At 53.9% G+C, this 57,671-nt stretch carries 49 protein-coding genes (2 of these 49 only partly in view); 27 read left to right on the top strand and 22 right to left on the bottom strand.

Annotation, left to right across the window (positions count from 1 at the left end; all coding sequences use genetic code 11):
- Positions 1–1,306 carry the 3' portion of a glycogen synthase GlgA gene (glgA, locus tag LC431_RS12565; RefSeq protein WP_013573553.1) on the top strand. 131 nt of this gene lie to the left of the window's left edge, so 1,306 of the gene's 1,437 nt are visible here — the last part of the coding sequence; the start codon falls outside the window, past its left edge; it ends in the stop codon at positions 1,304–1,306.
- Between the two features lie 37 nt (positions 1,307–1,343).
- Positions 1,344–3,791, top strand: coding sequence for a glycogen phosphorylase (gene glgP / locus LC431_RS12560; protein WP_014411488.1), 2,448 nt, complete (start codon positions 1,344–1,346; stop codon positions 3,789–3,791).
- Between the two features lie 144 nt (positions 3,792–3,935).
- Here the strand turns inward: glgP and glpD are convergent, their stop codons facing one another.
- The 5 genes from glpD to LC431_RS12535 all read right to left on the bottom strand — a co-directional run bounded on the left by glpD (position 3,936) and on the right by LC431_RS12535 (position 9,107).
- Positions 3,936–5,447 (bottom strand): glycerol-3-phosphate dehydrogenase, encoded by a 1,512-nt coding sequence (gene glpD / locus LC431_RS12555; protein WP_013573555.1) that lies wholly within the window; start codon positions 5,445–5,447, stop codon positions 3,936–3,938.
- Positions 5,448–5,724: 277 nt separating this feature from the next.
- Complete coding sequence (locus LC431_RS12550) at positions 5,725–6,483, bottom strand: DeoR/GlpR family transcriptional regulator (RefSeq protein ID WP_013573556.1); 759 nt, start codon at positions 6,481–6,483, stop codon at positions 5,725–5,727.
- Between the two features lie 9 nt (positions 6,484–6,492).
- A complete protein-coding gene (gene glpG / locus LC431_RS12545) occupies positions 6,493–7,326 on the bottom strand; it encodes a rhomboid family intramembrane serine protease GlpG (protein ID WP_134706558.1) in 834 nt (277 codons plus the stop codon).
- A gap of 108 nt (positions 7,327–7,434) precedes the next feature.
- Positions 7,435–8,703, bottom strand: a complete 1,269-nt coding sequence (locus LC431_RS12540) for a type II toxin-antitoxin system HipA family toxin (protein WP_013573558.1) — start codon at positions 8,701–8,703, stop codon at positions 7,435–7,437.
- Complete coding sequence (locus LC431_RS12535; RefSeq protein WP_232829664.1) at positions 8,700–9,107, bottom strand: helix-turn-helix transcriptional regulator; 408 nt, start codon at positions 9,105–9,107, stop codon at positions 8,700–8,702. Before LC431_RS12535 ends, LC431_RS12540 begins: the two co-directional genes overlap by 4 nt.
- Here LC431_RS12535 and LC431_RS12530 point away from each other — a divergent pair.
- Positions 9,047–9,193, top strand: coding sequence for a hypothetical protein (locus LC431_RS12530; protein ID WP_223509957.1), 147 nt, complete (start codon positions 9,047–9,049; stop codon positions 9,191–9,193). The genes LC431_RS12535 and LC431_RS12530 overlap by 61 nt on opposite strands.
- 114 nt (positions 9,194–9,307) lie before the next feature.
- On the opposite strand, the gene LC431_RS12525 is transcribed toward LC431_RS12530, so the two are convergent.
- The 4 genes from LC431_RS12525 to ulaG form a co-directional block, all read right to left on the bottom strand.
- The gene (locus LC431_RS12525; RefSeq protein WP_013573560.1) at positions 9,308–10,498 is read right to left on the bottom strand and encodes a PLP-dependent aspartate aminotransferase family protein; all 1,191 of its coding nucleotides are present in this window, start codon (positions 10,496–10,498) and stop codon (positions 9,308–9,310) included.
- Between the two features lie 140 nt (positions 10,499–10,638).
- A complete protein-coding gene (gene glpE / locus LC431_RS12520) occupies positions 10,639–10,959 on the bottom strand; it encodes a thiosulfate sulfurtransferase GlpE (RefSeq protein WP_037033715.1) in 321 nt (106 codons plus the stop codon).
- A gap of 84 nt (positions 10,960–11,043) precedes the next feature.
- Complete coding sequence (gene ulaR, locus LC431_RS12515) at positions 11,044–11,799, bottom strand: HTH-type transcriptional regulator UlaR (RefSeq protein WP_013573562.1); 756 nt, start codon at positions 11,797–11,799, stop codon at positions 11,044–11,046.
- Positions 11,800–11,913: 114 nt separating this feature from the next.
- A complete protein-coding gene (gene ulaG, locus LC431_RS12510) occupies positions 11,914–12,978 on the bottom strand; it encodes an L-ascorbate 6-phosphate lactonase (protein ID WP_013573563.1) in 1,065 nt (354 codons plus the stop codon).
- 412 nt (positions 12,979–13,390) lie between these two features.
- On the opposite strand from ulaG, the gene ulaA reads away from it, so the two are divergent.
- The 8 genes from ulaA (at position 13,391) to malQ (ending at position 22,609) form a co-directional block, all read left to right on the top strand.
- A complete protein-coding gene (gene ulaA, locus LC431_RS12505) occupies positions 13,391–14,794 on the top strand; it encodes a PTS ascorbate transporter subunit IIC (RefSeq protein WP_014411492.1) in 1,404 nt (467 codons plus the stop codon).
- 70 nt (positions 14,795–14,864) lie between these two features.
- Positions 14,865–15,173 (top strand): PTS ascorbate transporter subunit IIB, encoded by a 309-nt coding sequence (gene ulaB / locus LC431_RS12500; RefSeq protein ID WP_013573565.1) that lies wholly within the window; start codon positions 14,865–14,867, stop codon positions 15,171–15,173.
- Between the two features lie 10 nt (positions 15,174–15,183).
- Positions 15,184–15,654 carry a PTS ascorbate transporter subunit IIA gene (gene ulaC / locus LC431_RS12495; RefSeq protein ID WP_112151939.1) on the top strand — a complete coding sequence of 157 codons (471 nt, stop codon included), beginning with the start codon at positions 15,184–15,186 and terminating at the stop codon, positions 15,652–15,654.
- Positions 15,655–15,679: 25 nt separating this feature from the next.
- Positions 15,680–16,336 (top strand): 3-keto-L-gulonate-6-phosphate decarboxylase UlaD, encoded by a 657-nt coding sequence (locus LC431_RS12490; protein ID WP_013573567.1) that lies wholly within the window; start codon positions 15,680–15,682, stop codon positions 16,334–16,336.
- A 10-nt stretch (positions 16,337–16,346) separates the two neighbouring features.
- Positions 16,347–17,207 carry an L-ribulose-5-phosphate 3-epimerase gene (locus LC431_RS12485; protein WP_217244478.1) on the top strand — a complete coding sequence of 287 codons (861 nt, stop codon included), beginning with the start codon at positions 16,347–16,349 and terminating at the stop codon, positions 17,205–17,207.
- Complete coding sequence (locus LC431_RS12480; RefSeq protein ID WP_014411493.1) at positions 17,204–17,893, top strand: L-ribulose-5-phosphate 4-epimerase; 690 nt, start codon at positions 17,204–17,206, stop codon at positions 17,891–17,893. Before LC431_RS12485 ends, LC431_RS12480 begins: the two co-directional genes overlap by 4 nt.
- Before the next feature lie 217 nt (positions 17,894–18,110).
- Positions 18,111–20,525 (top strand): maltodextrin phosphorylase, encoded by a 2,415-nt coding sequence (malP, locus tag LC431_RS12475; protein ID WP_013573571.1) that lies wholly within the window; start codon positions 18,111–18,113, stop codon positions 20,523–20,525.
- Between the two features lie 8 nt (positions 20,526–20,533).
- Complete coding sequence (malQ, locus tag LC431_RS12470; RefSeq protein ID WP_223509928.1) at positions 20,534–22,609, top strand: 4-alpha-glucanotransferase; 2,076 nt, start codon at positions 20,534–20,536, stop codon at positions 22,607–22,609.
- Positions 22,610–22,664: 55 nt separating this feature from the next.
- Here the strand turns inward: malQ and nfuA are convergent, their stop codons facing one another.
- A complete protein-coding gene (gene nfuA / locus LC431_RS12465) occupies positions 22,665–23,240 on the bottom strand; it encodes a Fe-S biogenesis protein NfuA (RefSeq protein ID WP_013573573.1) in 576 nt (191 codons plus the stop codon).
- A gap of 97 nt (positions 23,241–23,337) precedes the next feature.
- Positions 23,338–24,027: a DNA utilization protein GntX gene (gene gntX, locus LC431_RS12460; RefSeq protein ID WP_223509926.1), complete on the bottom strand. Its 690-nt coding sequence runs from the start codon at positions 24,025–24,027 to the stop codon at positions 23,338–23,340.
- Positions 24,028–24,073: 46 nt separating this feature from the next.
- On the opposite strand from gntX, the gene bioH reads away from it, so the two are divergent.
- The 12 genes from bioH (at position 24,074) to LC431_RS12400 (ending at position 33,515) form a co-directional block, all read left to right on the top strand.
- Positions 24,074–24,856, top strand: coding sequence for a pimeloyl-ACP methyl ester esterase BioH (gene bioH, locus LC431_RS12455; protein WP_223509924.1), 783 nt, complete (start codon positions 24,074–24,076; stop codon positions 24,854–24,856).
- Positions 24,857–25,076: 220 nt separating this feature from the next.
- On the top strand, positions 25,077–25,346 hold the full coding sequence (locus LC431_RS12450; protein WP_014333504.1) for a YdgH/BhsA/McbA-like domain containing protein: 270 nt from the start codon (positions 25,077–25,079) through the stop codon (positions 25,344–25,346).
- A 307-nt stretch (positions 25,347–25,653) separates the two neighbouring features.
- Positions 25,654–27,315 (top strand): malonate decarboxylase subunit alpha, encoded by a 1,662-nt coding sequence (mdcA, locus tag LC431_RS12445; RefSeq protein ID WP_013573577.1) that lies wholly within the window; start codon positions 25,654–25,656, stop codon positions 27,313–27,315.
- A gap of 5 nt (positions 27,316–27,320) precedes the next feature.
- On the top strand, positions 27,321–28,178 hold the full coding sequence (locus LC431_RS12440; protein WP_217217876.1) for a triphosphoribosyl-dephospho-CoA synthase: 858 nt from the start codon (positions 27,321–27,323) through the stop codon (positions 28,176–28,178).
- A 40-nt stretch (positions 28,179–28,218) separates the two neighbouring features.
- A complete protein-coding gene (locus tag LC431_RS12435) occupies positions 28,219–28,521 on the top strand; it encodes a malonate decarboxylase subunit delta (protein WP_013573579.1) in 303 nt (100 codons plus the stop codon).
- A complete protein-coding gene (locus LC431_RS12430; protein WP_013573580.1) occupies positions 28,511–29,353 on the top strand; it encodes a biotin-independent malonate decarboxylase subunit beta in 843 nt (280 codons plus the stop codon). Before LC431_RS12435 ends, LC431_RS12430 begins: the two co-directional genes overlap by 11 nt.
- Complete coding sequence (gene mdcE / locus LC431_RS12425; RefSeq protein WP_013573581.1) at positions 29,350–30,165, top strand: biotin-independent malonate decarboxylase subunit gamma; 816 nt, start codon at positions 29,350–29,352, stop codon at positions 30,163–30,165. Before LC431_RS12430 ends, mdcE begins: the two co-directional genes overlap by 4 nt.
- Before the next feature lie 190 nt (positions 30,166–30,355).
- Positions 30,356–31,318, top strand: coding sequence for an AEC family transporter (locus LC431_RS12420; protein ID WP_013573582.1), 963 nt, complete (start codon positions 30,356–30,358; stop codon positions 31,316–31,318).
- A gap of 17 nt (positions 31,319–31,335) precedes the next feature.
- Positions 31,336–31,962, top strand: coding sequence for a malonate decarboxylase holo-ACP synthase (locus tag LC431_RS12415; protein WP_217244484.1), 627 nt, complete (start codon positions 31,336–31,338; stop codon positions 31,960–31,962).
- A gap of 27 nt (positions 31,963–31,989) precedes the next feature.
- Positions 31,990–32,925 (top strand): malonate decarboxylase subunit epsilon, encoded by a 936-nt coding sequence (mdcH, locus tag LC431_RS12410; RefSeq protein WP_013573584.1) that lies wholly within the window; start codon positions 31,990–31,992, stop codon positions 32,923–32,925.
- Positions 32,926–33,025: 100 nt separating this feature from the next.
- The gene (locus tag LC431_RS12405) at positions 33,026–33,265 is read left to right on the top strand and encodes a DUF4160 domain-containing protein (protein ID WP_013573585.1); all 240 of its coding nucleotides are present in this window, start codon (positions 33,026–33,028) and stop codon (positions 33,263–33,265) included.
- Positions 33,249–33,515 (top strand): DUF2442 domain-containing protein, encoded by a 267-nt coding sequence (locus LC431_RS12400; RefSeq protein WP_223509922.1) that lies wholly within the window; start codon positions 33,249–33,251, stop codon positions 33,513–33,515. Before LC431_RS12405 ends, LC431_RS12400 begins: the two co-directional genes overlap by 17 nt.
- Here LC431_RS12400 and LC431_RS12395 read toward each other — a convergent pair.
- The 6 genes from LC431_RS12395 to greB all read right to left on the bottom strand — a co-directional run bounded on the left by LC431_RS12395 (position 33,495) and on the right by greB (position 40,675).
- Entirely contained in the window at positions 33,495–34,415 is a 921-nt protein-coding gene (locus tag LC431_RS12395; protein WP_013573587.1) for a LysR family transcriptional regulator, read from the bottom strand. The genes LC431_RS12400 and LC431_RS12395 overlap by 21 nt on opposite strands.
- A gap of 68 nt (positions 34,416–34,483) precedes the next feature.
- On the bottom strand, positions 34,484–34,723 hold the full coding sequence (locus tag LC431_RS12390) for a FeoC-like transcriptional regulator (protein WP_013573588.1): 240 nt from the start codon (positions 34,721–34,723) through the stop codon (positions 34,484–34,486).
- 8 nt (positions 34,724–34,731) lie between these two features.
- A complete protein-coding gene (gene feoB / locus LC431_RS12385; RefSeq protein WP_223509920.1) occupies positions 34,732–37,050 on the bottom strand; it encodes a Fe(2+) transporter permease subunit FeoB in 2,319 nt (772 codons plus the stop codon).
- 86 nt (positions 37,051–37,136) lie between these two features.
- Complete coding sequence (gene feoA / locus LC431_RS12380) at positions 37,137–37,361, bottom strand: ferrous iron transporter A (protein ID WP_013573590.1); 225 nt, start codon at positions 37,359–37,361, stop codon at positions 37,137–37,139.
- A 398-nt stretch (positions 37,362–37,759) separates the two neighbouring features.
- Positions 37,760–40,090, bottom strand: a complete 2,331-nt coding sequence (locus tag LC431_RS12375; RefSeq protein WP_013573591.1) for a Tex family protein — start codon at positions 40,088–40,090, stop codon at positions 37,760–37,762.
- A 111-nt stretch (positions 40,091–40,201) separates the two neighbouring features.
- Complete coding sequence (gene greB, locus LC431_RS12370; protein ID WP_013573592.1) at positions 40,202–40,675, bottom strand: transcription elongation factor GreB; 474 nt, start codon at positions 40,673–40,675, stop codon at positions 40,202–40,204.
- Positions 40,676–40,906: 231 nt separating this feature from the next.
- Between greB and LC431_RS12365 the strand changes: the two genes are divergently transcribed.
- Both LC431_RS12365 and pbpC read left to right on the top strand, forming a co-directional pair.
- Entirely contained in the window at positions 40,907–46,924 is a 6,018-nt protein-coding gene (locus LC431_RS12365; RefSeq protein ID WP_223509918.1) for an MG2 domain-containing protein, read from the top strand.
- 56 nt (positions 46,925–46,980) lie between these two features.
- A complete protein-coding gene (gene pbpC / locus LC431_RS12360; RefSeq protein ID WP_121019995.1) occupies positions 46,981–49,350 on the top strand; it encodes a penicillin-binding protein 1C in 2,370 nt (789 codons plus the stop codon).
- 14 nt (positions 49,351–49,364) lie between these two features.
- Here the strand turns inward: pbpC and LC431_RS12355 are convergent, their stop codons facing one another.
- The 4 genes from LC431_RS12355 to LC431_RS12340 all read right to left on the bottom strand — a co-directional run bounded on the left by LC431_RS12355 (position 49,365) and on the right by LC431_RS12340 (position 54,445).
- Complete coding sequence (locus tag LC431_RS12355; RefSeq protein WP_112198406.1) at positions 49,365–50,480, bottom strand: fimbrial protein; 1,116 nt, start codon at positions 50,478–50,480, stop codon at positions 49,365–49,367.
- A gap of 9 nt (positions 50,481–50,489) precedes the next feature.
- Positions 50,490–53,033 carry a fimbria/pilus outer membrane usher protein gene (locus tag LC431_RS12350; RefSeq protein ID WP_370633823.1) on the bottom strand — a complete coding sequence of 848 codons (2,544 nt, stop codon included), beginning with the start codon at positions 53,031–53,033 and terminating at the stop codon, positions 50,490–50,492.
- Positions 53,034–53,105: 72 nt separating this feature from the next.
- Positions 53,106–53,792 carry a molecular chaperone gene (locus LC431_RS12345; protein ID WP_013573597.1) on the bottom strand — a complete coding sequence of 229 codons (687 nt, stop codon included), beginning with the start codon at positions 53,790–53,792 and terminating at the stop codon, positions 53,106–53,108.
- Positions 53,793–53,896: 104 nt separating this feature from the next.
- The gene (locus LC431_RS12340; RefSeq protein ID WP_013573598.1) at positions 53,897–54,445 is read right to left on the bottom strand and encodes a fimbrial protein; all 549 of its coding nucleotides are present in this window, start codon (positions 54,443–54,445) and stop codon (positions 53,897–53,899) included.
- A 589-nt stretch (positions 54,446–55,034) separates the two neighbouring features.
- Between LC431_RS12340 and ompR the strand changes: the two genes are divergently transcribed.
- Both ompR and envZ read left to right on the top strand, forming a co-directional pair.
- A complete protein-coding gene (gene ompR / locus LC431_RS12335; RefSeq protein WP_009635740.1) occupies positions 55,035–55,754 on the top strand; it encodes a two-component system response regulator OmpR in 720 nt (239 codons plus the stop codon).
- Entirely contained in the window at positions 55,751–57,112 is a 1,362-nt protein-coding gene (gene envZ, locus LC431_RS12330) for a two-component system sensor histidine kinase EnvZ (protein WP_013573600.1), read from the top strand. The genes ompR and envZ overlap by 4 nt, the downstream gene beginning before the upstream one ends.
- A gap of 212 nt (positions 57,113–57,324) precedes the next feature.
- On the opposite strand, the gene LC431_RS12325 is transcribed toward envZ, so the two are convergent.
- A protein-coding gene (locus LC431_RS12325) for a twitching motility protein PilT (protein WP_013573601.1) crosses the window boundary here: on the bottom strand, positions 57,325–57,671 show its 3' portion. The gene runs 133 nt beyond the window's last position; only the last 347 of its 480 coding nucleotides appear in the window; the start codon falls outside the window, past its right edge — the gene reads right to left on this strand; the stop codon is at positions 57,325–57,327.

Below are 57,671 nucleotides of genomic sequence, written 5' to 3'. Positions count from 1 at the left end.
CCCTGACGTCAAAAAAGGACTGGGGGAAACACAGGTGATTGGCACGCTGGCAACTTTTGCCGGGCATGTCACCCTTTCACTGGGTTACTTTGATGGCGTGGGTATTTATCTGATTGATGTGCCGGGATTGTATGACCGTCCCGGCAGCCCGTATCACGATCAATCGTCGTTTGCCTATCCGGATAACCATCTGCGCTTTGCGTTGCTGAGCTGGATGGCCTGCGAACTGGCACTGAATTTCGATCCACACTGGCAACCCGATATCGTCCACTCTCATGACTGGCACGCCGGTCTATGTTCCGCGTATATCCGCGCCCGTAATGCGCCGGTGCGGACGGTTTTCACCGTACATAATCTGGCGTTTCAGGGATTGTTTGGCGCGCATCATCTCGATGAGCTGTATATCCCGCGCGAGTTCTTTCAGATGCACGGGCTGGAATTCTACGGCCAGATATCTTTCCTGAAAGCCGGTCTGTTCTATTCCGACCACGTGACCACCGTCAGCCCAACGTACGCGAAAGAAATCACCCGTCCGGAATTTGGCTATGGCATGGAATCGCTGCTGCTGGAACGTGAAATGCAAGGGCGGCTGACGGGGATCCTTAACGGCGTCGATGACGCTATCTGGCAGCCGCGTGATGACGTGCTGCTGTCAGCGCGTTACGACGCGGAGGATTTACGCTCGAAAGCGGTCAATAAAGCCTATCTGCAACGGGCGATGGGGCTGGATGTGGATGATTCGCGGCTGGTATTTGCTGTTGTCAGTCGCCTGACCAGCCAGAAAGGGCTGGATCTGGTGCTGGAAGCCTTGCCGGATTTACTCGAACGCGGCGGTCAGCTGGCGCTGCTGGGCGCGGGTGACGCGGTGCTGCAACAGGCATTTCTGGCAGCCGCGGCGGACAACCCTGGCCAGGTCGGCGTGCAGCTCGGCTATCACGAAGCGTTTTCCCATCGCATTATCGGCGGGGCGGATGTCATTATGGTGCCGAGCCGTTTTGAGCCTTGCGGATTAACCCAATTATATGGCCTCAAATACGGTACGTTGCCGCTGGTGCGCCGCACCGGCGGGCTGGCCGACACGGTGGTCGATTGTGCACTGGAAAATCTGGCCGACGGAACAGCCAGTGGTTTTGTCTTTGAAGAAGCAACGGGGAAATCGCTGGGAAATGCGATCCGCCGGGCATTTGTTTTGTGGAGCCGACCGAAACACTGGCGACACGTCCAACAACACGCCATGGGTATTGATTTTGGCTGGAAGGTGGCTGCGCAGGAATATATCACCCTGTATAACCGCCTGCTGTCCTGACCCTGAACGTAGCTAACTTGATCGGGAATGTAACGCTATGACTTCACCGTTTAATTACAACTCACCGACAGTCAGTGTCGAAGCGCTTAAGCATTCTATTGCCTATAAACTGATGTTTATCATCGGCAAAGATCCGTCTATTGCGACACAACACGACTGGCTGAACGCCACATTGTTTGCGGTGCGCGATCGCATGGTGGAACGCTGGTTGCGTTCTAACCGGGCGCAAACCTCACAGGACGTCCGGCAGGTTTATTACCTGTCGATGGAGTTTCTGATTGGACGGACGCTTTCCAATGCGTTGCTGGCGATGGGTATTTACGACGACCTGAAAAGCGCGCTTGATGAAATGGGCTTTGATCTCGAAGAACTGATCGGTGAAGAAAATGACCCTGGTTTAGGCAACGGCGGACTCGGACGACTGGCGGCCTGTTTCCTTGATTCGCTGGCGACGCTGGCGCTGCCGGGGCGCGGTTACGGCATCCGGTATGAATACGGTATGTTTGCGCAAAGCATCATCAACGGTGAGCAAAAAGAAGCGCCGGATTACTGGCTGGAATACGGTAACCCGTGGGAATTCCAGCGTTACAATACCCGTTATAAAGTGCGTTTCGGCGGACGGGTGCAGCATGAAGGCATCAAAACCCGCTGGCTGGAAACCGAGGAGGTCATCGCCTGCGCCTATGATCAGGTCATTCCCGGCTACGACACCGACGCGACCAACACGCTGCGCTTGTGGGGCGCGCAGGCCAGTAACGAAATCAATCTGGGGAAATTTAATCAGGGCGATTACTTCGCGGCGGTGGAAGATAAAAACCATTCTGAGAACGTGTCCCGCGTGTTGTATCCCGATGACTCAACTTATTCTGGCCGCGAGCTGCGGTTGCGTCAGGAATATTTTCTGGTGTCGGCGACCGTGCAGGATATTCTCAACCGGCATTACACCACGCACCATACTTACGACAATCTGGCCGATAAAATCGCCATCCACCTCAACGACACGCACCCGGTATTGTCGATCCCTGAGCTGATGCGCCTGTTAATCGACGAGCATAAATTCGAGTGGCAAGCCGCGTGGCAAACCGTATGCAGCGTGTTCTCTTACACCAACCACACGCTGATGAGCGAAGCGCTGGAAACCTGGCCGGTAGACATGATCGGCAAAATCCTGCCGCGTCATCTGGAGATTATTTTCCAGATTAACGATCACTTCCTGAAAGAAGTGGCGGAAAAGATACCCAATGATAATGGCCTGCTGTCGCGTGTCTCGATTATCGATGAAGGCAATGGCCGCAAAGTGCGGATGGCATGGCTTGCGGTCATCGCCAGCCACAAAGTTAACGGTGTGTCTGAGCTGCATTCCGAGCTGATGGTGCAGTCGTTGTTTGCTGATTTCGCCCGTATTTATCCGGACCGTTTCTGTAATAAAACCAACGGCGTGACGCCGCGCCGCTGGCTGGCACTGGCCAACAAACCGCTGTCAGCGGTAATTGACGATGCCATCGGCCAGACCTGGCGTTCTGATCTCAGCCAGCTGGCGGAACTGAAACAGAATCTGGATTACCTGAGCTTCCTGCAGGCAATCCGCAAGGCCAAGCTGGACAACAAAAAACGGCTGGCGCTGTATATCGCCCAGAAGCTGAATATTGTGGTGGATCCGAAAAGCCTGTTCGACGTGCAGATTAAGCGTATCCACGAATATAAACGTCAGCTAATGAATGTGCTGCACGTCATCACCCGTTATAACCGCATTCTCGAAGAGCCAGATGCCGAATGGGTGCCACGCACAGTGATTTTCGCCGGCAAAGCGGCCTCGGCGTATTATGCGGCGAAGCAGATCATCCGGCTGATCAACGATGTGGCGGCGGTGATCAACAACGATCCGCGTATTGGCAACAAGCTGAAGATCGTTTTCATTCCGAACTACAGTGTCAGCCTGGCGCAACTGATCATTCCGGCGGCAGATCTTTCCGAGCAAATCTCTCTGGCCGGTACCGAAGCCTCCGGCACCAGTAACATGAAATTTGCTCTCAATGGCGCGCTGACTATCGGGACGCTTGACGGTGCCAACGTTGAAATGCTCGAACACGTGGGCGAGGAGAATATCTTTATCTTTGGCAATACCACGCCGCAGGTCGAGGAATTACGCCGCAAAGGCTACAACCCGCATACTTACTTCGAGCAGGACGCCGAGCTGCATCAGGTGCTGACGCAAATCGCCACCGGGGTCTTCAGCCCAGGCGAGCCGAAGCGCTACACCAACCTGTTCGATACGCTGGTCAATCTCGGCGATCACTATCAGGTGCTGGCGGATTACCGCAGTTATGTCGATACGCAGGATAAAGTCGATGAGCTGTATAAACTGCCGGAAGAATGGACGCGCCGCACGCTGCATAACATCGCCAACATGGGCTATTTCTCCTCGGACCGTACCATTCAGGAATACGCCGATGAGATCTGGAACATTAAGCCGGTGAAGTTGTAGAGGAGTCGCTCCCTCCCCTGCGAAGGGGAGGGTTGGGGTGGGGTATTAAGGTCAAAAACAAGATGTTAAGTGTGCATAAGCACTTGTTTTGTCTGTTAAACCCCCTCCCGGCCTCCCCCTTCGCAGGGGGAGGAGCTAACTAAATCAAGACGCCAGCGACAGATGTTTCTTCTGCTGTTTGTGCGTTTCCAGCCACTCGGCGACGCGTTGTTGCTGGGTTTTATCCAGCCACATACCGAGTTTGGTACGACGCCAGATGGCATCATCAAGCTGTGAAACCCACTCTTTTTCCACCAGATAACGCAGTTCAGCTTCGTAGAATCCGTGACCGAAATCTTCGCCCAGCGATTCAAGGCTGGTCGCGTCATTCAGGAATAACTCTGTCTGGCTGCCGTACGTACGCGCATAACGGCGTGCCAGTGATTCCGGTAACCATTTGAAGCGGGAACGCAGATTGGCGCTGTAGGTATCACGGTCTCCGTTCAGTTTCCCGCCAGGCAGCACGGCCGTTTTGGTCCACGCCGGGCCGGCTTTCGGATAGTACTTCACCAGTTTTTCCAGCGCATGTTCCGCCAGCTTACGGTAGGTGGTCAGCTTGCCGCCGAATACAGAAAGCAGCGGTGCTTTGCCATCCTGATCGTGAACGTCGAGCGTGTAATCGCGGGTCACCGCCTGTGGTGAATCTGATTCGTCATCGCACAGCGGGCGCACGCCGGAATAAGTCCAGACGATGTCTTCGGTGGTCAGCTGTTTCTTAAAGTGGTCGTTATACACTTTCAGCAGATAACCGATTTCTTTATCATCGATTTTCACGTCTTTCGGATCGCCGTGATATTCCACGTCGGTGGTGCCGATGATGGAGAATTCATCCATCCACGGGATCACGAAAACAATGCGGTGATCTTCGTTTTGCAGAATGTAGGCCTGCGGCTGATTGTGTGCACGGGGCACCACAATATGGCTGCCTTTGATCAGACGGATGCCGTATGGCGATTTCAGCTTCAGGCCGTCGTCGAAGAAATGTTTTACCCACGGACCGGTAGCGTTCACCAGACCTTTGGCGCGCCAGGTGAAGGTTTTGCCGGTGTCGATATCTTCGGCTTCCACCATCCACATGCCGTCCTCACGCCATGCGCGGGTCACGCGGGTGCGGGTACGAACTTCGCCGCCACGTTCTTCCACTTCCTGTGCATTGACGACCACTAAACGCGCATCGTCGACCCAGCAATCCGAGTATTCAAAACCTTTGGTCAGTTCTGGTTTCAGCACGGACTCGCTGCCGAATTTCAGACCTTTACTGGCCGGCAGGCTGGTGCGTTTGCCCAGATGGTCGTACAGGAACAAACCGGCGCGGATCATCCAGGCCGGGCGCAAATGCGGCTGATGCGGTAAACGGAAACGCATCGGGAAAGCAATATGCGGTGCCATTTTCAACAGCACTTCACGTTCAGCCAGCGCTTCGCTGACCAGACGGAATTCGTAATGTTCCAGATAGCGCAGGCCACCGTGGATCAGTTTAGAACTGGCCGAAGAGGTCGCGCAGGCCAAGTCTTGCGCTTCAAGCAGCAGAACAGACAGCCCGCGGCCAGCTGCGTCGACTGCGATGCCGGTACCATTAATACCGCCACCAATTACGATCAAGTCTTTGGTTTCCACGTCATCTTCCTCCAGATGTTCGCAATAGCTCTTTTATGTTCGTTTTCGCTCACGATTGTAATCGAGAATCGACAAACAAGCCAAGCGTTAACCAAATAAAAACAATTATGCGTGATGAAGGTAACATTTTTGTGTCGGTTTCGAGCAAAATAGCAAGGCGGGGACGAAACCGAACGCCGCTACGCGTGGAATTTTTCGAAATTGTTCGTTTTGCCGGGCAGGGCGGAGGGAGGAAAAGCAGGAGCGCCAGCCGCAGCGCTCCCTAAATGCAGGCAAATCAGCACAGTTCGAGATGCACGTCGTACTTGTCGATGATTTGCTTCACGCTGTCCGGCGGCTGTTTATCAGTGAACAGATAATGAATCAGATCCATTTTGCCGAGGTTGACCATCGCGTTTCGGCCAAATTTGGAATGGTCCGTCACCAGCATCACGCAGCGGGAGTTTTCGATAATCGCGCGTTTGGTACGGGCTTCGTGATAGTCGAATTCGAGCAGCGAACCGTCCATATCGATGCCACTGATGCCGAGAATGCCGTAATCAAGGCGGAACTGAGAGATGAAATCGAGCGTTGCCTCGCCCATGATGCCGCCGTCGCGGGCGCGCACTTCACCGCCTGCGAGGAACAAACGAAAGTCCTCTTTGGCTGTCAGCAGCGTCGCGACGTTCAGGTTGTTGGTCACGATGCGCAGATTTTTATGGTTAAGCAGCGCATGCGCCACGGCTTCCGGCGTGGTGCCGATATCAATAAACAGCGTTGAACCGTCAGGGATCTGGCTGGCGACTCGTTCGGCGATACGCGCTTTCGCTTCCGACCACATCACTTTACGGTCGTTGTATGCCGCATTCACCGAACTGGACGGCAAGGCTGCACCGCCATGGTGACGGTGAATTTTATTCTGTTCCGCCAGATCATTCAGATCACGGCGGATAGTTTGCGGGCTGACTGCAAAATGCTCCACCAGCTCTTCGGTGCTGACATACCCCTGCTGGCGGACTAAATCGATAATCGCATCATGGCGTTGTGTTTGTTTCACCCGAATCCCCTACTTATTTTTTTTGTTGCGCGGAGTGCGCGTATCAACAAATGCCATGACCAGGCCGAGACCCAGACCAAACGCATGCGCGGCATTCGACACGGCCGCGCCGCCCGTCGCATAGCCAATGAACATAAAAATCAGCGAAATGACCAGTAATCCGCCGGGCACATACAGACGACTTTCCGGTTTCAGCTGGCCGGTCAGCCAGGCGTAACCCATCAGCGCGTACACCACACCGGATAATCCGCCGAACCACGAACCGTTGACCATCGACTGGCCCCAGCCGCTGATCAGGGCAGAAATTAAGGTTACGGTGAACAGTTTGCCGCTGCCCAGATGCATCTCAATCTGGCTGGCGAGATACCACCACCATGCCAGATTAATCAGCAGGGCAATAAAGGAGAAATTCATCAGGGCCGGGGTGAACCATCGCCATAACTGGAAAACGCGCGAACTGTCCGGCCAGGCGAGCCAGCTCATCACCAGTTCGTCGCCGACCATCTGTTGCAGGATAAACACCGCCAGACTCAGCACAATCATGCCTATCGTCAGCGGCCCGGCGCGGCTGCGCAGGGTTTTCAGGAAGGGTGTGTGCGACATCTTTAAATGTGGCTGTGCCTTGCCGGTTTTCCAGCTTGCTTCCTGATAGCGCGGATGCAGGGGATCGCGCACAAACAGCGCCACCTGCTTCTCGGCCTCTTCCAGACGGGATTCATCTTCCAGCCAGAGCTGCACTTCCTGACTTTCGTGTTTCATCGTCAGCGTAAAACCCTGGGTTGCCATGTAATCGACAAAAGCCTGAGCCAGGCGGGGGTTGTTCAGGTTAAGAATGCGCACCATAGCGTTTAGCGGTTTCCCTAATTGTTTGACTGCGGTAATTCATTGTTATGTAGACAGGCGATAATGGTATCGCCTGATTATCTGTCAGCAGGCTTCTGGTTAACAGGGTCATGCTAACCTAAATGCTGATGACATCGCATTTTGCTCGCGTACAGAGAGGCCAATTTTGCTGGCAATCGTTGGCCACTGTCTGACGATTTGCTGGCAGCGACGGATGATATCCAGCGCATCGCTGTTTGAAATCCTAAACACCGGCGCGACAGAAAGCGCTAAATCGAGATCCATCGCATTATCGGATTCGCTGATATTCAGTTTTAATCCTGTGCTTTGCGCCACCGGATTCATGTCATAGGCGGGTGAAAGACGCCATCCTTTTCCTGGCTCCAGTAGAAAACCGTGATTGCGCAGATGATCGTCGGTATTGGATACCAGCAAATTGAACACGATACGCGACCAGAGTTCGCGTAAATCCTGATTTGGCTGCGCGCCCTGATTAATAATTACCGCCGCCAGCTCAAGGTAGCTGATACCTGAAGAGGCGTCGTCGCCATCCTGATGGCCGGTCAGCGTCATCGCCGAGGCAAAGTGTTTACGCTGACCCTCTGTCGTCCGGTCAAAACGCTTCACTAAAAAACAATGATGAGGATTGGCGTAGCGGCGGGCAAGGCTTTCAGGCACATTCAGACCACAGGCTTTTGCCAGCGTATTGACGACCAACTCCCATGCACCGATATCATATTCGTCATTAATGCTGGGAAATTTTGCTATCCACAGATGACCATCTGGTGCGCTGACGCTGGCTTTTGGGCGGGCGCCGCCAAGCGATCCGCCTGGTGCAATCAGTAAACGTAACCATTCATCTCCTGCGGCATCCTGATTTTCACGGTCCTTTTCCAGCGCCCGGCTGGCGGCTTCGAGTTCACGAATTTGAATGAAAGGAGGAGCAGCGACATCATGACGGTCATCCAGAAAATTGCCTTCATCATTGAGCCGAAACCGCAGCGCGCCGATACGAAAACTGTCATGCACGCCCAGCAGGTAATCAGATTCATAAAGACGCTGGCTTGCAGAGGCCACACCTGCCCGTTTTTCACGTTCCAGCCGTCTTTTCATCAACAACCGTCCCCAGCGATCCGGACTGGTATCCGCAAAGGCACCAAAAATATCCTGCCTTTGTGCCGGATATTGGGGGCCAGTGAATAACCCTATTCGTGGATCAAGCTGAAGATGGGCAAAATCAGGATGCTCCAGCGCAGCCTGATCATATTCAAAGGCAAAAATTTCGCGACCTGCAGCCTGATGCACATTGAGATAACCGATGCGCAAAGGCGATGGGAGAGGCGCCCAGTCGGCATACACGGCAATCCTTACCGTCATTTCTTCGTCCTTTTATGGGTTTTTTTACCGGTATTTTCACCACCTTGAAGCAGTGACGCTAATGAACCCGCACTTAAAAAATCATCCTTAGCCCAGTCACTTTCTGTATCCGGTTCATCTTGTTTTAAAAGAGTATTATCTGAGGACACAGAGGAAGGCGTCCGTTTTGAACGGGAGTTGCGTGAGGTGGGTTTACGGGGAATTAATGTAGCGTCCTGCAACTGGCGGCCGAACGGATCATCTTTGAGCAACAAATTGAGATCTTGTTCTACGCCCAGAACCTGCATTACCGCCAGACAGGCACCGAGAGTGACGCCTGTGTTGCCGCGTTCAAGATTGCGCAATGTCATGGGAACCATACCTGCCCGTTCTGCGACCTGTGCTGCCGTCAGTTTGCGGCGCAACCTCGCCAGACGAAGACGATCGCCAAACTCAGTTAATAGCGATTCAGTTGCCGGAAGCAAGGGCGATGTTTTTCGGGGCATGGTAGCAGCCAATTTGAAGTGTAAACTGAAAGTATTATGGCGATATATGCTCTATATCGCCATAATAATTACACTTTAGCATGCAGGAGATGTGATGCTGAGCGTGATTTCAGATCCGCTTAAAGCCCTTCCAGCGCCTGTTGCAGATCAGCAATCAGGTCTTCGGTATCTTCGATACCGATGCTGATGCGCACCAGTCCGTCGGTGATACCGCTCTGGCGGCGAACTTCCGGCGCGACGGCGCTGTGCGTTGTCGATGCCGGATGGCAGGCCAGCGAATCGGTGTCGCCGAGCGATACCGCCTGCGTGATGATGCTCAGCTTATCGAGGAACGTCCGTGCGGCGTTGAGGCCGCCTTTCAGCTCAATGGCCATAATCCCGCCAAACAGTTTCATTTGTTTTGAGGCGGTGGCATGTCCCGGATGCTGCTTCAGCCCCGGATAGAACACGGTGTCTACCGCGCTGTGGCCGTCGAGGAATTCCGCCACCGCCTGTGCGCTCAGCGAACTGGCTTCGACGCGCAGCGGCAGAGTTTTCAGGCCGCGGATCAGCAAACTGGCTTCGAACGGGCTCAGGTTGCCGCCGAACTGCTTCAGACTCAGGGTGCGGATTGGCGTGATTAATGCCGCCGAACCGGCCACTACGCCACCGGTCGCATCGCCGTGGCCGCTGATGTATTTGGTCGCAGAATGCAGAACGATATCAATGCCCAGTTCCAGCGGGCGCGTCAGGTACGGTGTGGCAAAGGTATTATCCGCCACACTGACTGCACCGGCGGCTTTCGACAGACGGGCGACTTCAGCCAGATCGGCGATATCCAGTCCCGGGTTAGCCGGGGTTTCCACCAGCACCACTTTGGTGTTTTTTGTGAATGCCGCTTCCAGTTCGCTCACATGGGTAACGTGAACCGGTTTGATGCCATAACGTGGCAGCAGGTTACGCACCACGCCTTCAGTGCCGCCATACAGCGTGCCGATATGAATGATTTCATCGCCGGGAACCAGCAGGGCAAACAACGTGGCGCTGATCGCTGCCATGCCACTCGCGCAGGCAACGGCGGTTTCTGCACCTTCGAGCGCCGCCAGTTTCTGTTCAAAAACGGCCACCGTCGGATTGGCGAAACGGCTGTAAATATAACCCGGTTCTTCACCACTGAAACGGCGTGCGCCGCTGTCAAAATCCGGGTATGAAAATGCCGATGCGGCGGTGATAGGTGTTGCAATCGCGCCGGTCAGGGCATCGGGCTGCTGTCCGCCATGAACGGCGAGCGTACGCATCCCTAAAGAACGTGAAGTGTTCAGTTTTTTCATCTTGGAATCCTGTCGATAGTAGGCAGAAATTATATCAACACTGGAGAAAGGTAGCTTTTTCAGCTTAAGAACATTTTCGGCGCAAACTCATTAGCCTGGTTATAAAGACTATAGCGTGCGCCGGCGTCAATAAAGAGGGGTCAGGCTTCAATATCTTGCGGGAAGGTTTGCGACCAGGCTTCGAAACCGCCGTCAACGCTGTAGACCGATTCGAAACCCTGAGAAATCAGAAATTGCGCGGCACCGCGGCTGCTGATGCCGTGATAGCACATCACCAGTACCGGTGTTTTGGCATCGGCCTGCTGGATAAACGCAGGCAGGCTGTCGTTGCTCAGGTGATAAGCGCCAGGTGCATGTGCTGCGCCGAAGCTTTGCGGGTCACGAATATCGACCATCACGGCTTCGCCTGAGGTCAGGCGGGAATGTGCTTGTTCAACGCTGATTGCTTCAAATTGTTCCATTCTGGTCTTGCCTCATAAAAGGTTATGCCGCCATTCTACCCAATAATTGCACAACTAAGACCAGACGAAATACAGGGATAAAGGCTAAACCAGGATCACCTGCACGCCTTTCTGACGTAATTGCCCGATGATTTCATCATTCGCTTCTTTGCCGGTGATCAGCACATCGATTTGTTCGGTGCGGCTGAACAGCATGCCCGCGCGCTGGCCGATTTTGCTGCTGTCGACCAGTACCGCCAAATTCCCAACATAATTCAACATCTTCTGCTCGGCCATCGCGGTCAGCATATCGGTTTTGTACAGGCCATCGGCGGTCAGCCCCGCGCCGCTGGTGAACATCCAGTGCCCGGCATACAGGCTGGCATCGCCGTCTTGTGGTGCCAGCGTAATTGACTGACTTTTATTGTACTGACCGCCCATGATCACCACGCTGTCGTGCTCCTGTTCAATCAGATAATTGGCCAGCGGCAGATAATTGGTAATGACCTGAATGTCTTTTCCGCACATTTCACGGCCGAGCAGAAACGCCGTCGAACCGCAGTTTATCACCACGCTTTCACCCGGCTGGCACAGTTCGGATGCCGCTTTGGCGATGCGCATTTTCTCGTTGAGATTGTGCGTCTGATGGATATTCAGCGGTGTCCAGTTCTGGCGTGGCTGATTCACGGCTTCAGCGCCATTGCGCACTTTCCGCAGTTTGCCCAGTTCGTTGAGCTTGGTGATGTCACGACGCGCCGTAGCGGGTGAAATATCAAACTGATCAATCACATCAGCGACGGAAATCTGCCCCTGACGTTGCAGCAGATCGAGAATAGCATTGTGGCGTTGTGGCTCAGTCATGGTGGCTCCGCAGGTAAATAGGTGATTACCGCGTGATTATAAACGAGCAGTAATGGCAATTACATGGTTTATAAAAAAGCGGAGTCTGCTGCCTCCGCCTGTTCATAACATACTTTATAAGAAAGACTTGAATGGCAGATCAGTCTCGGTAGTAAAGCAGTCGTCAAAGCCACGCGGATAGTGATACTCGAAGTTATCCTTATCATCCGGATACGTGAATTTACCGCCGACCTGCCAGATAAACGGCTTGAAGCCGTATTTCAGGCGATCTTTTTTCATCTCCCACAGCACGCGGATTTCCTGCGGATCGGCCTGGAAATTCGACCAGATATCATGGTGGAACGGAATAACGACTTTGGTGTTGAGGGATTCCGCCATGCGCAGCATATCGACGCTGGTCATTTTGTCGGTCACACCACGCGGGTTTTCGCCATAAGAGCCGAGCGCCACGTCTATCTGATATTCGTTACCGTGTTTGGCGTAGTAGTTGGAATAGTGCGAATCGCCGCTGTGATACAGGTTACCGCCCGGCGTTTTGAACAAATAATTCACCGCGCGCTGATCCATCATATCCGGCAATACCCCTGCGGCTTTCTGGTCTGCGGGCAGGGTGATCAGCACCGTGCGGTCGAAAGAATCCAGTGCGTGAATTTCCACGTCTTTGATCCTCACCACTTTGCCCGGCGTCATCACGATGCAACGACTGGCGGGCACGCCCCAGCTCATCCACAAATCCACACAGGTTTGCGGGCCGATAAAGGGCACGTCAGCAGCACAGTTTTGCATGACAGCGGCGGCCACGTTCACATCGATATGATCGTTATGATCGTGGGTGGATAACACCGCGTCGATCTCCCTGATCGCAAAGGGATCGAGCACAAACGGTGTGGTGCGCAGATTCGGCTGGAGCTTCTTTACACCGGCCATGCGCTGCATCTGGTGGCCGGTTTTCATCAGCGGGCTGCTGTGATTTTGCTTGCCGACGCCACACCAGAAATCGACACAAATATTCGCGCCGCCCTCAGACTTCAGCCAGATCCCCGTACAGCCCAGCCACCACATGGCAAAGGTGCCCGGCGCGACCTTTTCCTGCTCGATCTCTTCGTTTAACCAGGTGCCCCATTCCGGGAAAGTGCTGAGGATCCAGGATTCGCGGCTGATCGTTTCTACTTTGCTCATAGTATTCCCTCATCTGAGTTGGCTTTGAAATAGAGTCACAATAAATCATTTAATGATTACATATGATTTATTTGTGAGAATTTATCATCGAAAATTCATAATGACAATGATTATAAACGAGCGATTTTTAGCATTAAGCAGGGGATGACAAAGGAGGATGGGAGGATTTCAGGCGGTTTTCACATGCCTTTTTTTGTAGTATATGGCTGATATTTATCATAAAAACAGAGTGATTTAGTTTGTTAGCTCATTCTGCCGATGACGATATCTTGCGAGACTGCTCACAAATAATCATTGCGAATCTTTATTTGATTCGATGTGAGCATTAGAGTGCGTTTGTCCCTCACTTTTTAGCGCAGCGGTTATGTTCAAGTGCGTTGAAGAGATCAAACAAGGTCAGACGGAGAGTCTTATGGAATTCCTCTACACCATCTTCACCGTATTTTTTAATCAGGTAATGACTAACGCGCCGTTGCTGCTGGGTATTGTGACCATGCTCGGTTACATCCTGCTCAGGAAGAGCGCGACGGTGATTATCAAGGGCACCATCAAAACCATAATCGGCTTTATGTTACTGCAGGCGGGGTCCGGCATTCTGACCGGTACCTTCAAACCGGTGGTGGCAAAACTTTCAGAAGTGTATGGCATTAACGGTGCAATATCAGATACCTATGCCTCAATGATGGCCACGGTGGAGCGCATGGGCGAGGCCTATAGCTGGGTCGGTTACGCGGTGCTGATCGCCCTGGCGCTGAATATCCTGATGGTGGTATTCCGCCGCATTACCGGCATTCGCACCATCATGCTCACCGGCCACATCATGTTCCAGCAGGCGGGGCTGATTGCGGTGTTCTTCTTCATCATGGGCTATCCGATGTGGACCACCATCTGGTCAACCGCAATTCTGGTGTCGCTGTACTGGGGCATTACCTCGAACATGATGTACAAACCGACGCAGGCCGTGACCGAAAACAGCGGCTTCTCGATTGGTCACCAGCAGCAATTTGCCTCGTGGATCGCTTATAAAATCGCGCCGTATCTCGGGAAGAAAGAAGACAGTGTTGAAGATCTCAAACTGCCGGGCTGGCTGAATATTTTCCATGACAATATCGTGTCTACCGCCATCGTGATGACCGTGTTCTTCGGCATCATTCTGTGTTCCTTCGGCCTCGACACCCTGCAGCAAATGGCCGGAAAAACCCACTGGACGATTTACATCCTGCAAACCGGTCTGATGTTTGCGGTGGCGATTTTCATCATTATTCAGGGCGTGCGTATGTTCGTTGCTGAACTGACCGAAGCCTTTAACGGCATCTCCCAACGCCTGATCCCGGGTGCCGTGCTGGCCATCGACTGCGCGGCTATTTACAGCTTTGCGCCGAACGCCGTGGTCTGGGGCTTTATGTGGGGCACCATCGGCCAGCTGATTGCTGTCGCCATTCTGTTTGGCATGGGCTCTTCCATCATGATCATCCCCGGCTTTATCCCGATGTTCTTCTCTAACGCCACCATCGGCGTGTTTGCCAATCACTTCGGCGGCTGGCGCGCGGCGCTGAAAATCTGTCTGGTGATGGGGATGATCGAAATCTTCGGCTGCGTCTGGGCCATCAAACTCACCGGCCTGAGCGCCTGGATGGGCATGGCAGACTGGTCGATTCTGGCACCGCCAATGATGCAGGGCTTCTTCAGCATCGGTATGGCCTTTATGGGCGTCATTGCGGTGATTGTGCTGCTCTACATGTTCTTCGCGGGTCGCGCATTGCGGGCCGAAGAAGATGCTGAAAAACAGGCGCTTAATCAGTCCGTTTCTCACTAATGACTGTTCACTAATGACTGTTCACTAATGACTTCTCACAAATAACTTCTCACCAAACAAAGAGGTTCCCATGACAGTACGAATTCTGGCGGTATGCGGTTGCGGGCAAGGCAGTTCGATGATCATGAAGATGAAAATCGGCCAGTTTCTGACGCAGGAAGGCGTGGATCACACCATGAATAGCTGCGCGGTGGGGGAATACAAATCCGAGCTGAGCGGTGCTGACATTATTGTCGCCTCCACGCACGTGGCGGATGAAATCACCGTCAGCGGCAACAAATACGTGGTCGGCGTGCGCAACATGCTGTCGGCGGCTGACTTCGGTCCGAAAGTGATGGAAGTGATTAACGCGCACTTTTCCGCAGACCTGAAAAAGTAAGGAGCGATGTATGAAACTGCGAGATTCGCTGGCTGAAAACAACTCGATTCGCCTCAACGCAGAAGCAGAAACCTGGCAGGGCGCAGTGAAAATTGGCGTCGATATGCTGGTAGAAGCCGGAGTGGTAGAGCCGCGTTATTACCAGGCGATTCTGGACGGCGTCGAACGTTTCGGGCCGTATTTCGTGATCGCACCCGGGCTTGCCATGCCGCATGGCCGTCCGGAAGAAGGTGTGCTGAAAACCGGTTTTGCGCTGGTGACGCTGAAAAAACCACTGGTGTTCAATCATGAAGATAACGATCCGGTGGACATTCTCATCACGCTGGCGGCGGTGGATGCCAATGCGCATCAGGAAATCGGCATCATGCAGGTGGTGAACCTGTTTGATGATGAAGCCAATTTTGACCGCCTGCGTGCCTGCACTACGGCGCAACAGGTGCTGGATCTGATCGACCTGACCTCCGCCACGGCGGTTCACTAATTCGTTAGCAGAGAAGGAATATATTATGTCTCATTCATTACCGATGTTGCAGGTGGCGCTGGATAACCAGTCGATGGACGACGCTTACAAAACCACGCGCCTGATCGCCAGCGAAGTCGACATTATCGAAGTTGGCACTATTTTATGTGTCGCAGAAGGTGTGCGCGCGGTGCGTGACCTCAAGGCGCTGTATCCGGAAAAAATTGTGCTGGCCGATGCCAAAATCGCCGATGCCGGAAAAATCCTCTCGCGCATGTGTTTCGAAGCCCATGCTGACTGGGTGACGGTGATTTGCTGTGCCGACATCAACACCACCAAAGGTGCGCTGGAAGTGGCGAAAGAATTTAACGGCGACGTGCAGATTGAGCTGACCGGTTACTGGACGTGGGAACAGGCGCAGGAATGGCACGACGCAGGCATCGGGCAGGTGGTTTATCACCGCAGCCGCGACGCGCAGGCCGCCGGGGTGGCGTGGAGCGATGCCGATATCTCGGCGATTAAACGCCTTTCCGCCATGGGCTTTAAAGTGACCATTACCGGCGGACTGGCGCTGGAAGATTTGCCGCTATTTAAAGACATTCCGGTGCACGTCTTTATCGCCGGACGTAGTATCCGCGACGCCAAAGATCCGGTTGACGCAGCACGTCAGTTCAAAAAATCCATTCGCCAGCTCTGGGGCTAAGGAACACCGAATGATGCATAAAGCCGTTCCACTCGGTATCTATGAAAAAGCCCTGCCTGCGGGCGAAGACTGGCTGATGCGCCTGACACTGGCGAAAGAGCTGGGCTTCGATTTCGTTGAAATGTCGGTGGATGAAACCGACAACCGGCTGGCGCGGCTGGACTGGTCACGCGAGCAACGTTTGCAGGTAGTTGATGCAATATCACGCACCGGCATCCGCATTCCGTCCATGTGCCTGAGCGCACACCGGCGGTTCCCGCTTGGTGCAGAAGATGATGAAACCCGCAATCAGGGTCTGGAAATCATGCGCAAGGCCATCGTGCTGGCGCAGGATCTCGGCATTCGCGTGATCCAGCTTGCCGGTTATGACGTGTATTACCAGCAGGCCAATGAAAATACCCGCGAGCGTTTTCGCGATGGCTTGCAGGAGTCCGTCGAAATGGCCAGTCGTGCGCAGGTCACGCTGGCGATGGAAATCATGGATTACCCGCTGATGAATTCGATCAGCAAAGCGCTGGGTTACAGTCATTACCTGAACAATCCGTGGTTCCAGCTTTATCCGGATATCGGCAATTTATCGGCATGGGATAACGACGTGCAGATGGAACTGGCAAGCGGCGCAGGGCATATCGTCGCTGTGCATGTTAAAGACACACAGCCCGGCGTATTCAAAAACGTCCCCTTTGGCAACGGCGTGGTGGAGTTCGAGCGTTGCTTTGCCACGCTGCAAAAAAGCGGTTATCGCGGGCCGTACCTGATCGAAATGTGGAGCGAAACCGCCGCCGATCCGATGCAGGAAGTGCGCAACGCCCGCGCCTGGGTGGTCGATAAAATGCAGAAAGCCGGGCTTAGCATGGAGGAAACCCGATGACGGATGCACTGAAACAACGCGTATTTGAAGCCAACATGGCGCTGCCCGCTTTTGGTCTGGTGACCTTCACGTGGGGGAATGTCAGCGGTATTGATCGCGAGCGCGGTATTGTTGTGATCAAACCGAGCGGCGTGGAATACGAGAAAATGCAGGTCAGCGATATGGTCGTGCTGAACCTGCAAGGCGACGTCGTGGAAGGGCATTACAAACCCTCTTCAGATACCGCCACGCATCTCGAACTTTACGCCCGTTTCCCGCAGCTTGGTGGCATCGTGCACACCCATTCGACCTATGCGACCTCATGGGCGCAGGCCGGCGTCGCCATCCCGCCACTCGGCACCACACACGCGGATTATTTTGCCGGTGCCATTCCCTGCACCCGGCCTTTATCGCGTAAGGAAGTCAGCGGAGAGTACGAACTGGAAACCGGCAAAGTTATCGCCGCGTCGCTGACCGGCATCGATCCGCTGCATATGCCGGGCATTCTGGTCGCCCAGCATGGCCCGTTCTGCTGGGGAATCACGCCGGAACAGGCGGTACACAACGCGGTGGTGCTGGAAGAAGTCGCGAAAATGGCGTGGATCACCGGTTCAATCCGGCGTGACCAAACCCCGATGGACGATTATTTGCTGCACAAGCACTTCAGCCGCAAGCACGGGCCGGATGCGTATTACGGGCAGAAATAATAGCTATTGAGATGCCATTAAAACCCCTCCCCTGCGAAGGTGAGGGTTGGGGCGGGGTTTTAATGGCATCTCCGCCATCCCTTCGACATGATTTCATGCATTTTTCCTCATCCCCGCAGTGAGCATTTTTCCAGCATAGGGTTTATACATAGATATCGCGATCACACTTTTTCTCACGGAAGCATTCCGTCCCCTCAGACTGAAAAGAGACTGCCCTATGTCGAAGATCACGTTCAAGCAGGATGTTTTTTTGGCGGCGCTCACCCGCCAGTGGCAAGCGTTCGGACTCACTTCAGCTTCAGATATGACCCGGCACCAGTGGTGGCATGCGGTCAGCGCCGCCGTCGCGGAACAAATTCCCCCGCAAAATGAGCCGGTCAGCAGTAAAAGCAAAAAAGTCATCCGCCACGTTAACTATATCTCGATGGAATTTCTGGTCGGGCGTCTCACCGGTAACAACCTGATTAATCTCGGCTGGTACGAAAAAATTGCCGCTGCGCTGGAACAGTTTGATATCAACCTGACCGACCTGCTGGAAGAAGAAATTGATCCGGCGCTGGGCAATGGCGGGCTGGGACGGCTGGCGGCCTGTTATCTCGATGCGATGGCTTCCGTCGGGCAGCCCGGCATCGGTTACGGCCTGAATTATCAGTACGGTTTATTCCGCCAGCGTTTTGTTGACGGCAAACAGAAAGAGTCGCCGGACGACTGGCACCGCAGCGAATATCCGTGGTTCCGCCACAACAGTTCGCTGGCGGTCAGCGTCGGTATTGGCGGTAAAATCGTGAAAAATGAGCAGGGCGTTTCACGCTGGGAGCCGGAATTTACCCTGCGTGGCGAAGCCTGGGATTTACCGGTAATGGGTTACCGCAACGGTATCACGCAACCGCTGCGCTTATGGGAAGCCACGCATCCGCACCCGTTTGATCTCGAAAAGTTTAATGACGGCGAGTTTCTGAAAGCCGAACAACAGGGTATCGACGCCGCCAAACTCACCAAAGTGTTGTATCCGAACGACAACCATCAGGCCGGTAAACGCCTGCGCCTGATGCAGCAGTATTTTCAGTGCGCCTGCTCGGTGGCCGATATCCTGCGGCGTCATCATTTCCTTGGCCGCAAAATCAGCGAACTGCCGGATTATGAAGTCATCCAGCTCAACGATACGCACCCGACCATCGCTATTCCTGAAATGCTGCGCGTGCTGCTCGACGAGCATCAGTTGAGCTGGGATGACGCGTGGCACATCACCAGCCGCACCTTCGCGTACACCAACCACACGTTAATGCCGGAAGCGCTGGAAACCTGGGACGAGCGACTGGTGCGCAGCCTGTTGCCGCGTCATTTCCAGATCATTAAACAGATCAACGCCAACTTTAAGAAACGGGTCAGCAAAGAATGGCCGGGTGATGAGGCGGTCTGGGCGAAACTTGCCGTGCATCACGACAAACAGGTGCGTATGGCGAACCTCTGCGTGGTCGCGGGTTTTGCGGTTAACGGCGTGGCGGCGCTGCATTCCGATCTGGTGGTCAAAGATCTGTTCCCGGAGTATCACCAGTTGTGGCCGGAAAAATTCCATAACGTGACTAACGGCATCACGCCGCGCCGCTGGCTTAAACAATGTAATCCGGCGCTGTCGGCACTGATTGATGAACGGCTGAAAACCGACAGTTGGGTCAATAATCTGGACCTGCTGAAAGGTCTGGAAGACGGCGTTAAAGACAAAAAATTCTGCAAACAGTACCGCAAAATCAAACACGATAACAAAGTGCGGCTGGCGGAATACGTCTGGCAGCGCATGGGGATCCGGCTTAATCCTGACGCGATTTTCGATGTACAGATTAAACGCCTGCATGAATACAAACGTCAGCATCTCAATCTGCTGCATATTCTTTCCCTGTACCGCCAGATCCGCGATAACCCGAAACTCGACATCGTGCCGCGTGTTTTCCTGTTCGGCGCCAAAGCCGCGCCCGGTTATTACCTCGCCAAAAATATTATTTATGCGATCAATCAGGTGGCGGAGAAGATCAACAACGATCCGATCGTCGCCGATCGTCTCAAAGTGGTGTTCATTCCCGATTATTGTGTGTCGGTGGCAGAACTGATGATCCCGGCGGCGGATGTGTCGGAGCAGATTTCTACCGCCGGGAAAGAGGCTTCCGGTACCGGCAATATGAAACTGGCGCTGAACGGTGCGCTGACCGTCGGCACGCTGGATGGTGCCAACGTCGAAATTGCCGAACAAGTCGGCGAGGACAACATCTTTATCTTTGGACTGACCGTCGATGAGGTAAAAGCGCAGCTGAAAAAAGGCTACAAGCCGAAAGCGCTGGTGAAAAAGGACAAACATCTCAAAGCCATTCTCGACGAACTGGCCAGCGGTTTTTATGCCAGTGGTGACAAAAAGGCCTTCGATCTGATGCTCAACAGTCTGCTCGATGGCGGTGATCCGTATCTGGTGCTGGCGGATTTTGCCACCTATTGCGAGGCGCAAAAACAGGTCGATGCGCTTTACCGTAATGCCGATGAATGGACCCGCCGTACCTTGCTCAACACGGCCCGTGTAGGCATGTTCAGCGCTGACCGTTCCATCCGCGATTATCAGCAGCGCATCTGGCAGGCCAAACGATAGGAGCCGACATGGAGGACAAGCAACTCGCTGAGGCCGCGCGCCGGGCAGGCATTGTAGACAGTTTCATTAATATGACGGATGACGTGGAAACGGTGTCAGATGACACGCGCGTCGCCTTGCTGGCGGCGATGGGGCGTGATCCGGCTGACGTGCCGGAAATCACGCCCGTGCCGCCGGTCAAAGTGTTTACACAAGGCAAAAAAGTGTGGCTCACGCCGGAAGGCAGTGGCGCATTTCAATGGCAACTGACGCAGGAAAATGGCAGCGAGACGCAGGGCGAAATCCTGACAGGCAACGTGTTGAACCTCGGGGCTGCATTGCCTGCCGGCTATCACCAGTTGACGTTATCGCAAAATGATAACGTCTGGCCTTGCCGGATCATCGTCGCGCCGCCGCGCTGTTATGAGCCTGAGGCATTGCTGGCAGGGGAAAAACTGTGGGGCGCGACGGTTCAGCTTTACACGCTGCGCTCGGAAAATAACTGGGGCGCAGGCGACTTCGGTGACCTGAAAAAAATGGTCGAAGAAGTTGGGAAACGCGGCGGGGCGTTCGTCGGGCTGAATCCGATACACGCGCTCTATCCGGCGAATCCGCAAAGTGCCAGCCCTTACAGTCCGTCGTCCCGCCGCTGGCTGAATCTGACCTACATTGATGTGAATGCCGTGGAGGAGTTTACCGCCAGTCGCGAGGCGCAAGACTGGTGGCATTCCACAGAGACGCGCGAGGCGTTACTGCAGGCACGCAGCACGGAGTTTGTCGATTATCCGCTGGTGATGGCGCTTAAATCGGCGGCGCTCAAACTGGCCTGGCCGCTGTTTTGCGAGTTGCCGGAAGACAGCCCGCGTAAGCAGGATTTTCGCCGTTTCGTCGCACTTGGTGGCGACAGCCTGCGACAGCAGGCGTTGTTCGACGCACTGCATACACATCTGCGCGATCTGGATTTAGGCCAGTGGGGCTGGCCGGTATGGCCGGAAGTCTATCGTGATGCGAAAAGTGCACAAGTGCGGGAATTCAGCGAGCGTTACGCCGGTGAAATTGAATTTTATCAGTGGCAGCAATGGCTGGCGCAGATGCAGTTTTCCGCATGTTATCAGCGCAGTGTTGAGCTGAAGATGCCGATCGGCGTGTATCGTGATCTGGCGGTTGGCGTAGCGCAAGGCGGCGCGGAAACCTGGTCCGATCCGGCGCTGTATTGCCTGAATGCCACCATCGGTGCGCCGCCAGATATTCTCGGCCCGCAGGGACAAAACTGGGGGCTTCCGCCCATTGATCCACACGAAATGAAAGCCCGTGCCTATCAGCCGTTCATAGATTTGCTGCGTGCAAACATGGCGGAATGCGGTGCACTGCGTATCGATCACGTCATGGGGTTGCTGCGTTTGTGGTGGATACCCGCCGAACAGGAGGCGGGCAGCGGCGCGTATGTCCGTTATCCGCTGGAGGATTTACTCGGTGTGCTGGCTTTGGAAAGTCAGCGGCATCAGTGCATGGTGATTGGTGAAGATCTCGGTACCGTGCCGAAAGAAATCCTCGCCAGCCTGCGTGACAGCGGGGTGTATTCCTACAAAGTGTTGTATTTCGAGCACGATAAACACTTCCTTTACCGGCCGCCGGAAGATTATGTTTCACAAGCGATGGCAACGGTCACCACCCATGATTTACCGACGTTGCGGGGCTACTGGGAAGGGGGCGATTTAACGCTCGGAGCGTCGCTGGGCGTTTATCCTGATCCGCAGGTGCTGGAAAAACTGCGCGGGGAACGTGAACGTAGCAAGCAGGGGCTTCTTAATGCGCTGCATCTGACACAGTGTGTGCCGAAATCGATCAGCCGCAGTGCTGAAAACATGCCGATGACGCCGCTGCTGAACCTGGGTTTGCAACGTTATCTGGCGGGCAGTGCCAGCGCGTTGCTGGGTTTGCAACCGGAAGACTGGCTGGACATGGATTTGCCGGTGAATGTGCCGGGCACCAATACCGAATACCCCAACTGGCGGCGCAAACTGACGCGAACCCTGGAGGACATGTTTGCTGATGAGCATATTGATGCGCTGCTCAGTGATTTAAACCAGCGCAGGCAGGCATAAAAAAAAAGCACCCAACGGAAGGGTGCTTTTTATGTTCTGGCTGATCAGCAGGTGATCAGTAGAAGGAGTGTTCGCCGCGCTGGTGTTCAGTCAGGTCGCGCACGCCTTTCAGCTCAGGGAAGTTTTGCAGCAGTTCTTTCTCGATGCCGTCTTTCAGGGTGACATCAATCATCGAACAGCCGTTGCAACCGCCGCCGAATTGCAGGATAGCGATGCCGTCGTCGGTGATTTCCATCAGGGAAACACGACCACCGTGGCTGGCTAACTGCGGGTTAATCTGCGACTGCAACTGATATTCAACACGTTCCATCAGCGGCGCATCGTCAGAGACTTTACGCATTTTGGCGTTCGGGGCTTTCAGCGTGAGCTGGGAACCGAGCTGATCGGTGACGAAGTCGATCACGGCGTCTTGCAGATAAGGCGCGCTTAATTCATCAATGAAAGCAGACAGTTTCTCGAACTTGAGTTCGGTATCCGTCGCTTCTACGGCGTCAGGTGGGCAATAGGAGACACCGCATTCTGCGGTTGGCGTACCGGGATTGATCACGAATACGCGGATTTGGGTGCCTTCTTCCTGGCTTGCCAGCAATTTGGCAAAGTGCTCTTGGGCAGCATCGGTAATAAGGATCATAACATTCGCTCAATAGTTGACTACTCTAGTTGGTTATAATACGCCCTTTGTTTTTACCCGTCACCCTTCACGTTGCCAGTGTGTTAGCAGCACGTGCTTACGCCTGTAAAGTCCGGCAAATACAGGCAATTTGCAGCGAAGCAACGCCCTGATTACGCAGAATCTTGCTGATTTCCCTGACAGTACTGCCGGTCGTGACCACATCATCGAGCAACATCACGTGCTTATCGCGCAGGCTGGCATGGCAGGTGAAGGCTTTGCGCAGATTCCACTTTCTCTCGTGCTCGGTCAGACTTTGCTGCGGCGGCGTGCGCCGGTTGCGGCTCAGGGCATCGGGCAGATATTGGCAATGCAGCCAGCGTGCCAGCGGCTTCGCGAGCAATTCACTCTGATTATACCCGCGCGCGAAATAGCGCTTCTGATGCAGCGGCACGCTGAGAAGCACGTCGGGTCTGGGCAGATTGCTCATCCGGTAGCGTTCCTGCCAGCGCAGAAAAAGTAAACGGGCAAGTGTGGTGTCGAGTTCCGGTTGCCTGGAGAATTTGAACCGCAGAACCAGCCCGCTCACCGGCATTTCATAAGGGCTGGCGAAGATCATCGCGTCCCACGGTGGGGGTTTTAACAGACAACGTCCGCAATCGGCATGGCCCCCGGAAGAGGGCAATCCGCAGCGCAGGCAGCAGGGCGGTGCGACCGGCAGATGTTTCATGCACAAACTGCAAATGCCCTGAACCGGGAGATGCAGCGGACACTGGCATAGCCAACAGCGGCTGGCAATTGTTAGCATAGCGGCGGGTTCCTTTTGCCAATCAGACAGACACGGACAATACGCTATGAATACGCTTTACCGGGAGACTATCGGCGAAGGAGATCGCCATCTTGTGCTGCTTCACGGATGGGGGCTGAATGCCGAAGTGTGGCGTTACACGGCAGAGCGACTTGCGCCGCAATTTTGTCTGCATCTGATTGATCTGCCGGGCTATGGCCGCAGTGAGGGTTTCGGGGCGATGACGCTGGAAGAGATGGCGGAAACCGTGCTTGCCGCAATGCCGGAGAAAAGCGCATTACTTGGCTGGTCGCTGGGCGGCCTGGTGGCCAGCCAGATAGCCCTGAGTGCGCCGCAGCGCGTGGAAAAACTGATTACCGTGGCATCATCGCCCTGTTTTGCAGCCCATGAAAACTGGCCGGGGATCCGCCCGGACGTATTACAGGGTTTTCAGCATCAGTTAAGTGAAGATTTCCAGCGCACGGTTGAGCGTTTTCTGGCGCTGCAGACGCTGGGCAGCGACAGCGCCCGTCAGGATGTGCGGCTGCTTAAATCGATCGTCCTGAATCTGCCGATGCCGCCGGTGGCCGTGCTCAATGGCGGGCTGGAGATTTTACGCAACGTGGATTTGCGCCAGCCGGTGACGCAACTGACCTTGCCAGTCCTGCGTATTTACGGTGCGCTCGACGGGCTGGTACCGAGAAAAATGGTGCCGCTGATGGATGCGATTCTGCCCGATTCCTGTTCGGAAGTCGTTGAAAAGGCTGCACATGCGCCGTTTATCTCCCACCCTGATAGGTTTTGTGAACTTGTCGAGCGTTTCCTGATTGCAGACTGCAAGCCAATGTAAATATTTTTTTCAATTTTCTGGCTAATTCTCAAGGGTGACTAATACTTAAGCCGATGATGACGGGGTGAAAGGTGGGCGTAAGTTGTTACGCGAGCCTGTTTGCGTCTCTGGGGAGTTTACTGGCGTTTAACCATGAAGGTCATGCCAGCGCAGATACACCCGCTGTTCATATCCTGACTGCTTTCTTTGAGAACTATTCATCCAATTTAGAGGTAATGTCATGAAATCAAACAAAATTATCGTTGCGGCAATTCTGACAGGGTTATTCTCACTCAACGCGATGGCGGCAGAGATGATCTCGAAAGAAGAAGCCAAAGATAAGGGTTACACCAGTCTGGGCGTGGTCACGACCAGCAATGAATACACTGCGCCAATGGATGCGAAAGAAGAATTGTCCAAACTGGCTGATGAAAAGGGCGGCAAATACTATGTGGTGATTGCGGCTCAGGAGAAGAAGAAAATCACCGCAACGGCTGAAGTCTTCAAATAATCGCTTTTATGCTGCTCTGAACCCCGGGATGCCTTTGTGCATCCCTTTTTTATTCCCGTTTTCTGTGCGCTCCTTCTCTTTCTTTGTTCTGTATCAATTTGTTTTTAAAGAAATACGTCAGATCGTTACTCTCAGCGTAACGAAGTGTCCGGACGCTTAATTGATGCAATATTCTTCGCTGCTTACACTTAGCAGGCTATCAAAACAGGTCAAATGTGATGCAACCGCCACTTGACTGAACTTCCCGATGCCTCTTGTTTCATCACGCCGGGAAAGATTCAGCAAGCTCAACCCAGGGAGGTTTGGCATGCCGCAACATCCGCAGACCACGAAAGTGTGGGACACCCGCCGCAATGAAAAACAACGGCGTATCGACAGTGTCCGTTCCGTGGCAGAGGGTAAAGTTTTACCCACAGATAAAATTATCCCCATCCTCGAAACGCTGATTGCCTCCGGCGACCGCGTGGTGATGGAGGGTAACAACCAAAAACAAGCTGACTTCCTTTCCCGATCACTGGCGAAAGTGAATCCTGAAAAGCTGCATGATTTACATATGATCATGCCGAGCGTCAGCCGCGCTGAACATCTGGATCTCTTTGAACGTGGCATCGCCCGTAAGCTCGATTTTGCGTTCTCCGGTCCGCAAAGCCTGCGCATCGCGCAGTTGCTGGAAGACGGTCAGATGGAAATCGGTGCGATCCACACCTATATCGAACTGTATTCCCGTCTTTACGTCGATCTGGTGCCGAACATCGCACTGATCGCCGGTTTCAAAGCTGACCGCAAAGGCAATCTGTATACCGGCGCAAGCACCGAAGACACCCCGGCGCTGGTCGAAGCCGCAGCCTTCAAAAACGGTATCGTGATTGCGCAGGTCAACGAACTGGTTGAAGAAGACACTGATCTGCCGCGCGTCGATATTCCGGGCGACTGGATCGATTTCGTGGTCGTCGCCGACAAGCCATTCTTCATCGAACCGCTGTTCACCCGTGACCCGCGCCTGATCAAACCGGTTCACGTGCTGATGGCCATGATGGCCATTAAAGGTATCTACGCCAAACACAACGTGCAGTCGCTCAACCACGGCATCGGTTTTAACACCGCCGCTATCGAACTGCTGTTGCCCACTTACGGCGAACAGCTCGGCCTGCGCGGCAAAATCTGTAAACACTGGACACTGAACCCGCATCCGACGCTGATCCCGGCTATCGAAAGCGGTTGGGTGGAAACCGTTCACTGCTTCGGCGGCGAAATGGGGATGGAAGAATATATCCGCGCCCGTCCTGACGTGTTCTTCACCGGCTCCGACGGTTCTATGCGCTCCAACCGTGCGTTCTGCCAGATGGCAGGCCAGTACGCGGTAGATATGTTCATCGGTTCGACCTTGCAGGTTGACGGGCTGGCGAACTCGTCAACCGTGACCCGCGGTCGTCTGGCCGGTTTCGGGGGCGCGCCTAACATGGGGCATGATCCGCACGGTCGCCGTCACTCCACGCCAGCCTGGCTCGACATGATTGAAGAGCCGGACCCGATGGCACGCGGTAAAAAACTGGTCGTACAGATGGTGGAAACCTTCCAGGCCGGGGGCAAACCGACATTCGTTGAGAAACTCGAAGCCGTTGATGTGGGTAAAGAATCCGGTATGCCGCTGGCGCCGGTGATGATTTACGGCGACGACGTGACCCACGTGCTGACCGAAGAAGGTATCGCCTATCTTTACCGCGCCCGTTCTCTCGAAGAACGCCGTGCGATGGTGGCGGCAGTTGCCGGTATCACTGACATCGGTCTGGGCGTTGACGCCAAACGCGTCGCCGACCTGCGTCGTCAGGAACTGGTGGTCTTCCCGGAAGATATGGGCATCCGCCGCACCGACGCCACCCGTTCATTACTGGCTGCGGGCAGCGTGAGCGAGCTGGTTGACTGGTCCGGCGGCTTGTATAACCCGCCAGCCAAATTCCGTAGCTGGTGATCACTATGCCGCAGACTTTAACGACTGGCGCTCTGCTCACAGCGGAAGAACTGGCCGAAAGGCTGGCAGAAACGGCGACGCAGGCGCTGATCGACGAAGCGCGGCTTAGCCCGAAACCGGGGCTGGTAGACAGCCGGAGTGCCGGTGCCCATCAGGATTTAAGTTTAGATCTGATGGTGCGTTCGGCGCGCAGCCTGACGTCCACGTTCTATTTGCTGGCTTTACACAGTTGGCAGCGCCCGGCGGATATCGCCCTGCGTCAGGAAGTGGGCCGTTTAGGTCGTGCTGGCGAAGCGCAGATGATGGCGGAAACCGGCGGCGTGAATACTCACCGGGGCGCTATCTGGGCGATGGGGTTGCTGGTCAGCGCCGTTGCCATGCAGCCGGAAAGTTTACTGCCGCTGCATATTGCGCAGCGTGCCGCGAAAATTGCGGCGTTGCCCGATGCTTTCAGCCCGAAAAAATTCAGTAAAGGTTCGCACGCCGTGCAGCGTTATCAGGTGCCGGGTGCACGCGAAGAGGCACAAAGCGGTTTCCCGCACATTATCGGTTGTGCACTGCCGCAGCTTCATCACAGCCGGGCACACGGCGCCAGCGAAAGCGAAGCGCAGGTCGATGCCTTACTGGCGGTGATGTCCACACTGGCCGACACCTGCGTGCTGTCACGCGGTGGCTTACCGGCGCTGGAAGCCATGCATCAGGGCGCGCAGGCCGTGCTGGAAGCCGGTGGCACCAGCACGATGGCGGGCAAACAACGGTTGCGCCATCTCGAACACCGGATGCTGGCGGACAACACATCGCCCGGCGGTGCCGCTGATTTACTGGCTGCGACGCTGTTTCTTGACCGCGTCAGCGTGGTCTGAACCGGATACGCATTAACTAACATCAGTACAAAGAGGTGTTATGGAACGTTTTGAATTTAACTACCCGGCGGCAAAACCGCTGGCAGGCCGTGCCGAAGCAGGCGTGGTAGGTTCCGGCGATTTAGAAGCGCTGTATGAACCAAAAACAGTCAATGAACTGAACATTATCGTCACCACCTCGGTCGACGGCAGCCATACCTTATGGCAGAACTTTTTTAACCGTCTGAGTGCGCTGCGTGAATTACCGGCCGGTCGTCTCGACATCAATGATTTTGGCGCCACACCCGGGGTTGCCCGTCTGCGTATCGAACAGGTCTTTGAGGAGGCTGAAAATGCCAACTGATACTGATCAGAGCTTTATCGAACTGAGCGCCCGTCAGCGCGCCCGCAAATTGCTGGACGCCGGCACTTTCCGCGAACTGCTCGGGCCGTTCGAACGCATTATGTCTCCGTGGCTGGAACCGCAGGGCATCGTGCCACAGGCCGATGACGGCATGGTCGTCGCCAAAGGTCAGATTAACGGCCAGCCTGCTGTCGTTGTGGCGATTGAAGGCAGCTTCCAGGGTGGCAGCATGGGCGAAGTGTCCGGTGCCAAAATGGCTGCTGCGCTGGAAATGGCTGCAGAAGATAACCGTAACGGCATCCCGACGCAGGCCGTTCTGCTGCTGGAAACCGGCGGTGTGCGTTTGCAGGAGGCCAATCTGGGTCTGGCGGCGATCGCGGATATTCACGCCGCCATTGTTGATTTGCGCCGCTATACGCCGGTGATCGGCGTCGTTGCCGGTACTGTTGGTTGCTTTGGCGGGATGTCGATTGCCGCCGCGCTGTGCAGCTATCTGATTGTCACCCGTGAAGCCCGTCTGGGACTGAACGGTCCGCAGGTTATCGAACAGGAAGCCGGTATCGATGAATACGATTCCCGCGACCGTCCGTTTATCTGGAGCATGACCGGTGGCGAAGTGCGTTATCACAGCGGGTTTGTTGATGCGCTGGTGAAAGATTCCCTGAATGAAGTGAAAGACAGCGTGCTGGCCTTTATTAAAGCGGGCGTACCTGCGACACATCGTTCTGATAATTATGATTATTACCTGCCAAAACTGACCGGTTTTGACACCGCGCAGCAGGCCAGCCGTGAAGTGACGGAAGCCTTGTTTAACCGGGAGGATCGCGCATGAGCAACGTAGCAAATAATGCAGCCAGCCGGGGTGATTACTGGTTCGCTGAACTGACCAAAGACGCCACTCCGGTAACCGGTCTTTGCCCTTCCGTGAAAGCGGCTGACGGCAAAATGAATGACCAGCCGGTACGTTTCATCGCCGTGGTGCCGGACAAAAATAACCAGTATCCGCGTGCAGCGGGCGGCGAAGTCGGTTTGCTCGAAGGCTGGAATCTGGCAAAAGTCGTTAACGACGTGATTGACGCCGACGCGGATGCCAGCACCAAACGCGCCATCGTGGCGGTCATCGACGTACCAAGTCAGGCTTATGGTCGACGCGAAGAAGCGTTCGGTATCCATCAGGCGCTGGCCGGTGCCGCAGGCGCTTACGCCAAAGCGCGTCTGGCCGGGCATCCGGTGGTCGGGCTGATTGTCGGTAAAGCGATGTCCGGTGCGTTTCTGGCGCACGGTTATCAGGCTAACAAACTGATCGCCTTCAAAAACAACGGCGTGATGATCCACGCGATGGGTAAAGAATCCGCCGCACGTATCACCTTACGTTCTGTGGATGCGCTGGAAAAACTGGCTGCCACCATTCCGCCGATGGCTTACGACATCGAAAACTACGCCACGCTGGGCCTGCTGTCGCAATTACTCGACATCGCTGATCCGGATAAGGCCACACCCGACGACATCAGCAACGTGCAAAACGTTGTCTGGCAAAACATCCAGGACGCACGCAAAGAAGGCGTTAGCCTCAGCAACCGTCTGGGTGCAGAAAACCGCGCAAGTTCGCAGCGCGTTCGCCAGCAGATGCGCCAGGAATGGTAATTCGTTAACAACTTTCAGTCTCAACCGGTAACGCACCTGCAAACAGCGTGACGCAGCCGCATTGCGGGTTCCCGCCCTGACATACCGTCCGGGCGAGGGCCTGCTGTTGTCTGCAACTGGACTGTCATACTAAAAAAACCATCGCACCGGCGCCGACTGAGCAATCATTTTTTGCCTCAGGAAAAACGCTATGACTTACGTAATATTGCACGCGCTTGCCCCTATTTTCGTCATCATGATCCTCGGTTTTTACGCCGGGAAAGCGAAAATGGTGGATAACCAGAATGTCTCTTTACTGAATATTTTCGTGATGGATTTTGCTTTACCTGCTGCGCTGTTTGCAGCCACCGTACAAACCCCGTGGGCGGGCATTGTGGAACAGTCACCGCTGATTCTGGTGCTGGTTCTGGCGATGTGGATAACCTACGCAGCGATTTACTTTATTTGCACCAAAGTCTTCAAAAAATCTGCGCAGGACGCGGCGGTGCTGACGCTGACTGTCGCACTGCCGAACTATGCGGCACTGGGTTTGCCTATTCTGGGCAGCGTGCTGGGTGATGCGCCGTCAACGTCACTTTCCGTCGCGGTATCTATCGCCTGCGGTTCCGTGCTGATGACGCCGTTCTGTCTGCTGATCCTTGAACGTGAAAAAGCGCGTCTCAGTGGTGAAAATCAGGGATCTTCCCTGGCATTACTGCCGGTTCTGATGTGGCGTTCAGTGAAAAAACCGATCGTCTGGGCACCGTTGCTGGGCGTGATCCTGTCAGCGATTGGCATTAAAATGCCGGAAATTTTCCTGGCTTCGATCAAGCCGCTGGGGCTGTCAGCCACCGCATCTGCGCTGTTCCTGACCGGTGTGATCCTGTCAGCCCGTAAACTGAAAATTAACGGTCCGGTGTTGTTGTCTTGTGTGGCGAAAAACCTGATCCAGCCGTTCATCGCCTGGGGTCTGGTTCTGGCATTTGGCCTGAGCGGTCAGGTTGCTGTGACCGCAATACTGATGATTGCGCTGTCTGCCGGTTTCTTCGGTATCGTGTTCGGTAACCGTTTCGGTGTGCAGTCCCCGGATGCAGAAGCATCACTGCTGATCAGTTCCGTATTGTGTATCGTGACTTTGCCGCTGTTTATCTCACTGACCGCTGCATTGCATTGATTTAAGAAGGATTGAATATGTGTGACCCGCGTGCCCATGATTTTGTCTGGATAAGCGACCGTTCAGCGCTGCAAAGCGACGACACTTTACCCGAATGGGTAAACACCGGCTGGCGCACTGCGCTGCCGCTGGTAGTGCGTCGCGATAAGCGTGCTGACGGTGCGGTTCCGGTGGGTATTCGCGGGCTGACCCGTATTCAGCGAGCCGCCGCCTGGATTGACCCGGCGGCGGTGGAGCGGGTTGTCACACCGGAATCACTGGTCAGCGACGTCAACGCACTTTTGCACTCGCCGTTTGTGTCTCAGCAACCGGTGCAGGCGCTGATCACGTTATGCAGTCTGCAACTGCCTTTCTCTTGGGGGGTGACGGGCAGTTGCGCCTACGCGCTGGCCAGTGATCTCCCGGTGATGCATGCCGACAGCGATCTCGATTTACTGGTGCGTTGCGACACACCGGCAGAACCTTCTCAGTTTTCCGATTTTTACGACCAGCTTCAGCGGCTTCCCTGCCGCGCCGATGTTCAGATCAATACGCCGCAGGGGGGATTTGCCCTCAGCGAATGGTTGCGTGGCGGTGACATCATGCTGAAAACGGCGTCCGGCCCGTTGCTGGTGCGCGACCCGTGGCAATCGCCGGCAGGCTAAGGCCCGCAAAAAGAAGCAAGGAGCACGATGAAAATCTTATTTACCTTCCCCGGGCAAGGGCCGCAGGTGCCGCAAATGCTGCATCGCCTGCCGGATAACCCGCTCACGCATTCCCTCATCGAACAGGCCAGCCTCGCGCTGGATGAAGACGTTCTGCTGCTCGACAGCGCCGATGCTCTGCGTTCCACCCGCGCGGTACAACTGTGTTTACTGATTGCCGGTGTGGTCTGGGCGAAACAATGTCAGGCCGAAGGAATCGAAGCTGATTTTTGCAGCGGGCTGTCGATTGGCGCGTTTCCGGCGGCGGTGATTGCCGGTGCGCTCGACTATTGCGATGCTGTACGTCTGGTCGCACTGCGCGGTGAGCTGATGCAACAGGCTTATCCGCAGGGCTTTGGCCTCTCGGCGATCACCGGTCTGCGTCAGATGCAGGTTGAAGATCTGGTGGCGCAGGTCAACAGTGCAGAATCGCCGGTATATCTGGCGAATATTAACGCGGAAGATCAACTGGTGATTGCCGGCAGCGATGCCGCGATGGCGCAGGTGATGCAACTCGCTAAAGCGCAGGGCGCACAGAAAACCCATCAGCTGGCGGTCAGTGTGCCGTCACACTGTGCGCTGCTTGATCAGCCTGCGGCGAAACTGGTGGAGGCGTTTAAACAGATTCATATTTCCCGCCCGATCAGCGGTTATCTCAGCGGAACAACCGGGCGTGTGTACTGGCAACCGGAAAAAATCGCTGACGACCTGGCGATGAACATGGCCCGTACTGTCAACTGGCGTGACGCCATGGTTGCCGCGTATCAGCGCGATGTACGGCTGGCGATTGAAATGCCGCCGGGCGCGGTGCTGAGCGGCCTGACACGCCGCGCGATGGAGCAGGGCGAAGCGCTGTCGTTATGCCAGTCGGGTATGCAGGTTGCGCGACGTCTCGCAACACGGTTACGGCAAAACGAACGCTGATTAAAGGCGTGATAGGTTGGTGATACTACGGAATAAAAGCCTTTCCTGAGTGAAAGGTTTTTTGTTTTTATCGGACTGTTTATACAGGGAAGTCACCGCCATGCCAGTGATACTACGCTTTAAAAATTACCGTTTTTTCTTCTATTCCAATGAAGGAAATCCTCTTGAACCGCATCATATTCATGTAAGATCTGGTCAGAAAGAAGCCAAACTATGGCTTTCACCTGTTGCCCTATGTCGCCAGACAGGTTCTTCTGCCAAAGAGATCAGGGAAATTATAACGTTAACTAACGTTTATCAGACACTATTTCAAGGAGCATGGAATGAATATTTCGCCTAAAAGTGTTCGTTTTGATGAAAGTACAATGTGGGTGACTCTTGAAGATGGCCAGATCCTGACAGTGCCGCTGGCGCAATTTCCTGTTCTGCTGAACGCAACACCCGCACAGCGTCAGGATTGTGAAACCAGTGCTTATGGTTTGCATTGGGATGCTCTGGATGAAGATATTTCCATTGAGGGCTTAATCGTGGGAAAGCCGATCGCTAAACCGGCTACCCATATGAATGCGTCAGCGCTTTCTGCTCGCTAGCGCATACATCCGGCTTTCAGCGGCGAGGGCGAGCAGATTCGGGTCGTGCTCGCGGCTGTGTGGAAAGACCAGCGAAATGGTCTGGCGCATCTGGTAGGCTTCGGCCAGTGGCAGTAATTTCACCGTATTCTCATACACGCCTTTCATCCTGCCGGGAATCAGTGTGTAACCGACACCCGCCTGCACCAGACTCAGCATCGAGAAAATATCATTCACCCGCGTCACGATATCCGGTTCGAAACCGGCGACCTGAAAGGCTTCCTGAAAGCCGTGATAGGTGGCGAACCCTTCGGCCAGCGACACGAATTTCTTCTGTTTGTAATCGCGTAAATCCGCTGTGCCTTCTGAAATCAGTTCTGCGCTGGCCGGTGCGGCGAGGAAGATATCGTCCTGAAACAGCGGCAACTGATCGTAACGCTGGGCATCGACATTGGAATCACTGGTCGAAATCAGGATGGCATCCAGCTGACCGTCTTCCAGCTTGTGCAGTAAATCATTGTTGGACCCCATCACCAGTTCCAGTTCAAGCTCCGGACGGCGCAGTTTCAGCCCCATGATCAGGCGCGGAATGGTTTCCAGCGTCAGCGAATATAACGTGCCGACTTTCAGCCGCTTATCGCCAAAACCGGCGGCGCGCCGGGTCGCCAGGATACCGTGTTCCATTTGCTCGATGACCTGCGTCGCGTGCTCCAGCAGCGCTTCAGCCGCAGGCAGCGGCAGCAGATTGCGGCCACGATGGATAAACAGCGGGCAACGTAAACCTTCTTCCAGTGAATGCAGGGCGCGATGCACGCTGACGCTGCTCAGACCGAGTTGTTCAGCAGTACGCGTGATGTTTTGCTTTTCCATATAAGCGAGGAAGATTTCGAGTTTACGGAAGGTGATTTCACTGTCGATCATGCAGGCTCCTGCGGGCGTAAACGAGGAGTGATGATAGCCGCGACGCGGCTATCAGGAAAGGCTTTGAATCAGTGTCGGGTGAGCTGATAGCTCACCGTGAGGCATTTCTTGCCGTCGGCGCAGCTTTTACAACTGCCGCTCAGACAACTGTCATCAGCTTCGACCACTTCTGCTTTGCGCATGGCGACCAGCCGTTCAAGCATCGCCTGCACCAGCGGTTGTGGTGCATTAAGCTGATGGCTGAGCTGGCGGGCATCTGCCCGCCCGGCCAGTGCGAGACTGTCGCGAACCTGAATCAGACTGGTCATCTCATCTCCTAGTGGCAATCGCTGCCGGTAGCGGGTTTACAACAGGTCGCCGCATTGCGCGGTTGCAGATGAACGCTGACCCGGCTGCGGGCTTTGCGCAGGGCGGTTAAGACGAGGGCATTGAAGATCAGGACGATCAGGATAATGCCCGCGCTGTGTGCCGGATGCGTGCTGAACGTTGCCGCCTGATAGAACAGGGTTGCCAGTGAGTACGCCACGTTTAGCCCCCAGAAGATCGAGAACGTCATCCAGCTACGGCTGGTTTCACGGGCAATCGCCCCCATCACCGAGACGCAAGGCACGTAAAGCAATACAAAGATCAGGTAGCTGTAAGCCGAAATCGCCGAACCAAATTTGGTGCTCATGACGCCCATTGAGCTGACGCCCATTTCGCCGTCGCCTTTGCTGGCTTCGATCGGGTTCGACAGCACGCTGATGCTGAAGGTATCTTTCAGACCCTGCCAGGTTTCTTTCACCGCGCCGCCCAGTTCATCGAACAGGTTGAAGCTGGCCGCATCGAAGGCTTCATTGGTGATGTGTTCGGCGGTATATAGCGTGTTCAGCGTACCGACCACCACCTCTTTTGCCATCGCACCGGTGACCAGACCCACGGTCGCCTGCCAGTTGTCAGGATGTACGCCCATCGGCGAGAGCACCGGTGTCAGCACTTTACTGACTGACGCCAGCGCCGAGTCATTGATGTTATCCACCGCCTTGCCGCTGAACGAGAAACTGTTCAGTGCGCCGATGAAAATACTGGCAATCACGATTACCTTACCGGCGCGCAGTACGAAACCTTTCAGACGTTGCCACGTTTGCAGCAGCAGGCTTTTCAGGTGCGGCACGTGATACACCGGCAGTTCCATCACAAACGGCGAGGCTTCGCCGCGCATGATGGTGTATTTCAGCAGCAGTCCGGTCAGGATAGCGACCACGATGCCCAACAGATACAGCGAGAACACCACGGATGCGCCGTCCTGCCCGAAAAAGGCCGCAGAGAACACCGCAAAAATCGCCAGACGTGCGCCGCATGACATGAACGGCGCCATCATCACGGTGATCAGCCTTTCACGCGGCGCATCCAGCGTGCGGGCACCCATAATAGACGGCACGTTACAGCCGAAACCGACAATCAGTGGCACGAAGGATTTACCCGGCAGGCCGAGCGACTGCATCAGCCTGTCCATGACGAACGCAGCACGCGCCATATAACCGGAGTCTTCAAGGAACGACAGGAACAGATACATCATGCCGATTTGTGGCACCAGAGGCAGCACGGTATTGATACCGCCACCCAGCCCCTGTGCCAGAAAAATGGTCAGCCATTGCGGGAAATGCAGGGTAAAGCCAATCCACTGCGTACCCTGAATGAAAATCGCGGCGGAGCCGATATCGAAAATCGGCTGCAGCGCACCACCGATGTTGATGGCCAGCACGAACATCAGATACATCACCAGCAGGAAAATCGGTACGCCCAGAAAGCGGTTGAGGATCACGCGATCGAGCACCTGCGTCAGTTTATTCGGCGCCGTAAGGTGGGAGTTGCTGATCTCTGCGCAAAGCGCCGCGATGCTCTGATAACGCGCATCGGCGATCAGCAGTGCCGGATCGTCCAGTTTCTGCTCAGCCAGCCGGGCTCTCACCTGCGGCAATAATGCCTGTGCGTTGCCTGCGTGCGTCTGGCTATAAATATCCCCTTCAAGAATTTGCAGTGCCAGCCAGCGGCGTTGTTGCAGCGCCATGGCTGGCGGCATTTCGGCGGCCAAGACATCGACTTCCTGTTGTAAAACCGGATGATATTGCACACGTTCCAGCACAGCCACTTGTGGCAATTCGTCGATGGCGGCTTTCAGTTCTTTGATGCCGCTGGCACGGGTAGAAACCAGCGCCACCACCGGGCAACCCAGACGAGCAGACAGCGCAGGGATATCAATATTGATGTTCTGGATTTTGGCGATATCCAGCATGTTCAGCGCCACGATGCATGGTACGCCCAGTTCCAGCAGTTGCAGTGTCAGGTATAAATTGCGCTCGAGGTTTGAGGCATCGACGACGTTGATCATCAGATCCGCGTCGCCGCTCAGAATGTAATGGCAGGCAATTTGTTCATCGAGCGAAGTTTGCTCGGAAATGGTGGTCAGGGAATAGGTACCCGGTAAATCCACCAGCGTAATCTGGTGCGCTGCGGTGGCAAACTGACCTTCTTTGCGCTCGACGGTCACGCCTGCCCAGTTACCGACACGCTGGCGTGAACCGGTTAACTGATTGAAAAGCGTGGTCTTACCTGAGTTTGGGTTACCAATCAGGCCGATCGTTAATGGTTTCATTCGATAAAATCTACGTGTCAGAAAAGGTAAACATGCAAGCCCGGGGCCGCCGCGAAAAATGAACTGTCAAAGGCCTGATGTTGGGATCAGGCCATCATCTCGAGCTGGAGGAGATCGAGGTCTTTTCTGCGGACGACGAGGCTGGTACGGCGGGTTTCGATTTGTACCGGATCACCCATCGGCGCAACGCGGATAATGTTGAAAAATGACCCCGGTAACATCCCGAGTGACAACAGTTTCTGCCGGTAAGCCGGGCTGATTTCGTGTGAAAAGCCGGTAATTTTATAAGCACGTTTTGATTGAAGTTGCATAGTTCCTCGCGAAGCATTCAGGCATTTTGGGGGCAGCGTGACAAAGGTTACGCCGCGCTTCCGTGCCCGGTGATCTCACTTAACTGCGAAATATTGCTCAGAAATTGTCCATGGTGCGAAATTGTCAGCCTGTGGCTGACGGCGTATTGAATACGCAAAGAAGTACAAACGAGAATAGTTATCATAATTAGTACGCGTATAGAGACAAAAGAAAAGAGGGGGTGCCTCTTCACGGGAATCTCCACCGCGTCGCTATCGTATGCCTGCCGGATGGCCGATTTATTGATTTACCTCAGTGATTGATTCATTAAGACAGAGTTTAAAAAGTGTCGAAAAAAGATACATAAAAAAAGCCGCTGGATATCAGCGGCTTTGGTGTGGCGGGGAAAAACGAAGAATTAACGTTTTTTGCCGAGCGCGGCGGCCAGAGCATCGGCCATCGCGTTATTGCCTGCTGGCGCGGCATTGCGGCCCGACGGTTTGTTTGGCGCGTGGCGTTTCTGATTGTCTCGTGAATCTGACGCTGGCGCGGAAGAACGGCGCGCGGGTGCTTCGCCCGGTTGCTCGTCCAGTCGCATGGTCAGCGCGATACGTTTGCGTTGCAGATCGACTTCCATCACTTTGACTTTGACGATGTCGCCGGCTTTCACCACTGTGTGGGGATCTTCGACGAATTTGTTCGCCAGTGACGAGATGTGAACCAGGCCGTCCTGATGGACACCAATATCGACGAACGCACCAAAGTTGGTGACGTTAGTGACAGAGCCTTCGAGGATCATGCCCGGCATCAGGTCGTTCATGGTTTCCACGCCCTCGGCAAAGGTCGCGGTTTTAAACTCTGGACGCGGATCGTGCCCCGGTTTTTCCAGCTCTTTGATAATGTCGGTGACCGTCGGCACACCGAACTGCTCATCGGTGAATTCGCTGGCTTTCAGGCCACGCAGCACATTGGAATCGCCCATCAGTTCTTTCAGCGCCAGCTGTGTCGCCGCCAGAATGCGTTCCACTACCGGATAGGTTTCCGGGTGAACTGTCGAGGCATCAAGCGGGTTGTCGCCGTGGTTGATACGCAGGAAGCCCGCGCATTGCTCAAAGGCTTTTGGCCCCAGACGGCTGACTTTCAGCAACTGTTCGCGGTTACGGAACTGACCGTTTTCGTCGCGCCAGTTAACGATATTCTGCGCCATCATGCGTGTCAGACCGGCCACGCGGGTCAGCAGGGGAACGGATGCGGTATTGAGATCAACACCCACGGCGTTCACGCAGTCTTCGACCACGGTATCGAGTTTTTTCGCCAGCTGAGACTGGCTGACGTCGTGCTGATACTGACCAACACCGATGGATTTCGGGTCGATTTTCACCAGCTCCGCCAGCGGATCCTGTAATCGACGGGCGATAGAGACTGCGCCGCGAATAGAAACATCCAGATCCGGGAATTCCAGCGCCGCCAGTTCGGAGGCAGAATACACCGATGCACCAGCTTCACTGACAATCACTTTCTGCGCTTTTACCGCCGGGAACTGTTTTTGCAGCTCAAGGAAGAAGCGCTCGGTCTCGCGGGACGCGGTGCCATTACCGATCGCCACCAGTTCGACATTATGTTTGATGCACAGCGCGGCAACCTGTTGTGCGGCTTTTGCTGCCTGACCGGTATGGGGATAAACCGTATCGATATCCACCAGTTTGCCGGTGTTATCCACAACGGCGACTTTTACACCGGTACGTAAACCCGGATCGAGACCCATAGTGGCGCGCATACCGGCGGGGGCGGCCATCAGCAAATCGTGCATGTTGCGGGCAAAAACGTTGATCGCTTCATCTTCGGCGCGTTCGCGCACGGTGCCCATCAGCTCGGTTTCGAGGTGCAGCAGCACTTTGATACGCCATGTCCAGTTGACCACGGCACGACGCCAGACGTCAGCAGGCGCGTTGTTCAGGCGCAGGCCCAGATGGTCGATGATCAGTTGTTCGGCATAGCTTTCTTTTGGCGGCTCGTCATGCTGCGGATCGGCATTCAGCGCCAGTTGTAAGATACCTTCGTTGCGGCCGCGGAACATCGCCAGCGCGCGGTGCGAAGGCACCTGAGAAATCGGTTCGTGATGGTCGAAATAGTCGCGGAATTTCGCGCCTTCCTGCTCTTTACCTTCCACCATACGGGACGTCAGATGGGCGTTTTTCCACAGGTAATCGCGGACTTTCGCCAGCAGCGCGGCATCTTCAGCGAAACGCTCCATCAGAATGTAACGTGCGCCATCAAGGGCAGCTTTGGTGTCGGCCACGCCTTTATCGGCATCAATGAATTTTGCGGCAGCAGCGTCCGGCTCGTTTTGCGGATCGTTCCACAGCAATTCGGCCAGCGGCTCCAGACCGGCTTCGATAGCGATTTGTCCGCGCGTGCGGCGCTTGGGTTTGAACGGCAGGTAAAGGTCTTCCAGCTCGGTTTTGCTCAGCGTGGTATTAATGGCATTTGCCAGGTCGTCGCTGAGTTTGCCCTGTTCTTCGATAGATTTGAGGATGGTCTGGCGACGGTCTTCCAGCTCCCGCAGATAACCCAGACGGGTGTCCAACTGACGCAGTTGGGTATCGTCCAACCCACCGGTGACTTCCTTACGATACCGCGCAATAAACGGCACGGTATTACCTTCATCCAGCAGACGCACCACGGAAGCAACCTGCTCCGGGCGAACCTGCAATTCACTTGCGATAATGCGGCTCAGTTGATCATTCATAGGTCTGATATCAGTTTTTTTCGTTTAAAAAGCAGGGCACAGTTATACGGTTTGAAGACATAAAATGCCAGTCATCAGGCTGTCCGCCTGCGTGTTTTGAGAGTTAGCTGATCATTTCCCGTAGTCAATCTCATTGACGTACCAGGTCGCGTCGCCAACCGGTGTGGTGACCACCAGACTGTCGCCGACTTCTTTTTTCAACAGCGCGCGCGCCATCGGCGAGTCGATAGAAATGTAGTCTTTGCGGCCAAAAATTTCGTCATATCCGACAATGCGGAAACGCTTGATGTCGCCGTCGTCATTTTCGACTTCCACCCAGGCACCAAAGAACACTTTGCCGTCCTGTTGCGGTGAATAATCGACGATGCGCAGCTGTTCCATGCATTTGGTCAGATAGCGGATGCGGCGGTCGATTTCACGCAGCCGTTTCTTATTGTACTGGTAATCGGCATTTTCACTGCGGTCGCCCAGGCTTGCAGCCCAGGTGACCTTTTTGGTCACTTCGGGGCGTTCATCGCGCCACAGGAAATCCAGTTCAGTTTTGAGCTTGTCGTAGCCTTCACGGGTAATCAGTTTCGTCTTCATGTCACCTGTCGCTTTGCGCAAAATCCTCGCGCTATTGTTTCACACAATCGTGTCGCTGGCAGCGCAGAAATCAGCCGGAAACTCCCGGTTGCTGCTACGCTTTATCTGATGGCTTTTTAGGCGAATAATCATTATCCTGCGGCGCAATGCGTTGAATTTAATAAAAGTCCTGATTCGCATAAAAATATCACTTCTGGCGATGGTTCACAGGGATTAGGGGTACAGCAACAAATGGATTTATTAAAATTCTTACTTCGTCTGCCTTTTACATTGATAAAAGGTGTTTTCCGCGTGCTGGCTTTTATTCTGGGCCTGCTGGGTCGTGTCTTCAAACCGCTGGTCGGGAATATTGACTGGCGGGCACCTGCCTGGTGGACGGCCACTTCCGGCTGGCTGAAGCGCAGCTTTACGCGGATGGAAAATGGCGTAGATAAATACCCGAAAGCCATCAGTCTGGCGATTCTGGTTTTGCTGTGCGCCGCAGGTGCTGGCGTTTACGGCTGGCACTGGTGGCTCAATCGCCCGCAGCCGATAGAACCTGCACCAATGGTTTATCAGAACACCAGCGTCAGCGTCAGCGGCCCCGAGTCCGTCAATTACGCCGCGCAAAAGCCTGCACCGCAGCAAGTCATTTTCAGTTTCCGTCATTCTGCCGCGCCCGTGACGGAAGTGGGCAAAGTGGTCGAAAAAGGGATTTCCCTGAAACCTGCCACGGAAGGTGAATGGAAATGGGTAAGTGGTTACACCTTAGTGTTCACGCCTAAAAATCCGCTGCCGATGGGCAACAAATATGATGTGAACTTCACCCCTGATGTGCTGCTTGCGCCACAAATTAAACTGGCGAAAACTCGCTATGAATTTTCTGCCCCAGCTTTCGGTTATCAGTTGGGTCAGGCCGAGTATTATCAGGACCCGCAGGATCCCCAAAAACGCAGCGCGATTTTTAACGTTAAATTCAACGCACCGGTGGATGTCGCCAGTTTCGAAAAACAGATTTCGCTTGGCCTGACCGAAGGGAAAGCCAAAACCGGGACGAAACTCAATTATTCTGTGGTCTATGACCAGAAGAAACTCAATGCCTGGGTACATTCCGAACCGCTGAAATCGCTGGATCACGGTGGTTCCGTGCGTGTCATCATTGGCGAAGGCGTGAAGGCCTCTGTACCCTCAAATGCCACCGCGCAGGAGAAGAATGGCGTGGTGTCCGTGCCGACGCTCTATAGCCTGACGGTGAACGAAGCCAGCGCGCAGGTGGTGGATGCCGATGGCGCGAAAGGCCAGCGTGCGCTGATCGTCGGGTTCAGCGACGCGGTCAAAGACAAAGATATCCGCCAGGCAGTCAAAGTGTGGTTACTGCCACAGCATAATCCAAACGATCAGGACGAAGCCAAAGGCCCGGATGATTACGCAAGCTGGGCAGTCGACAGCGTCGAGAATAATGTGCTCGCGCAGGCCACCCCGCTGAATATCCAGCTTAATGACGCGGAAAGTGATTATCAGCCGCAGTTCAGCTTCCGTTTCGATGCGCCAGCCCACCGTGCCATGCTGGTGGAGATTGACAATATTCTGACATCTTCCGGCGGCTATAAAATGCCGGAAAAAGTCTACCGCATCGTTCAGGTTCCGGATTATCCGAAATCCCTGCAATTTATGTCGCAAGGCTCGTTGCTGTCGGTCAACGGTGACAAGCAAATCAGCGTCGCGGCGCGTAACGTACCGGGGCTGCGCCTGGACATCAAACGGGTGATCCCGAGCCAGCTGCAACACATCGTGTCGTTCAAAAGTCGTGAATATTCATCGGCGGAATTTAACCGCCTGAATGACGAGTATTTCACCGAGCACTTCAAATATCAGACGGCGGTGAATAACGACAAGCCGGGTGAAGTGAATTATCAGGGCGTCGATCTTTCGCGTTATCTCTCCACCGATCCGACCTCGCATCGCGGCGTATTCCTGCTGACGCTGTCGGAATGGGATCCGAAAAAGAAAGAAGTGAAACCGGAAGCGGATGACGACGGCAATGTGTATCAGGATGAAGACCAGAGCGGAGATGAAGCGCCGGTTGGCGATTCGCGATTCGTTGTTGTCACCGATTTGGGGATTATTGCCAAGCGTTCGCAGGACAAAACACGCGACGTATTTGTGCAGTCAATTCACAGCGGCACACCGGTGGCAAATGCGAAAGTCTCGGTTATTGCTAAAAACGGCGTCACGCTGCTGACTCAAACCACCGGTGCTGACGGGCATGTACGTTTCCCGGCGCTGGACGTTTATACCAGCGAGCGTCAGCCGGTGATGTTCCTGGTGGAAAAAGAGGGCGATGTCTCCTTCCTGCCAGCGGACCGGAATAACGATCGCGGCCTCGACTTCTCCCGTTTTGATGTCGATGGCGAAATCACCCCCAATGACCCGCGTACGCTGAGCAGTTATCTGTTCTCCGATCGCGGCGTTTATCGTCCGGGGGATACCTTCAATATCGGGTTGATCACCCGCGCTGCCGACTGGAGCAACGGGCTGGCGGGTGTGCCGGTGCGTGCGGAAATTCACGACCCGCGCGACAAGCTGATGAGCACCATCCCGCTGACGCTCGGTGCCAGCGGTTTCAATGAGCTGAGTTATACCACTGACGATAATTCACCTACCGGTGAATGGAATGTCTATCTGTATCTGATCGGCAAAGACAATGAATCTTCCACTTTGCTGGGACATACCTCAGTTAACGTCAAAGAGTTCGAGCCGGATCAGCTGAAGGTGAAATTACAACTGACGCCGGAGCGTAAACAAGGCTGGGTGAAACCCTCAGAATTGCAGGCCAATATTGACGTACAGAACCTGTTCGGTACGCCTGCGCAGGACCGGCGCGTGACCTCGAAACTGACGCTGCGCCCGATGTATCCGAGCTTCGATCAGTTCCCGGATTACGCTTTCTATGAGAACCGCCAGAACAGCGACGGTTTCGAAACGGAACTGGAAGACCGCACGACGGATGAAAAAGGCGCGGCGAATATCCCGCTGGATCTGAAATCTTATGCTGACGCGACCTATCAGTTGCAACTGCTGTCCGAGGCGTTCGTGGCCGGTGGCGGACGTTCCGTGGCCGCAACGGCTCGGGTGCTGGTATCGCCGTATGACTCTCTGGTCGGCGTAAAAGCCGACGGCGATTTAGGCTATATCAACCGCGATGCAGCGCGCCATCTGAACATTATTGCGGTCGACCCGTCGCTGAAGCAGATTGCGTTGCCGGATCTGAAAGTCGCGCTGATTGAACAGAAATACATTTCAGTGCTCACCAAACAGGATTCCGGCGTTTACAAATATCAGTCGAAAATGAAGGAAGTGCAGTTGTCGGAACAGCCGCTGTCACTGACGGCGCAGGGCAACGACCTGACGCTGGCGACGGATAAACCGGGTGATTTCGTGCTGGTTATTGAAGATGCGAAAGGCAATGTGCTGAACCGCATTGGCTATACCGTGGCCGGTAACGCCAACCTCAGCCGTTCGCTGGACAGGAATGCCGAACTGAAGCTGAAACTCAATCAGGCGGAGTACCAGCCGGGTGAGGAAATCGAGGTATCCGTTAACGCGCCGTACACCGGCAGCGGGCTGATTACCATCGAGAAAGATAAAGTCTACAGCTGGCAGTGGTTCCATACCGACACCACCAGTTCGGTGCAGAAAATCCGTGTTCCTGCAGGCATGGAAGGCAACGGCTACATCAACGTGCAGTTCGTGCGTGATGTGAATTCCAATGAAATCTTTATGAGCCCGCTGAGCTACGGCGTGATGCCGTTCAAAATCAGCACTAAAGCCCGCCAGAACACTCTCGACGTCAACGCGCCTGAGGTGATTAAACCGGGGGAAAACCTGGTCATGACGGTGAAGACCGACGGCCCGCAACAGGTGGCGCTGTTTGCCGTCGATGAGGGAATTTTGCAGGTGGCGCGTTATCGCCTGAAAGATCCGCTGGAGTACTTCTTCCGTAAACGTGAACTGGGCGTGGAAAGCTCGCAGATTCTGGATCTTATCCTGCCGGAATTCAGCAAGCTGATGCAGCTCGCCGCCGCGCCGGGCGGTGACGCCGGTGAAGGTCTGGATCTGAACGTCAATCCGTTTAAACGTAAGCGCGACAAGCCGGTGGCGTACTGGTCGGGCATTACCGAAGTGAACGGCGAGAAGCAGTTTGATTATCCGGTGCCGGATTATTTCAACGGTAAAATCCGCGTGATGGCGATTTCCGTGACGCCGGACAAAATCGGTAAAGCGCAGACCTCGGCAACCGTGCGCGACAACTTCATCATGACGCCAAACGTGCCGTCGATGGTGGCACCGGGTGATGAGTTTGATGTCAGCGTAGGTGTCAGTAACAACCTCGAAGGGCTGAACGGCAAAAGCATTCCTGTTGCTATCCACCTGACTGTACCGCCGCAGCTTGAAGTGGTGGGCCAGGCCGATCAGAACCTGTCGCTGGCTGAAAAACGCGAGGGCGTGATTAATTTCCGCTTACGCGCCAAAGCCTTGCCGGGTGATGCGCCGCTGGTGTTTGAGGCGACGTATGGCGATAAAACCAGCCGCCGCACGATCAGTACGTCGGTGCGCCCGGCAATGCCGTTCCGCACGCAGTCGGTGATGGGACGCATGAACGGCAGCGGCCAGAACGTCGATAACCTGCGTCAGATGTTTGATGCTTACGCGGTGCGTAAAGCGGCGGTGTCCAACTCGCCGCTGGTACTGACCAGCGGGTTATCCCAGTATCTGGCGGATTATCCGTATTACTGTTCTGAGCAGATTGTCAGCCGCTCGGTGCCGCTGATCCTCGAAACCGTGCATCCGGAAATGCGTGGCAATCTCAGCCCGGCGGACAGCAGCAAGCAACTGAAAGATATGCTGGGGGTGCTGCGTTCACGACAGAACGACAGCGGCGCGATTGGCCTGTGGCGTTCATCGCCGCAAACCGATCCGTTCGTCACGCCGTATGTAGTGCAATATCTGCTGGAAGCCAAAGCGGCGGGCGTTGCGTTGCCAGCCGGTATGCTGGAAGAAGCCAATTCGGCACTGCGCGAACTGGCGGCAAATCAGAATGATGATTTGTATACCCTGCGTCTGCGCGCATGGGCGGTTTATTTGCTGACGCGTCAGGGTGAAATCACCACCAGTTCGCTGGCCTCGGTGCAGGATACCTTGCAGCAGCGTTATCCGGACACCTGGAAAACCGATCTCAGCGCGATGTATCTGGCATCTTCTTACCGTCTGCTGAAAATGGATGATGAGGCGAATACGCTGTTGCAACCAACGTGGGCGCAACTGAGCAAGGCGTATGACAAAGCCTGGTGGACGCAAAGTTACTTTGATCCACTGGTGCAGGACGCGACGCGGCTGTATCTGATCACCCGTCACTTCCCGGAAAAAGTCTCCGCGATTCCGCCACAGGTGCTGGAAAATATGGTCAAGGCACTGAAAGAGGAACGCTACACCACGTATTCCTCGGCAATGAGCATTCTGGCGCTGGAGAGTTATTCCGCACAGGTGGCGGCGCAGGCCACGGCACCGGATGCGCTGAAAATTACGCAACTAAGCAAAACCAAAAATGTGGAACCGCAGCTGATTTCACAGGTTCAGGGGCTGTTTGCTAAAGCGAATTTCACCGCTGACGCACAGGCACTTCGCATTGAAAACGGCAATAACGCGCCCGCCTGGTACGTGGTGACGCAGGCGGGTTACGATCTGGCAGCGCCGAAGAAAGCCATTTCCCGCGGTCTGGAAATCACCCGCGATTACACCGATGAAAAAGGCAACGCAGTCACGCAGGTGACGCTGGGGCAGAAGATCAATGTGCATCTGAAAGTCCGCGCCAACTCGCAGGAAGGGCAGGACAATCTGGCGATTGTGGATTTGTTGCCGGGCGGATTCGAAGTGGTCCAGCAAACGCCACCGGAACCGGAATCTGACAGCAGTGATGAAAACAGTGAAGCAGAAGCTTCAGCGTCCTGGCAGTCACCGCTGGCGGCATCGGGTTCTACGTGGGCACCGGATTACAGCGATATTCGTGAAGATCGCGTGGTGATTTACGGCAGCGCCAGCACCGATGTGCAGGAGTTTGTGTATCAGATTAAAGCCACCAACACCGGCAGTTTCGTGATCCCTCCGGCTTACGGGGAAGCGATGTATAACCGTGAAGTTCAGGCGTTGTCGGTCAGTGATAAAAAACTGGTGGTCGTGCCGGCTGATGAAGCGGCTGTTGCTAAAAAATAACACAATGCAGAAGCCCCGCCGCTGATGGCGGGGCTTAACCTGTTCTGAGTAGCAAGATGATCACCTTTCGCGCATTTTCTAAAACAGCCAAACGTCTGCTGCAAAACATCGCGATGGCGGTTTTTTTACTGGCGATGATTATTGTGGCATGCCGCCTCTGGCCACATCCGCTCCTTTCTCAGGGCCAGCCTTTTTCCACCGTCTATTATGACCGTCAGGGTACGCTGATGCGTATCACGCTGGCGAACGACGACCGTTATCGCCTCTGGACGCCACTTGAACAGGTTTCTCCGCTGGCGGTGAAAAGCTTGTTGCTGCATGAAGATCGCTGGTTTTATATCAACCCCGGTTTTAACCCGTTCAGCCTGATGCGGGGGTTCTGGCGCAGCTATGTGACGGGTGGAAAGATGCAGGGCGGCTCCACTATCACGATGCAACTGGCGCGGATGCACTGGCATCTGAACACCCGCACGCCATCGGGTAAAATCATGCAGGTTCTGCGCGCGGTGCAACTGGAACTGAGTTATTCCAAACATGACATTCTCGAAGCCTATCTGAATACCGCACCGTACGGGCGAAATATTGAAAGCATTGGCGCGGCCAGCCTGATTTATTTCAACAAAGCCCCGAAGGATCTGACGTTACCGGAAGCACTGACGCTGGCGGTTCTGCCACAATCGCCGAGCTACCGTATCGACTCTAAAACGGGTGTTGTCGGTGCGGCGCTGACGCAGGCTCGTAACCGGCTTTTCCAGCGCTGGCAGGCCCATTATGCAACCGACAGCAGCCAGACTTCATTGTTCAGATTGCCGCTGGCACTGCGCCAGCCCGAACAGATGCCTTATATTGCGCCGCATTTCATCGAGCAGTTACGCCAGCAGAACCCGCAAATTATCCGCACGGATACCCGTATCGACACCACGCTGGATGCCGGTTTGCAGCGGCTGATCGAGCGGCAGGTGAATGCGTTTATCACCCGCAACGAAAGCCGTGGGATTCACAATGCTGCTGTTGTGCTGGCCGATACCCGTGATATGGGTGTGCGTGCGCTGGTCGGTTCCGCCGATTACTACAACCGTACGATTCAGGGGCAGGTGAACGGCACCAATGCGAAACGCTCGCCCGGTTCGGCGCTCAAACCGTTTATTTACGCGCTGGGCATGGAGCAGGGCGTGCTGCATCCGATGACTATTCTCAAAGATGTGCCTTCAGCATTTGGGGCATATGCGCCGGAGAATTTCGACCGGCGATTTCTCGGACCAGTGACTGCCACCGATGCGCTGAACTTCAGCCGCAACATTCCGGCCGTGTATGTGGCTTCACAGCTTCGCCAGCCGACGTTCTATCAGTTTCTGCGTCTTTCCGGCGTGGCGGATATGTCCAGCGAGAACCATTATGGTTTATCGCTGGTGCTGGGCGGTGGCGAAGTGACGATGCAGGAACTGGCAAAACTGTACGCATTGCTGGCGAACCGTGGCGTCTTACAGCCGTTACGGATGCAGAAATCCGATCCGCGGCAGACAACGCCGGTCAGGTTGCTGAGTGAAGAGGCCAGTTTCATCACCCTCGATATGCTGCGCCAGCACCGCCGTCCGGGCGATACGCTGGCACAGGCACCGTCTTCACTGCCAGTTTACTGGAAAACCGGCACGTCCTGGGGCTTTCGTGATGCCTGGAGCGTGGGGGTTTTCGGGCCTTACGTGCTGGTGGTGTGGGAAGGGAATTTCGACAGCAAAGGCAACAACGTGTTTGTCGGTGCCGATGCGGCCGCGCCGCTGTTCTTCAATATTATCGACAGCATTACCGCCAGTTATCCTGATTTGCAGGAACCCAAACGCCCGTTTCCCAAAGGGTTGAAAAGGGTGGATATCTGCCTGGCCAGCGGTGATTTGCCGACGCCGTGGTGCCAGCAAAAAGGCAAAACCTGGTTTATTCCGGGCAAGTCGCCGATCAAAGTCGATACGGTTTACCGCCCGGTGCGCCTCGATAAACTGACCGGTGAAGTGGCATGCCCGCCTTATGAGGAGGACGAAACCCGTACGGAAGTGTTTGAGTTCTGGCCATCGGATCTGGCGAATGTTTTTGCACAGGCAGGGTTGCCAAAACGTAAGCCCCCGGCGAATCACTGCAAGGATGAGGGCGTTGACGTGAGTGGCAATCCGCCACGCATCACGTCACCGCTGAAAAATACCACCTACACGCTGCGGCAGTCACAGCAAGGCCGTGACCGGATTTCCTTTAATGCGGTCACGGATGCGGACAGTAAAACGGTGTACTGGTTTGTCGATGACATCTACCTCGGCAGCTCCGCCAGCAAATCCGCTATCGACTGGCGGCCTATCAATAACGGCCAGTATCGCATTCGCGCGGTGGACGACCACGGGCGCGCGGACAGCCGGTTGGTGAGTATTGAGATTGTGAACTGAACAGCGTGGCAGGCTTATCGGATATCTATTTTCAAGGTCGCCATCCCACTGAATTCGCCGGTATCCAGCCCGCCACCAATGAGGTTAATTGGGTAAGCCGTCATAGAGATGTTTCCCATACCGTTTTGATTCATGGGTAAGTTTCCAGATTCAAAAGGGATCGCTGTACCGCTGGCATTCTCAACGCGAATGCCAATATCGGCTTTATTGTCAGAAGGCCGGCGTCTGGCGACCAGCGTGTACTGATCTGTCAGGTCGTCCCCCTTCAACAGCATGGCAAGCTGTGTACCTGCCGGGATCTTCGGCAATCCATTGGCTGTGCAGTCATACGTAATGTTGAACGTTACAGGAATAAACCCTCTGGGAGGCTGATTGAGCGTGGTGAATTTATTGGTGGCGATGGCACCGAAATTGACCGTGATCGTTTCACCTTTATTGATTTCGCAGCTTTGGGGTACGGTCAGTTTTCCGCTGACGTAGACGCGGGCAACAGGGGAGCCAAGCGGAGGGGCGGTCACTATGGCCGTACCTGATGACAAATAAATCTCAGCGATCTCTGTTCTTGGTATATCCAGTTCTCCGATAAAAGGGGTGGTGATATAAAAAGTTAATGAACCTTGAGAACCAATGTCGAGGCTGGCACGGGTATTTTGCTGCACGCAAACGCCGTTATTATTTGCATCTGTGTGATGCGTGGCATCGCCAAGTGTTTTGGTCGTCGGCACCGGAACATCAGTTGCCGGAGGCAGATCAAGGCTTGCTTTGACATCAATGTGGTCATTAATTTTGTAATATCCCGGCTCAGTTCCCTTAGGTAAGGCGGTTTTTACGGTGTACATCAGCAGTACTCCACTGCGGCTGCTGGCATCTTTGTCGGTACAATTGCAGGCAATGGTGTAATTTTGCATTCCACCATTCATGCTTTTTTCATACTTTTTCCCTCTCTCGTTGTCCGACGCGGGGATGTCTTCATGAAGAAAGTTTTCATAACTCACGCCGGCACCATTTTCTGGCGAGCACATTGCCGATCCCGCTTGTGCGAGGGATGAAAAACTATTTATGGCGATCCCCAACAGTGCGAGCTTTATGAGTGATGTCAGGTTGTGCAAAACCTGTTTTTTAGTGTGCATGAATTATCCTTAAATACACTGAGCCTTCAGCGAATTCACCTGAGAGGTTGAGGCAGAAATGTTGAGTTGAGCCTGACATTGCTGAGATGCGTTATTCCCCCATTTGACATGAAGTAAAACGGGTTTTTCTAACGGGATACCTGACAGATAAACGACGCCGCCCTCATCCACGATATTGCTTTGTTTATCAGTGGCCGCCACGGCACCAAACGGGACTGTGGCCCCGTTTGGTCTGACAAGTGTCACCAAAACTCTGGCCCCCACTCGGGCATCAAAATGTGCCGTCACCATGGCGCCGGAATTCGGGATCACAATGGCTGAGGTATTTTCGATATCTACGTCGTCAGGCAGGGTGGTGGTGTCCATGGCGATACGATTTTCGTTATACGCAGTCAGATACGGGACGACAGCAAAACCACGCCAGTCTGTTCTGACGCCAGGAAGATTTTGCAGACGTGCCCCACTGGCTCCATTGGTATCAATCAATGCAAAGGAATCACCGAGAGGTTGAGACAAAGTGGCACCCCGGGAATGCGCCACGATCCCGCCGGCAATGCCGTAGCTGAGTTGCTGAGAATCCCTGCTGTAATTGTAACCTGCATTGAGATTGCCAAAGGAGGAGCGGTAAGAAGAGTAAAGGTTGCTGCCGCTTTCACTGTTATGAGCGGTATAACTTTGCTGAACTGAATAGCTCAGGCGACGATCGTCAAGCGCGGTTCCGCTTAATCCAACCTGATGCCGTGTCCCTTCGCCTTTCTGGTGAGAGACATTGTATGTCCCCCAGCTTTGTGGCAACCAACGGCTGAGCGGAATACGGACGTTCAGGGATATCTGTTGATCGTTATCCTGATCCTGTAACTGGCTGTAGGAATAGCTCAGGTTATAGCTGATACCAAACAGACTGTTGTTTAAGCCCAGTGAGAGATTCTTCTCCTTGCCGCTGTTATTCCAGTAGTCCTGTTTGTATCCTGACAGATACAGGCTCGCGCCTTGCCACAATGTCTGATTGATATTGAACTGGATTTTACTGCGTTTGTGATAATCAAGTTCCGGAACATTGTCGCCATCAAGATATTGTGTGGACTCATCGAAGTCGTAATATCCCGCACTTGAGTACCGATAGCTTGCCAGACTGAAATCTGTGTCGGTCATTTCAATATTTTTCGAATACTGGACGCGATATGACTGACCTGAGGTGGTTTGATTATTGTCCAGTGTAGAACGGGCATGGGTAACATCAGCCGAAATGCCGCCCAGCCACCGGAGGTTATAACCCATGCCGATGAGTCCTGAGAGGTAATCTTCAGATACCACAGAGCCACCGTAGGACGTAATGGTGTTTGAAATACCATAGATAGCCGTACCTTGAGCAAAGGTTGGCTCTTTCTCATTGTTATCTGTCGCGCGATAAGTCCCCGCTGTTGCGCTGTATTTCAAACGACCAGGGCGTTGCATGATGGGAATCGCTGAAAAAGGCTGATTAAACCGGCGTTCAGTCCCGTCAGCTTCTTTCACCGTTATCTCAAGATTTCCGCTGTAGGATGAGGGATAAAGATCGCTAATCTCAAAGGCACCCGGAGGGACAAAAGACTGATAAATAATGTGATCATTTTGCCGGATAGTGACTTCTGCATTTGAGTTTGCAATACCCCGTATGGTGGGTGCGAAACCGCGCTGGCTGTTTGGCAGCATATTATCGTCAGAAAAAAGCTGAACCCCGGAGAACGGGACACTGCTGAGAATTTCTCCGGAGGTCGAATTTTCACCGATTTGGAATTTTGATTTTAAGGTTTTGATATCCCGTTCGGCGTAGGTTGAGATCGTATCCCAACGCTTCTCACCTCCGCTGTTGCTGTAAGTCGTATAATTACGTAAGCGCCACGGGCCTACGTTGAAGCCATTTTGCAGATTCAGGTATTGGCTGGAATCATCACTGCCATTTCGGTAACTCCTCTGGCCGCCTGAATAGGAATAATTTGAGAAAAGTACAGGCGCGCCGTCATCCCATTTTTCCGGATCAATATAGTCTTCAGCTTTTTGAAGGATCGCTGCCTGCGGAATGCTGAAATTAAGCTGCATGAGGTAGAAATCAAATTTGACGTCTGCAGCAGGGATATATTGTGCAAGCGAACCCAAAGGTGCGTCCGGCTGATGATTTTTTAACGCCGGAAACGCATCAACATTGACGCCCAGTAACCGCAATATATCAGGCGTGATCTGTGGCTCAAGCGTGCCGTCTGGTTTGGACAAGTAGCTGATTGAATGACGTATTTTTAATTTTTTATTCACATACAATGCAGTGTCATAGTTACCTGGTAACTGTGCCTGGTCATTACTCTGGAACAACGAGAGGTCGACATCCCCAACATCACCGGCTTGACGCTCGATGAACTGAGGATCGAAATAGACATTTTCTGAACGGGCCGGGTGAGCGGCGAGTAATCCCAAAGCCGTACTGGTCAGCAGGCCACCCAGTTTTAGCACGAGCGGCGCGGAGGTCTTTTTAATGTCTCCAGACAAGCTCTTCTGTAAAAATTTTTCATCCGTGAGCATAGTTTTCTCGTGCTTCTGAGTTGCCGTAATTAGGCGATTGCTGTGAGTTATGGCGTGGCTTTATTGGTCCGGTTACAGAGGTTGCTCATATCGTTCTGTCGTGCCGCCATAGTCATTTATCGCTTCCCATTTCACACTGTTGCCTGAGATTTTCGCGGGAAGAATGACATCCAGCTCGCTCAATGGCGCAATCATGGCCACCTCTTTTAAAAAAGTTGAGCCAATGCTGAGTGAACTGAAAACAACGTGATAAGGGCTCTGATTCTTGATAACGAGATGCCCGTTATTTCTGGAGAAAGTGAGCGCCTTCGGTGCTTCAAACGATTTTCCGGGCAGTTTTGTTGGCCGGTAAAAGAGCTTTATCCGCGTATTGACCACCAGTTTAAGTTCGTTTTTTGTATTTTTTGGCGTTGAAGGTATCGCTTTAACATTGATATAGAAAACGGACTCTCTGTCTGTCGGGAGGACGCTGCCGTTATAGGAAATGCGCAGGTTACTTTCCTGTTGAGCATTCAGTCGAAATAGTGGCGGGGTGATAATAAAAGGACCGCGTGTTTTTTCTCCCCCCGCATCAACCCACGATTGTATGAGGAAAGGATTGTTATCGGCATTATTTTTAACGGAAAGGGTAGCTTCCCTTTTATCTGCATCATAAATAACGCGTGTCCGTCCGACAATAATTCCGCCGGCATAGGTTATTTGTGATGTAACTACTGAAGTTATAATGAAAAGTAATGTTAATATTTTTGACTTACCCATTCGAATATGAATCCTTACAGTAGCAATATATTCATGCGGTAATTGAATAAACGTATAAGAGATGCCCTGTAGAATTAATTTTTACAGGGCAAGGCTCAAAGTACTTATCTGTAATCGAGAGTGACTTTCACGCGCGCGTCTGCTGCACCGGCAGTGATATCGCCAGGCAATTTAAACGACTCATAGTATGCGAGAAGGTTGACATTCATAACCTTTCCGGGGATTGGATAGATGATGTCAGGTAATCCGTTGATTTTCATTATCTCGTTGGTTTCTGCATCTTCGATTCTGATGCCGACACCATCCGCCATTTCATCACCGTAATCATTGCCAAGTGCAATCAAATCAGTGGTATCAGCAACGGTATCTGACTCCAGCCATATCCGGAAGTGAGGAGTAGGATTACTTTCAGTAACGACAGGACAGTTATCAAGTGGCAGGGTAAAAGGGATCTTCGGAGAGAGATCACCAATTTCCTGGAATTGAGCTGCTGAATAAGTCCCTAAAGGTATATTGAGCTCTTCACCCCCATTGATTTCACAGGCCTCTTCAACAATCGCACCCGTAAAATTAATAGCGCCATCGATCGCATAGCTATTTGCAGCCATAGCCAAAAATATCCCACCCGCTAAGAGCTTGAACTTGGTTTTCATTTTTTGCGTCCATTCAGAAATAAAAATTAGTGGTTAATCTAAAGATGACTTTATCGGATTAAATAAAGTGAATTCATCACCTTCAGACGCCGAATTCTATCAAGTGTTCTATACATTGAATAGTCGGTGGCATCCTGTCTAATTAAATGATAATGAGTTTTTAATCTGAAATATCACTGTCTATGATCTTTATGGTTTGGTTAATTCATTCAAATGATCAGTTGGTGGGTAAATGATCTATTTCTCAAATAAAATATTATCCTTATCACTTTATTATTAATCAAACGAATAAGTAAAATCACCAAACTTTTATCCCCACGGGCACATTGAGATGATCATTTTCCTGATACTTTCGGCAGAAATGCTCAGATAATGACCAGAAAAACGGATGAGCAGGTTTGCAGAGCGGGACACCCCGTAACAAACCAACCTTCGCTTGCAGAAGACTCCTCTGATATTGTTGATAAATTAGGAAATCCATAATCATTGTTACAATTTCGACTAGAATATATACCATTAAACGCTGTCTGTTTTGGCTGACTTTTCTAACAATACAAGCTTGAGGCATTCACGCCTTTGGGAGATTTAAATGCAAGAAAATCACAAGATTCTGGTGGTCGATGACGATATGCGCCTGCGTGCACTTTTGGAGCGTTATCTGACTGAACAGGGCTTCCAGGTGCGTAGCGTTGCCAATGCTGAACAAATGGACCGTTTGCTGACCCGTGAGTCATTCCACCTGATGGTTCTGGATCTGATGTTGCCTGGCGAAGATGGTTTATCTATCTGCCGTCGTCTGCGCAGCCAGAGTAACCCGATGCCGATCATCATGGTGACGGCGAAAGGGGAAGAAGTTGACCGTATCGTGGGCCTGGAAATCGGCGCCGACGACTACATTCCTAAGCCATTTAACCCGCGTGAACTGCTGGCGCGTATCCGCGCAGTCCTGCGCCGTCAGGCCAATGAACTGCCAGGCGCACCTTCTCAGGAAGAAGCGGTCATTTCATTTGGTAAGTTCAAACTGAACCTCGGCACCCGCGAAATGTTCCGTGAAGATGAGCCTATGCCACTGACCAGTGGTGAGTTTGCCGTGCTGAAAGCGCTGGTAAGCCATCCGCGTGAGCCACTGTCCCGTGACAAGCTGATGAATCTGGCGCGTGGCCGTGAATACAGTGCGATGGAACGCTCTATCGATGTGCAGATTTCCCGTCTGCGTCGTATGGTAGAAGAAGATCCGGCGCATCCGCGTTACATTCAGACTGTCTGGGGTCTGGGCTACGTATTTGTACCGGACGGCAGTAAGGCATGAAGCGAATACGCTTTTCACCGCGTAGCTCGTTTGCCCGAACTCTGTTATTAATCGTCACCTTGCTGTTCGTCAGCCTGGTGACGACCTATCTGGTGGTGCTGAACTTCGCCATTCTGCCCAGCCTGCAGCAGTTCAATAAGGTATTGGCATACGAAGTCCGTATGCTGATGACTGACCGGCTGCAGTTGGAAGATGGGACGTTGCTGGCGGTTCCACCGGCATTTCGTCGCGAAATCTACCGCGAACTGGGCATTTCTCTTTATACCAACTCTGCGGCCGAGGAGAGTGGCCTGCGCTGGGCGCAGCATTACGAATTCCTCAGTCAGCAGATGGCGCAGCAACTCGGTGGTCCTACTGACGTGCGCGTCGAGGTCAATAAAAATACCCCGGTGGTGTGGCTGAAAACCTGGTTGTCGCCTGACATCTGGGTGCGGGTTCCCCTTACTGAAATCCATCAGGGCGATTTCTCTCCGCTGTTCCGCTATACGTTGGCGATTATGTTGCTGGCGATTGGTGGCGCGTGGCTGTTTATCCGTATACAGAACCGCCCCCTGGTTGAGCTGGAGCATGCGGCGTTGCAGGTAGGGAAAGGTATTATTCCGCCGCCGCTGCGTGAATACGGTGCGTCTGAAGTGCGTTCTGTGACGCGGGCGTTTAATCAGATGGCTGCCGGTGTCAAACTGCTGGCCGATGACCGTACCCTTCTGATGGCGGGCGTCAGCCATGATCTGCGTACGCCGCTGACGCGCATTCGTCTGGCGACCGAAATGATGAGTGACGATGACAGTTATCTCGCCGAGTCGATCAATAAAGATATCGAAGAGTGCAACGCGATTATTGAGCAGTTCATCGATTATCTGCGCACCGGACAGGAGATGCCGACCGAGATCACCGATCTTAACGGTATTCTGGGCGAAGTGATTGCGACGGAAAGCGGTTATGAACGTGAGATCGACTCTGGTCTGGCGGACGGCGAATTGCTGGTCAATGCACATCCGCTGTCTATCAAACGTGCCGTGGTGAATATGGTGGTGAATGCCGCCCGTTATGGCGACGGCTGGATTAAAGTCAGTAGTGGTCGCGAATTGCAGCGGGCCTGGTTCCAGGTTGAAGACGACGGCCCGGGCATTGAGCCTGACCAGCTTAAGCATCTGTTTCAGCCATTTGTGCGTGGCGAAAGTGCGCGAACTACCAGCGGAACCGGACTCGGGCTGGCGATTGTTCAGCGCATTATTGATGCCCACTCAGGCACGCTGGATATCGGGAAAAGTGACCGCGGGGGATTACGAATTCGGGCCTATCTGCCGTTACCGGTTGAGATGCTGAAAGCGGTGGCGGTACAGCAAAAACTGGTTTGATTAAGGGGAGCCTTAATGATCCCTTTTATTCAGACAGGTGAAAGTTTCGGTTTCTCAATTTCGGCGATCACTTATCGCGCTGCGGCAGCTGAAACATAGCCAGCGCGGAGCGCGCAATAGAGCCCGGGATTCCTTAAGGGGGGTGGCGATAAGCCACCTTTAAGGCCGGTGTGGGTGGCAACCCACGGTTTAACAGCAGCCCAGCCGCTGGCTTAATTCTTCCTGCTCATCACATAATACTCTGCCGCTTCTTCCCGCCATCGTGGTGTTTCCGCCGTATCCCATGGATTAACTAACACCACGCCCGTGTGTGCAAACACTTCTGCGTGATCTGTGGCAAGCCCCGCCTGATGGTTCAGGCAGATTGCCGCGAGCTGCATATCACGCTCCGCCATCTCAATATTGGCCGCCTTCGATAAGGCCATCACACGCGGGTAATACAGCGCGCTGGCCGCATCAAACGGCAATAGTCTGCCCGCGAAATCCTGGTTCATCATCTCCAGCAAAGCGTCCGAAAGCGCGGCTTTCGGCTGATTCTCCGGCAGACTATCCGCCCAGC

Source organism: Rahnella sp. GSA61A (assembly GCF_019969905.1).
Classification (GTDB): domain Bacteria; phylum Pseudomonadota; class Gammaproteobacteria; order Enterobacterales; family Enterobacteriaceae; genus Rahnella; species Rahnella aceris.
The sequence above is the reverse complement of the archived record's forward strand: the minus strand, read 5'-3'. Positions and strand labels throughout refer to the sequence as shown.

Coding starts and splice junctions, on each gene's coding strand:
- glgP (WP_014411488.1), top strand. CDS start 1,344: ATGACTTCACCGTTTAATTACAACTCACCGACAGTCAGTGTCGAAGCG.
- glpG (WP_134706558.1), bottom strand. CDS start 7,326: ATGGTGCGCATTCTTAACCTGAACAACCCCCGCCTGGCTCAGGCTTTT.
- LC431_RS12540 (WP_013573558.1), bottom strand. CDS start 8,703: ATGACGGTAAGGATTGCCGTGTATGCCGACTGGGCGCCTCTCCCATCG.
- LC431_RS12530 (WP_223509957.1), top strand. CDS start 9,047: ATGTCATGGGAACCATACCTGCCCGTTCTGCGACCTGTGCTGCCGTCA.
- LC431_RS12525 (WP_013573560.1), bottom strand. CDS start 10,498: ATGAAAAAACTGAACACTTCACGTTCTTTAGGGATGCGTACGCTCGCC.
- glpE (WP_037033715.1), bottom strand. CDS start 10,959: ATGGAACAATTTGAAGCAATCAGCGTTGAACAAGCACATTCCCGCCTG.
- ulaR (WP_013573562.1), bottom strand. CDS start 11,799: ATGACTGAGCCACAACGCCACAATGCTATTCTCGATCTGCTGCAACGT.
- ulaG (WP_013573563.1), bottom strand. CDS start 12,978: ATGAGCAAAGTAGAAACGATCAGCCGCGAATCCTGGATCCTCAGCACT.
- ulaA (WP_014411492.1), top strand. CDS start 13,391: ATGGAATTCCTCTACACCATCTTCACCGTATTTTTTAATCAGGTAATG.
- ulaB (WP_013573565.1), top strand. CDS start 14,865: ATGACAGTACGAATTCTGGCGGTATGCGGTTGCGGGCAAGGCAGTTCG.
- ulaC (WP_112151939.1), top strand. CDS start 15,184: ATGAAACTGCGAGATTCGCTGGCTGAAAACAACTCGATTCGCCTCAAC.
- LC431_RS12490 (WP_013573567.1), top strand. CDS start 15,680: ATGTCTCATTCATTACCGATGTTGCAGGTGGCGCTGGATAACCAGTCG.
- LC431_RS12485 (WP_217244478.1), top strand. CDS start 16,347: ATGATGCATAAAGCCGTTCCACTCGGTATCTATGAAAAAGCCCTGCCT.
- LC431_RS12480 (WP_014411493.1), top strand. CDS start 17,204: ATGACGGATGCACTGAAACAACGCGTATTTGAAGCCAACATGGCGCTG.
- malP (WP_013573571.1), top strand. CDS start 18,111: ATGTCGAAGATCACGTTCAAGCAGGATGTTTTTTTGGCGGCGCTCACC.
- malQ (WP_223509928.1), top strand. CDS start 20,534: ATGGAGGACAAGCAACTCGCTGAGGCCGCGCGCCGGGCAGGCATTGTA.
- nfuA (WP_013573573.1), bottom strand. CDS start 23,240: ATGATCCTTATTACCGATGCTGCCCAAGAGCACTTTGCCAAATTGCTG.
- gntX (WP_223509926.1), bottom strand. CDS start 24,027: ATGCTAACAATTGCCAGCCGCTGTTGGCTATGCCAGTGTCCGCTGCAT.
- bioH (WP_223509924.1), top strand. CDS start 24,074: ATGAATACGCTTTACCGGGAGACTATCGGCGAAGGAGATCGCCATCTT.
- LC431_RS12450 (WP_014333504.1), top strand. CDS start 25,077: ATGAAATCAAACAAAATTATCGTTGCGGCAATTCTGACAGGGTTATTC.
- mdcA (WP_013573577.1), top strand. CDS start 25,654: ATGCCGCAACATCCGCAGACCACGAAAGTGTGGGACACCCGCCGCAAT.
- LC431_RS12440 (WP_217217876.1), top strand. CDS start 27,321: ATGCCGCAGACTTTAACGACTGGCGCTCTGCTCACAGCGGAAGAACTG.
- LC431_RS12435 (WP_013573579.1), top strand. CDS start 28,219: ATGGAACGTTTTGAATTTAACTACCCGGCGGCAAAACCGCTGGCAGGC.
- LC431_RS12430 (WP_013573580.1), top strand. CDS start 28,511: ATGCCAACTGATACTGATCAGAGCTTTATCGAACTGAGCGCCCGTCAG.
- mdcE (WP_013573581.1), top strand. CDS start 29,350: ATGAGCAACGTAGCAAATAATGCAGCCAGCCGGGGTGATTACTGGTTC.
- LC431_RS12420 (WP_013573582.1), top strand. CDS start 30,356: ATGACTTACGTAATATTGCACGCGCTTGCCCCTATTTTCGTCATCATG.
- LC431_RS12415 (WP_217244484.1), top strand. CDS start 31,336: ATGTGTGACCCGCGTGCCCATGATTTTGTCTGGATAAGCGACCGTTCA.
- mdcH (WP_013573584.1), top strand. CDS start 31,990: ATGAAAATCTTATTTACCTTCCCCGGGCAAGGGCCGCAGGTGCCGCAA.
- LC431_RS12405 (WP_013573585.1), top strand. CDS start 33,026: ATGCCAGTGATACTACGCTTTAAAAATTACCGTTTTTTCTTCTATTCC.
- LC431_RS12400 (WP_223509922.1), top strand. CDS start 33,249: ATGAATATTTCGCCTAAAAGTGTTCGTTTTGATGAAAGTACAATGTGG.
- LC431_RS12395 (WP_013573587.1), bottom strand. CDS start 34,415: ATGATCGACAGTGAAATCACCTTCCGTAAACTCGAAATCTTCCTCGCT.
- LC431_RS12390 (WP_013573588.1), bottom strand. CDS start 34,723: ATGACCAGTCTGATTCAGGTTCGCGACAGTCTCGCACTGGCCGGGCGG.
- feoB (WP_223509920.1), bottom strand. CDS start 37,050: ATGAAACCATTAACGATCGGCCTGATTGGTAACCCAAACTCAGGTAAG.
- feoA (WP_013573590.1), bottom strand. CDS start 37,361: ATGCAACTTCAATCAAAACGTGCTTATAAAATTACCGGCTTTTCACAC.
- LC431_RS12375 (WP_013573591.1), bottom strand. CDS start 40,090: ATGAATGATCAACTGAGCCGCATTATCGCAAGTGAATTGCAGGTTCGC.
- greB (WP_013573592.1), bottom strand. CDS start 40,675: ATGAAGACGAAACTGATTACCCGTGAAGGCTACGACAAGCTCAAAACT.
- LC431_RS12365 (WP_223509918.1), top strand. CDS start 40,907: ATGGATTTATTAAAATTCTTACTTCGTCTGCCTTTTACATTGATAAAA.
- pbpC (WP_121019995.1), top strand. CDS start 46,981: ATGATCACCTTTCGCGCATTTTCTAAAACAGCCAAACGTCTGCTGCAA.
- LC431_RS12355 (WP_112198406.1), bottom strand. CDS start 50,480: ATGCACACTAAAAAACAGGTTTTGCACAACCTGACATCACTCATAAAG.
- LC431_RS12350 (WP_370633823.1), bottom strand. CDS start 53,033: ATGCTCACGGATGAAAAATTTTTACAGAAGAGCTTGTCTGGAGACATT.
- LC431_RS12345 (WP_013573597.1), bottom strand. CDS start 53,792: ATGGGTAAGTCAAAAATATTAACATTACTTTTCATTATAACTTCAGTA.
- LC431_RS12340 (WP_013573598.1), bottom strand. CDS start 54,445: ATGAAAACCAAGTTCAAGCTCTTAGCGGGTGGGATATTTTTGGCTATG.
- ompR (WP_009635740.1), top strand. CDS start 55,035: ATGCAAGAAAATCACAAGATTCTGGTGGTCGATGACGATATGCGCCTG.
- envZ (WP_013573600.1), top strand. CDS start 55,751: ATGAAGCGAATACGCTTTTCACCGCGTAGCTCGTTTGCCCGAACTCTG.